A 43,000-nucleotide genomic window follows, 5' to 3' on the forward strand; every position below is an offset into this window, starting at 1 on the left:
CTCGCGAAAGTATGCCTAATACATGGCTACGCTGCCCTTTCGGCAAATTAATATCTGTTTTATTTACCGCCCTGTAAAGTGCTGAAATAACAGCTAAAGCTTAGTTGCAACAATTATAAGCATAAAAAAACCCGCAAATTTGGATTAATAAATTTGCGGGTTTCTTATGGTTTTCGAATAACGAGTTCAAAAACCTTTATTGGTGGAGCTGGGGGGATTTGAACCCCCGTCCGAAAAGCCTCGATTATCACTAACCACTAAATAAAACAATGACTTAATTAAAAATCAAATACTTAGTTCCTTATACTATCTTCTTAGGTCTTGTGTAATCGTTTAAGTTTGGGCATTATGTGGACAAAATAAAAATCATATAATTGCGCAGTTTTTACTTTACTAGCGTCTAAAAGGAATTTAATGAACATCAATTTAGATATATTAATTGATAGCCCTACGAATGAAATCGATATGAAGTTTGGGCTTGAGACGCTTATTGGCACTTCTGATGTAATAACTCTAACAAGTGAGGGTATATTAAGAAAGAAAGTTACAAAAAATATCACTCATGCCACACCTGTCAGAACGACTTTAAAACAATCTTTTAAAGGCTCATACGGACAACACTTTTCAGTTGGTATCGAAGATGACTTTTTGCAAAAAAGGTTTCGTCAAATTGGCAAACCTGTTTTTATTGAACTAATAAGATATTTTATTGCTGAATCACTTTATTTAGACCACCCTAATCTCACACCTCAAGCGGATAGTGTTTTAAATGATATGGGTGATAATGCAAATAAATTAATAGCAAGAATAAGAAGACCCTTAATTAGAATGCATCAAGTACCTTCAAAGTATAATTATGATGTAAAAATTGATTGTAAAAACAGGGGCGCTGATACTTTTCAAATCTGTAAGCTTACAAATACAACTGCATTAAATATTACAGAAGCTGAAAGAGCTGATTTCATAGCTGAAATTACTGCATATATAACTCGTTTTAATACCAGAACAGGAAATGGTCGATTACTCATAAAAGGTACTGACGACACAGTGTCATTTGGACTAAGTGGTGCTTTGATTACAAATCAAGTAAAGAAAATGCTTTCTTCTAACTTACATGTTAACAATACAATTGTTATTGACGACGTTGAGTTTTTAAAACTTAGAGTTCAACCTGTCAAACTCAAAGATGGCACTATAGTTAAATACTTTATTGTAGGCATATTAGAGTAATGAATCGTTATACAATTGCAGCTATATTATTCACCATAAGTGTATGGCTAGCTTATTTCATACAGTTTAAAGTTAACCTTGGCTTACCTTTTTCAGATAAAACTGAAGTCTGGGGACAGTTTGGAGACTTTATTGGGGGTGTTCTCAACCCAACGCTAGGTTTCGTCTCTATAGTGTTACTACTGAAATCTTTGACATACCAGAAAACTGCAAATGATAATTTGAGAACAGAGATAAACCTAATACGACAAACTGAAAAATTAAAGTCGTTTGAATCTCAGTTTTTCAATATGCTGGATTCTCAAAAGCAGGTTTTCGATAGTTTTACTATAGAACTAAATCAAGCTAACAATAGTGTTGTATTAAGATCAGCTGATGCTGTTATCACTTTAGAACGCACCATTACCCACCTTAAAGGTAACGGTAAAACAGATTTAGAAATAGGTGATTTTCTTAAAGATTCTGATGAAAAAGATCGTATGTTTGGCATGATAAGAACTTTTTATATATTAGTTAAGATCACCATTGAACATTTATCTGATAAAAATGGTTTTACTGAGGCTGATAGAGAATCGCATTTATCTACTCTTGTTAACTTTACAGATTTTCACCTTTTAAGGTTGATCTTAATTTCAAAGCAGTTTTTAGATTACGATAATGTGAAATACCTAAACAATTGCCAAGAGCTTAATAACGTTTTTTCTGAAATGAAGTTAACAGCTAAGTATTAATCAAATTAGGTCCAAATTTTATAGCATCTTCTAAATGACTTGGTGCAAAGTGCGCGTAAACCATAGTTTGCTCAATCTTTGCATGACCAAGTATCTGCTGCAATACTAAAATATTACCTCCGTTCATCATAAAGTGACTAGCGAAAGTATGCCTTAAAACATGGCTACATTGCCCTTTAGGTAAATTAATATCCGTTTTATTGACAGCCCTTTCAAACGCCTTTCGACAGTCAGCAAATAATGGCCCTGATTTTTTAGGGATCTCATTAAACAGCTTTTCACTAATTGGTACAGTTCGGTTCTTTTTACCCTTGGTATTAATAAAGGTGATGCGATAGCTATCGCCTGATTTTATAACCTGAGAACCTTTTAAATTACACGCTTCACTTATCCTACAACCTGTTGCCAAACAAATTTTAGACACGATTAAAATATGCGGATTAGTAGAGCGCTTTAACTCATTTAGTAGTGTAATTATTTCGTCTTCCATCAAAAATGAAAGCTCAGTTTGTTGCAGTTTGAAAGGCTTAATTTCAGCTAAGGGATTCGGATATTTTAACTCCCCTACTTCAATTAATTTATTGAACATACTCTTAATTAATACAAGGTCGTTGTTCGCTGTTTTTGGGCTTATTGGTGTTTCACCCGACATACGTTCACCACGCCATTTAACAAAATCTTTAGCCTGCAAGTTCATAGCAATTGGATTGTTCAGCGCTTCACAAATCATTTCTAATTTAGCTAAAGCACGTTGAGGGGAAGCATAAGTTTGACCATGTACTTTGTACCAAAGCTGGACTAAATCAGATAAGTGACGGCTATCAATTTTTTCTTGTTTCCAAGGCTTATCCTCAGCCTCAGCAATAGTATGATTTACAAATCGTTGTGCCTCGCCACGGGTAGAAAATACCTTCCTAATCCTGCGGCCATCAGCACCCCAAGGCCGAATATCAACTTTGTAACCACCATCAACTTTTTTGATTGTCATTTAATTTCTCAGGTATATGTAATGCTCAATAAAATTTGGCCATTATTTTAAACTTTTTTCTCTTTATGTGATTCAATCTCTTTGACCAGTTTTTCATGCATGAATTTTTTTTGTAAACCGTCTGTCATATAAAGGTCTTTAATTTGACTATGAATAATGTCTGCTATCTGAGTTATTTCAACACCTTTTTGAGGTGTTATTAGTTCATATACAGTTGCGTTGAAGACACCATTAATAAGCCCTTTTTGAAATTCATTACTCTTCTCATCAACTGTTTTTTCTATTTCCTCAATACCAAAAATTAAATAATCAAGCCTAATCTTTTTTTCAACCGCCACCTTTAGACACACATCCCAAGGAACAACCCCTTTTAATCTACAGTTCGATGCCCAATTAGTTTTGTATCCAAATTCTAATGATAATTCTTTTAAAGTCTTTAAATTACAAGCATCTAAAAGCCTCTCAAATATATCCGCTACATTCACTTCCATAAAAAACTCCAAAAAAGGTAAAATTAGCTTGAATACCTCTCAAAAAGGTAATAACCTCTTTTTGAGGTATTTAAGTGGGTGCTAAAGGTTTTTAACATGATATGCATTAATAATACATGATATTTCCGCTTAGTTAACTCTGAATGCTGACCTAACAACAAACTGTATATCTCAAATGGGATATATAAAAAATCAATCTCCAGAATAGAGATAGCAATCATGAATAAACAACTTATTTTATCTATTCCAGCCCCTATTTTGACATATCAAGAGTATGCACGTTTGCAGGGCCTGTCAGTAAAAGACGTTGTTAATGCCGTATTTGCTGGAAGGTTGCCAACTTATACACCTCCGTGTTCGCCAAGTGAAAACCCAGCAAGAGTAAAAAAATATATCAACATGATTGCTCTTTATGCCGAAGCAGCCAAAGCCGCAAATATCGATCTTGCTATAACGTCGAAAGCCTAAATATGAAATTCTATCTTCAATATATCTCAACCACAGATGAGTACGCTTTAGGTTTCAATAAAATTGAGCATCCTCTTATGTATCCATCACGTTCAGAAGCTATGGCCTTCTGTATTGACTTCAGTAATGGCGGTTCATTTGAAATTATTGATGTAGATTGCAATAACTGGCAAGAGCTTTTTGATTCAGGAGCATTCGACTATGAACCTGAATGCTAATGAACTAAATCAAAACATCACAAAGATCGATTATTTATCTATTGTTTTTTGTCCTAATGAAGTTGCCCGTTGCCGTTTTAATGCAAAATTAGCATTCACCAATGGGGATTTTTCCTCATACAAAGAAGCTTATAACGCTATGTTATGTGCTGAAATTTTCGAGAATAATTCAACTGACGACTTTAGCTCAGATGTAAAACAATCCAATTCAGATCTGGTTAACGCTGTTGCTACTGATGATTTAGAAGTAAGCGTAAATGAGACAGATACATGGGTTTCAGACTTAGTATATGGAGAATTATGGGATTCAAACCTCTCTCGCTCTGCTAAGTACCGTCATTATAAATCGATAAAAGATATTCCCGAAGAAGATCGCAAACATTTTTTAAAAACTATAGTAAGAAAAACAAAGCGTTACAAAACACTTTCCTCTTTAATTGAGGGTGATATTTCAAAGTTTATGCACCTTCTAAACACCGAGGTTTCAACAGAATCAGATCGCTTAACTAAAGATACATTAAGTTGGTCTTATCGAGAAAATACAAGCGGCATGTTTACTTATGAAAAGTCCGCAACTCTCTATCGTCATGATGTTAATTCTGGAGCTATCGCTTGGGGTGCTAATAATGGTGGTGTAATGATTTCGTTTACTGGCACTGGTTGTGCTGGTTTAGATATACCTAAACTGCACAATATGCTTAAAAAGATGCCTAACGTAAAAATTACTCGTTTGGATATTGCCTACGATGATTACGAAGGGAACAGAACCGTACTTGATTACTTTCAAAACCTAGAAGAAGGGGCTTTCTGTAAGACAAACCAAGCCCCCTCTTTTTCTTTTATTCAAACGGGAAAACTGCAAAAGCTTACTGCTGAACAACAAATCGAATGGAAGAAAAAACACGGCTGGCAGAAACGTTATGACTGCGTAGCTAATGGTGGGAACACTCTTTATGTAGGGAGTCGGAAAAATGGAAAAATGGCGCGTATGTATGAAAAAGGTAAGCAAATGGAAAGTGAATCTCAACCTAATTGGGTTCGGGCTGAGCTTGAGCTTAGGAGTATTGACCGTGTTATCTCCTTGGATGCACTTCTCAATACCGATGCCATTTTTGCTGCTGCCTATCCCGCTTTTGATTTTATTACTTCTGAACGCCTTGAAATTAGAACTACCAGTAGAGAAAGAATAAATAACGGACTTTTAGTTGCTGACCGTTTACAACGTTACTGTAAGCAGTCTTATGGGAAGCTGTTAAATTTTTTACGTCATATAAAAGAATTATCAGATAAGGACATTATCGATCAACTAACCAAAGGGTTAGATTCTTCGGATGTTCCTGATTCCATTAACCAAGATGGTATTACTCCTGAATATCTAATTTTTTTGCGGCATGCAAAAGAGCTATCAGATAAAGACATAATCGACAAATTAACTAAAGGCTTAAACCCTTGGGATATACCCAAGTCAATAATTGAAGCCACAATTACACCACCTAATCAAATGGAGTTTTTAACATGAAAGTAATTTTATTATCTGCGGCAATGGGTCGTGGTGTGTCTAGTAAATCAGGTGCAGCTAAACCCTACTCTTTTTCGTCTATCTCTTACTTAGTTCCTGAGCAAGACTACATTCAAGGCGACCACAATATACAAAAATGTGGCTTTGAACCTAAAAGTGTAGAAATGACAGAAGACCAAACGCTTTATAACAAATTCAAGCAAATCACTGAAACAAACGGTATTTGTGAAGTTGATTTAGTTTTACAGCCAGACCCTAGAAATATGTCACGCAATATTGTTGCTGATGTTTCATTGGTGAAATAGAAAATGCCTCAATGCGTAGCTATCCAACCCGACCAAACTTTAAAAGCCGTTACTGGTGTTTGTGACTTTGTGATGGTTACACAAGCTGAGTTCCTAGAACTACAGCAACACGGATTAGTAAACGTTCTTAATGAATTGTTTGCTTTTGACTTGGCCACTTTCGGTCTTATTAACTCTGCGGCATTAGTCGCTTTTATAACTGCTCATTGTATCGGTCGTGTCGTCCGAGTAATGGGCAAAACATAACTCCTAAAGGGAAACTAAAAATGAAAAATTTATTAAAAAGTAAAGCTGTAAAAGTAGCTGCATTTGGTTCGGCTGTTATGGGTTCAGCGTCTGTTTTTGCAGCTGACCATTCAGAAGCCATTAATGCTGCTGTTGCTGACGGTACTACAAACTATACTGCAATTATCACTGGTGTAATTACTGTTGCTGCAATCGGTTTTGCTATTGGCATGATTGTTTCAAAGTTACGTAACTAAAATGGTTACTTCAATTGGTCTTGCTTGCTTTCTTGTATGGTGCTTCGTCGAAGGCTTTTCAAGTGGTGTAAGAACCAGTTAACAATGGCGGGTAAAACCGCCATTTCTTAACGTCATTTCACACTGTTTGTTTAACTTCTTTTGGTCATTACTGACTTACGTTATTTTTTAGTAACACCTTTATTAACGTCATTTCACACTGTTGGGTAAAAAATGAAATATCCATTAATAATATTTCTTTCAACACTTCCTTTTGTTTTTTTTAAAGCAAACGCCATAGATAGAGAACTCGCAACAAATACAGGTGGTACAACTTATAAATGTACTTACAGGGGCGCAGAGGCGAGAATAAAATTTTCTGAAATATCACAATGTCAAGCAGTCGCAGAGACTGGCTTAATAGAGCAAGAATATAAACCATCCCCTAGGAATGGGTTTTCTCCTTACGCACCTATTGAGGATTCAATTTGCGATTTAAAAACCGTTGTTCAAGATTCAATATACTCTATAGAGTGTCGCCAAAAATTTGGTTCAACTAGACATAATGAAGATGGTACATCAGATACAGATAACTATACCGCAAGAGCTAATGCCACAATGAATAGCCCTGAACAATCCCCTGATACTTGGCAATGCTTAAATCCTGATTTTCCAAATGGCCCTATAGAGGCATATGGAACTTATTATTGTGAGCAATCTGATCAACCTCCACTAACAGACCCTGATTGCCCAGACCCAACCGATAATGACCCGTTTGTTTTTGGTAGTGGTGGCGGTCAAACAAGTGTTTGCTTTCCTGCTGGTAATGGCCGTCAATGTGAGATAAAAACTGATGCTAATGGCGGTTACTATATTCCTGTTTCTTATGGTTCGGCTGAGCCTGTTGCATGTGTCCCCGACCCTGACCCAGAGCCAGAACCTGAGCCAGAAACGCCCGACCCTGATAAAACACCTGACCCAGATGAAAGGCCAGCGCCAGAAGATACCGACCCAAGCACAAGCCCAGATTCAATTGGTGCATTGAATAAAGTTAACAAAAACTTAGACTCTATTAATAACAATATGGTTAGTGGTTTTGAGTCAAACGATGAGCGTTTAGACCGTTTAGCCAAAGAGACGCAAAACTCTAACGAGTTACTTTCATCAATTAAAAGCAACAGCTTTAAAAGCAATAACACATTAAGCGATATTAAAAAGGGTCAATCTGATGGCAATAAATTACTAGAAAAAATAGAAGAAAACACCGAGCCTGATAAGTTTGATTTTTCTGCTGGTCGTAAACAAGGTGGTTTAAATGGTGTATTTACTGATGCCGATATACAGCAAGTAAAAACAGAAATAGAAGAAAAACGCACTGAATTAACCGACTACTTAGAAACAATAAAAACAGAATCAGCAACGTTATTTGATATTGATCCAAACTTATCTAGTGAATATGAAGAAAGATTAAAAACAATAAAAGGCGTAGAAGTTGACCTTGGTGTATCTAGGTTCTCTAACTTTTTTAAGTTAATAGCTCCAGCAATACTACTGGCCGCAACGCTAACTGGTTTATATATTTTATTAGGGAGTAATCGAGAATGATTAAACCGTTATTTATTTTAATTTTGTTTTTATTTCCTGCGCTCGCTTTTGCAGATAGCTATGAAGGTGTAGCTGGTGCTGCAAAGTCATTTGGTGATTACGTTACCGACTTTTGGAGTTTCTTTGATGATGATGTACCAAGCTTTTTTCAACGTGCTACTAGTTACGTATTAGAAAAGCTTATTTTAATGAAAATTAACTTTGAACTAGGCTCTATGAAACTTGCTTGGACTGTTGCTAAATCAGTAATGGAAAATTTCCAAGTTGCTTCTAAAGTCGCGTCGGCTGCAAACGCATTACCCCACGATGTAAAAGCAGCACTTGTTGATATGCGTCTATTTGATGGTGTTAACGTTATTGTTCAAGCATACATAGCTCGTTATGTATTAAGGTTTTTATAATGGCTAGTTCAATATTTCACGGTGCGCCAGGTTCGTTTAAGTCAGCTAGTGCAACTTGGTTTGAAGTGTTACCAGCCCTTAGAAGAGGTCGATTAGTTGTTACCAATATCGAAGGTATTTTACCGCTCGAAGAGATAGAAACTGAGTTACAAGAAACATTCCCAGAAACCGCTCAACTATGGCGTTTATCATCACAAAATAGCGAAGGGCAAAGTCTTTGGCGAAATTGGTATCACTGGATGCCAACGGGCGCACTCGTTTTAATTGATGAAGTGCAAGACGTTTACCCAACCGAAGCAACGTTCAAGCCAGAATCTTGTAATTATAAACACATAGATATTTACAAGGGTTTGATACCCGAACATTGGTATAAATATCACTACGAACAACTAGAGAAGTTTAAACCTGAGAACTTAACCAGCGGCGATACTGACGATTTAGGGCGGGAGTTATTTAACGAACATGGCCACATTATTTACCCCAAAACACTCAAAGAGTGTTACATGCGACACAGAAAATACAACTGGGATATTATCGTCTGTACCCCCGATATTACCAGCGTCCATAAATACATTAGAAACGTTAGCCAATACGCCTATGCCCACAAGTATTTTGACGGACTCGCAGCAATCCCCTATTACAACAGAAGGCCGCGAATCTTCGAGCACAACCCAAAACTTGATGGAAAAACCCCAAATAAATCAAGCACCATCACGTGGAAAAAAATCCCCATCGAAGTCCACAAGTGCTACAAATCGACAGCTACCGGAGGTATTACAAAAGGACAAGGTAAGAATTTCTTATTCAGTCCTATTTTTGCCTTTCCGGTTACTGCTATCTTTTTGTGCATATTGTATTGGTTATGGTATTTCACCAGTGATAAAGGCGACGTTCAAGATGTTGAAAAAACCACTAAAATCAGTGTGGAAAATCCTAAAAAAAATATTAGTCCTGATAATAATAATGCTAATTTTCAGGTTTCTAATGGTGAGCCTATTCTTGTAGGTTTACCATATGGGGCAAGTGAAGTTTTCATTACTGGCATTCAGGAAGTGAAGCGGCCAGACAGAACACACCGAGAATACATATTTGAATTTATAACTGAAAAGTATGGTGTCTTTAGTGTTAATTCCTACGACTTAGCCAGTATGGGTTTTAGTATTCAGTATTTCAGTCCGTGTAATGTAATTATTAAACAAGGCACTTTTGTTTATCGCGCATTGTGCAACCCTAACCGATACGAGCAACCCAAACCCGACAAACCAGATACCGATATTTCTTTATTATCATCTTTATAAACCGTTTAAAATAATCCGCCAAGCGAAGCCTGAGCGTAGCGGATTATTTAACGGGTACGTAACTTATTACGTAATTTTCATTTATTACGTAATAACCCAACTTTAGCTAACGAGCCTATCACTTATGGCGCAGCCATGTAGACCGCACACCTATATTAATTTAGCATTGCTGCCTGTCGGTCGTTACCAAGCGAAGCGCAAATCATGTTATTAGTTACACAAATCCCGCGCTTGCGCCCTTGGTAAACCAATACGGAATTTAGAGTAATGCAGAAGCTAAGGAAAACCCCCTCCCCCCGTATACTAATAGGGGGGGAGCGGAATTTAAACACAAAGCCTAATAGAGCCTTATTTTTAAAATAATCCTATCTTAGATCTTTATGTTTAATACTTTGATAAAACCAATGTGGGCACTAAGTGGACAAGTGAAGTAGAAATAAAAAAGCCAGTTAAAGCATAATGCTCTAACTGGCTGTTTTGTATCACTTTAAAGTGGTGGAGCTGGGGGGATTTGAACCCCCGTCCGAAAAGCCTCGACCGTCGGTACTACATGTTTAGTATTGTCATTTAATTAACCTTTAAGTCCCGGACAAACACGGTAAATAAAGGCGAGGCCGCTTAGTTTTAACGCTTCAACCCCGGCCAGGGTTTCCGTCGCGATCAGGTGTTAGGGTGACACTCCAAAATCCAGTCCACAAGAATACATGGAAGGAGCGCTAGCCAGCCTAAGCTGCTAGAGAGTAGTTATCGTCGTTTGCGATTACTTTAGGTTGCGGCTGTTTAACGAGGCAAACCGCACCTCGACATGCACCTTGGGCTTCTTGAATTCCGTCGAATCCTAATCAGCCCCTGAATTAGTAACTCAATTCAGAGCGTGCAAACAGTATAACTGAGTAAAGTACTGATACTCAAGGCCTAGTAACGCTTTATTTTAATTGCGTGCACTAACCGAGCATTAAGTAACCAAAATTTAGTTTATGCAAGCCCATATAAACATTTGCTTAACAATGTGTTTAACCTGTGTTCAAATAAGGAGTTAAGGTTTTTGTCATTTCTAAACCTTTAGTTGTAAAAAACAAAAATAATAACAGGCATAGAGTAGGGAATTAATAAATGTCGGTTTTTTCATTTGATCAAAATACAGGGGTTGTCTCTTTAGTTAGTCACCCTATTGATAGTGGCTTTCCTGTTACGAGTACTCAGCTTACGCAAATGCTCGAACAATCTGAGTTTAGTGAGTACGAAGCTGTCATTGCCAATATTGGAAAGCTTTTTGCGCCAACTAAAAACTATCAGGAAGTATCACTTGTCGTTGCTAAAGCGGTAGATGCGTCGCTTGTCATTAATATTGATGAAAAAAACATGGTCGCAGAAGCAACATTAACTACCGCTAAAGGTGGTGCGCTTTTGTCTATGGAAGGTGCGCAAAAAGCGCTTGCTGATGCAGGTGTTAAAAAAGGAATAAGCCCACGCGCGCTTGATACCTTTTTAGGCCAGCAGTTTGAAAAACCAGCAGGAAGCTCTTATAGCGCCATAATTGCACATGGGCGTAATCCTAAAAAAGGCAGCGATGCTAAATTTGTGCGCTTATGCTCAACAGCCCAAGACCGTGTGCTTAGCCCACAAGCTAAGGAAGGTGGTAAGGTTGATATGAAAAATCTTGGCGCTATTATCACCGTAAAACCTGGTACTCCCTTAATGCAGCGTATTGCCGCTACTCCTGGAGAAGATGGCTATACGGTATTTGGCGATTCAATTAGTGCAAAACCAGGTACAGATCACCAACTCCAGCCTTTCGAAGGTACAAAAGTAGATCCTAATAATCCTAATATGCTTATTGCCGACTGCAAAGGTGTGCCCGTTGCCCTACCCCGAGGTATGCGTGTAGATGACGTTTTATGCTTTGATAACGTAGATGTAAGTACAGGCCACGTTGATTTTGATGGTAGCGTAATTATTACTGGCGATATTAAAGACGGCATGCGTGTAAAAGCCAATGGTGATATTACGGTACTGGGTTTTGTAGAATCAGGTGCTGTTGAAAGTAAAAGTGCGGTAACCATTATGCTTGGCGCAATTGGTAGAAAACGTGAAGGCGAGGAAGCATTTACATGCTCTATAACCGCTCAACGAACTATTTCTATTGGTTATGCTCAGTACTGCAATATTAAATCCGAACAAGATTTATTTATTGAACGCCAAGCTCTACATTGTGATTTAAGTGCTAGGCGGTTAATACGTGTAGGCAAAGCAAACGATCCGCGAGGTAAAATTATTGGCGGTAATATTTTAGATGCTATGCGCATTGAAACAGGTGAGCTAGGCGCGCCAGCCGGTACTAAAACGCGCGTATTTTTAGCGCAACTCTGGTTTGAGCTTCGCCAAAAGCAAACACAAATAACCGATTTTGAAAAAGTACTTGCGACTAAAGTAACCGCTTTACAACAGGCTCGTGAAAAAGCGAGTAAAATTGCGGGGGCTGCTCAGCGCCAGCAATTCATGAATAAGATAACTGAAAATGAAAAGCATATAAAAATACGCTCTGCACATATTCATCATCAAAAACTACTTATTAAGCAAAAAATAGTGCAATTACTTGCCAGTAGTCGTTTAAAAGTAAATGAATTAATGCACCCTGGTGTGGAGCTTAAAATAGCGAAAGATTCTAAACAATTTTCGCGTATTTACCCGCCCCACCTAGTTAAGCTAACTGAGGGTAAAATTACTCAGACGTTTTAGTTTCTTCGTTATTTTGTGTATCAGTTTCAACTTTGTTATTAGCGTCGCAATCATCAGTTGGCGCTAATGGCCAACCACCTAATTGCTGCCAGCGATTTACTATTAAGCAATAAAGCTCAGCTGTACGTTCTGTGTCGTAAAGCGCTGAGTGTGCTTGGCTGTTATCAAACTCGATACCTGCCGCTCTACATGCTTTTGCTAATACAGTCTGCCCTAACGCTAAACCCGCTAAAGATGTTGTATCAAAGCTTACGAACGGATGAAATGGCGTACGCTTAATGTTATTACGCTCTATTGCTGCATTTAAAAAGCCATGATCGAATGCGGCATTATGCGCCACAATAACTGAGCGTTGGCACCCAGCGGCCTTTTGCGCTTTGCGTACTACTTTACATATTTCTTTAATTACTTCATCTTCAGGTACTGCGCCACGTAATGGTGAAAACGGGTCTATACCGTTAAAGTCAATGGCTGCTTGTTCTATATTAGCGCCTTCGAATGGCTGAACATGAAAATGAACAGTATGATCTATGCTGAGCAGTCCTTCGTCATCCATTTTTAAAACAGAAGCTGCTATTTCTAACAAGGCATCTGTTTCTTTGTTAAAACCAGCAGTTTCAACATCAATAACAACAGGAAAAAATCCACGAAAGCGTTTTGCGAAAGGTGTTTGCTCAGTATTTGCCATAGTCTTCTTTGTTTATACGTGTAAGCTGACTATTATGTCAAAATTGATGCCCCCTAGGCTAGGGGATTTAAGTATTTATTGCTTTAAAATTGTAGGCACATAACTTGCTTTAACTTGTAAGTTAGTTACGTAGAGAACAAACTAATCATTGCAGTCGTTAATTTGCCAAATTATTGGCATTCCCGGATAGCTGGAGAGCATCATGAAGTATAAGTTGTTATTTATTAGCCTTAGTATAAGTGCAGTGCTTTGCAGTACTCACTCGCAAGCTGCTATGCGCCAATACACAGCAACCCAAGACAACTCCAACTGGGAAGTCGTTAAAACAACGCGCTTACAATGCCAATTAAATCATGAAGTTCCTTATTATGGGGAAGCTATTTTTAAAGCTTCAGCAAGTAAAAATAAAAACTTAACGTTTAATTTAGATATGGTTGTACGCCCAGATAATTACGCAATTGCTGGTTTAAAAGCCGTGCCACCGTCTTGGCGAGCAGGCTTACCGGCCCGTGATATTGCAAATATGAAATTACTTAAAAAGTTTGATGGTGAGCTGGGCAATAAAACCGCATGGGAGATGCTTAGCGAGCTTGAAAAAGGCTACTACCCTACTTTTTATTATCAAGACTGGCAAAACAGTGCCGATAAAATTGCCGTTGGCATATCGAGTGTAAACTTTAAACAAGCTTACTGGGCTTTTTTACAATGCCGCGATGAGCTACTCCCTTACAGCTTTGAAGATATTTCGTTTACTGTAATGAACTATCAATCTAACAGCAGTAAATTAACTAAATCGTCGCAACAACGTCTTGATAAGATTGCTGAGTATCTAAAAAATGACGCAAGCATAGAGTCCATTAGCATTGACTCATACACCGATAGTTATGGCGGACGCTGGAATAACTTAGATTTATCGCGCAAGCGCGCCAAAACTATAAAAGATTATATGGTGAGCTTGGGTGTTGATGAAGCAAAAGTGCAAACCACCGGTTTAGGCGAAAAACGCTTTGTTGATAATAACGATAACATTTTAAGCCGAGACAAAAACCGTCGTTTAATTATTCAAATAGAGAAAATGTAGTAAAACTAATTTGCGCTTACTCTCTTTCGCTTTAAAAATTTATCACCAAATTGAAAAAAACCTAGACTAATTAAAATAATAACTGCACCAATTATTAGTTCTTGGCTTAATGACTCATTATTTAGCCAAGCTCCCAAGGCTAACGCAAAGCTAGGAGTTATAAGTGTAGTAAGTGATACCGTGCTTGCATTTAGGTTTTGCAGCACATGAAAATACGCCAAAGCCCCTACTAAAGATCCAAATATTCCTAGATAACCAATAGCCCACAATGATTTTGCACTCCAGTTTTGTATATGCAATTCACCATCTAATAACCACCAAGCAATAAAAAAGAGTGGGGTTACAAAAACCAATGCGCCAAATGTTGTTGCCATAGGATGAATCGCAATTTTCACGCGCTTGATCATCACACCACTTAAACTAAAAAAGCAGACAGCCATAAACACATAAAGTAACCCGAGCCCTTGAGTTTGCGAGTTTTGTACTTGGTTATAACTAACGAAATATAAGCCAATTAAGGCGCACGCTAACGCAACTAATTTAATCGGGCTAAATTTAGGTTCATTTAATAATTGCTGAGCAAGCAACCCTGACAAAATAGGAGCAAGGCCAAACATAAGCGAAATAATACCCGAAGGGACTGTTTTAGCTGCCATATAGCTCAACAACATACCGCCAAAAATACCTATACTCGAATAAAAATAAAGTAAGCATGCATTTTTGCTCCAAGGCACTCTAATATTTGTAATAGCAACAATTAACCCGCCTAAAAATAGCCCCACCAGCATCCGCATTAACACTGCAAGTGTTGGCGATACGGTGTCACTACTCCACACTATACCCAGTGGTGTAGTAGACCATATAAGAACCATTAAAAAATACGATACTTTAACTGGCACGTGCCATCCCTACGCTTTATATGAATGAATAAAACAAAAAACAAATTATACGCTCACTGCCGTGCTTTAGTACTTTTTAAACACTAAAGTCCTTAATAAATACAGTTGTAAATTGTAAGTTACATTTTAATAACGCTCTTTTATTACAAAACTATTTGAGATTTGAGCAACTAGTTATATCGTGCATGTATATTAATAATAATTAAGGTAATTAAGTGCTTAAAAATAAAACAACTGGAAGCATGTTAATTGTTGCAGGCACCACTATTGGTGCAGGTATGTTGGCATTGCCAATTGCATCTGCCGGGCTTGGGTTTAGTACTGCACTTGCATTAATAATTGCTAGCTGGTTACTAATGACCTACACCGCACTACTCATGTTAGAGCTACACCAATATGCACCACGCGATGCTACATTAAATACATTGGCTAAATTATGGCTTGGAAAACGCGGACAATATATTGCGAATTTTTCGATGGTTTTTTTATTTTATGCTTTATGCGCTGCTTATATTGCAGGTGGTGGTGCACAACTTCAAGCGCGTATAAATATAGGCTTTGATGTAAATATAGCCCCACAGTTTGGCTCTGTGATCCTCGCTGTTATTATTGCTAGTGTGGTAACGCTAGGCACTAGCAAGGTAGATAAATTAAATAGAGCGTTATTTACAATAAAAATTGTTGTATTAGCTAGCTTGTTTTACATGCTTACCCCTTATGTGCAAGGTAAGCACTTATTAGAGATGCCCGTAGAGCAAGGATTAATCCTTTCGGCTATACCGGTTATATTTACTTCGTTTGGCTTTCATGGTTCTATCCCCTCTATTGTTAAATATGTTGGTGTTGAAATAAAAGTACTGCGCAAAGTAATGATTGCTGGAGCCGCCCTACCTTTAGTTATTTATATTTTTTGGCAACTACTTAGCCAAGGTATTATGAGTCAAGCTGATTTACTCAACAGCCAAGGGCTTAATGGGTTTGTATCTAGCGTGGCAAGTATTGCGCATAACCCAAGTGTGGCAACGGCCGTTAAGTTATTTGCTGATTTAGCACTGGCGACATCATTTTTAGGGGTGAGTTTAGGGTTATTTGATTTTTTTGCTGATGCATTTAAAAAAGGTGACAATAAAACGGATCGAATAAAAACGGCCTTGATTACGTTTATTCCGCCACTTGGCTTTGCGCTATTTTACCCTCAAGGCTTTATTATGGCTTTAGGTTACGCTGCAATAGCACTTGTCGTGCTGGCTATATTTTTGCCTGTAGCAATGGTTTATAAACAGCGTACAACATCAAATAAAACAGGCTATAAAGTAAAAAGTGGAAATGTTGGGCTTGGTATAGCAGCTATATGTGGCATAACTATTATTGCTGCGCAGTTTATGCAAATGGCGGGGCTAATTCCTGCTATCGGTTAAAGCTTTTTGTTTTAATTTAGATATAAAAAAACCGCACATCATTAGATGTGCGGTTTTTTTATATTAACTGCGTTTATTTACAAACGTCAGCTACAGCATTTGAAAAGTATTCAATATTTGACTGGCTAACACCTGCAACATTTACGCGGCTAGAACCTACAATGTAAATACCATATTCTTTTTGTAGGCGAGCAATTTGCTCTTTATTAATACCTAAGAAAGAAAACATACCGTTTTGACGTTCAATAAATGAGAAGTCTTGCGCAATATCTTTAGTTGCTAAGCTTTCTTTAATTAAGCTACGTAAGCCATTTATGCGGCTACGCATTTCATCAAGCTCAGAGTGCCATAATTGTGTAAGCTCTGTACTGCTTAAAATAGTATTAACAATATCAGCACCATGCGCTGGCGGCATTGAGTAAATACTACGTACAACGCTTAGCATTACAGAGTTTGAAATATCTGCTGTTGCGCTATCTTTTGCAATTAGTGAACATGCACCAATACGCTCGCGGTATAAGCCAAAGTTTTTAGAACATGAAGAACAAATAATTAGCTCTTCTACTGCATCAGCTAAAATACGTAAGCCACGTGCATCTTCTTCAAGTGAAGCACCAAAGCCTTGGTATGCAATATCAACAAGTGGTGTAAAGCCAACTTCTTTTGCAAGTTCGGCAACTGTGTTCCACTGTGTTTCGTTTAAGTCCATACCGCTTGGGTTATGACAACATGCATGCACTAAAACCACATCACCTTTAGGCACTTGTTTAAGTGTGTTGATCATTTCATCAAACAGTAAGTCTTTATTTTCGTAATCGTAATACGGGTATTCTTTTACTGTTAAGCCTGCAGCTTCAAACAAGCTAATATGGTTTGCCCATGTTGGATTAGTTACCCATACTGTTGCATCTGCATTGCAACGCTTAATAAATTCAGCTGCAACGCGAAGTGCACCCGTACCACCTGGCGCTTGCGCAGTACGTACGCGATTTGCTAGCAATGCTTGATGTTCGCCTAGTAGTAACTGCTCCATTTTTTGGCAGTAATCTAAGTTACCCGCTAAACCAATGTAAGATTTGCTCATTTCGTTTTCAAGACGAAACGCTTCAGCTTTTTTAACCGCTTTAAGAACCGGTGTATTGCCTTGCTCATCTTTGTAGACACCTACACCTAAATCAATTTTATTAGGGTTTGTATCTTGTTTATAGGCCGCCATAAGGCCAAGAATAGGATCTGTTGGTAATGGTTTTAATACTGAGAACATTGGCTATCTCTTATCGTTATTTAGGGGTTAGCTGTTAAGCTAAGCTTAACATAAAAGCACATCATGTTGACTAGCGTTATTTACACTAGAAAGTGAGGAATTTTAATACAACATGCAATTAAAACGGCAAGCGTCTTTTCATCAAAAAAATCATTTTTAAAGGCTTCAGCATCTACAATACCAACACATTCATTTTGTGTATTAAATAAAGGTAAGCAGGTTTCTGATTTAACTTTAGGATCGCATGTGTAGTATTCACCACCTTGTGATAAGTACTCTTCAACGTTATTAATAATACGGCCCTTGTGAGATAGCGCAACCTGCACGTTATTACTACCTGCCGCAAATGCTTGCGTTAAAGGGAACAACGGACGACTAGGCGCACCATGATAAGCCAATTTTAATAGTTGCTTACCTTCACTAGTATTAGTTGATTGATAAATACCATACCAATCAACACTTGTTTGCTGCTCAATGTAGCTCACAATACTTTGTAAATTAGCTAGCTTGAACTGTGTTTGCTCATCACTTTTAAGATAGTCAGTTAATTTGAATGGCTCATCTTGTAGGTAACCAAATAAACTACACGCACCGCCCTCGCCAAGCTCAGGTATTTGATACTCCCAACATACATCAGGCAAAGCTGTGTTTGCTAAATGTAGCTCAAGCTTTTCAAGCTCTGTTGAAATCAAAGCTGGATTAGCACTTAGTTGTGCTTGTTTTAGGTAAGAAGAAATCATTTGGCCATCCATACATCTAAAGTTTCGAGAATAATAGCATGGATATTTTTGCAGAGCTAGCTCAACTTGTAGCACATTTCAACTTGGTTACCGCTGGCGTTATAAGTTACCTTTTCGGCTATTTCTTCTAGTAAAGACACCCCTCTACCAAATTCATTATTAACCTTTGCCAACTCATCGTGCTTACTACTAAACCCTCGGCCTGAATCACAAATAATGAAATACAAACTGAGCGTATCGGGGCAATAGCGCATATCAATAATAATCATCGCATCTGTAAGTTTAGCAAGAGCTGCCTCTCTTAATTCATAATATCGAAAAAAGCCGTCTTCTTGTTTTTTAATCTCTGAGTTAAGCCCTAGTACACCATGATCAAGCGCATTGTTATAAGCCTCAGACAACAGTAAAAATATATTAGAACGATGGGCATTTAGCCCCCCAACACTGCTTAAAATATTAACAACGTCGTAAACGGGGTCTGTTTTTTTTATTTGTTCTGAGTTTAAACTTAAAGATAAATTAAACGCTAAAGTAGAGAATGCTTCTCGCTCTTGCTCCTCAGGAACTAAAGGCAGGCAGTTTAGTAAAACAATGCTTAAATCATCTTGCTGTTTAGTGCCATCTGCAAACTTAGTAACGTCACCCACTATATCTTCGCTACTAATCATCGATTTACTTTTTAAGGTTTGTAAAAAACGCTCTTCCCCAAAAAATGTATCTTCTTTGTTTGCTGTTTCTATAATACCGTCGGTTGCTAATACTAGGCGTGTATTACTATTTGTTTCAAAGTGAATAACTTCATATTCAAATTCTTGATCGTCTAAAATCCCCAGCGCCATATGTTGCGACTCTAATGTTTGTTTTACATTACCGTCTTTATCTATTAGGTACGCATCTGGCAGGCCGCCCATCCATGCAGAAATACTTTTACCGGATGCACTAAGCTCTATAATGGTTGCAGCACAAAACATGTGTCCAGGTAGGAGATTGTAAAGCAGTGTATTTAGCTCACAGGCAATGTCATTAATCGCCATGCCTTTTTGTACCATAGTATAAAAAACACGAGAGATAGGTAATGCACCAATAGCTGCCGCTAAGCCGTGCCCTGTAAAGTCTCCCAACATGCAATACAGATTGCCTATTGGACTTTGCGCCACTAAAAACATATCGCCGTTAAACATAGACGCCGGCGATAAATTAAAATCGAGGTACTCTTTAAACTTGCCTTGATTCTCTAATGAGTTATTAAAAATATGCTCAATTATTTCGTGTTCACGTTCAATTTGATTGTGATGATATTCAAGCAGTTTTTTTTGTTGATTTGATTTTTTACTTAGCTCTCTGGTGCGGCTATGTGCTTTAATTTTTGCATGCAAAATAACTTTTTCAAATGGTTTATGAATAAAGTCATCGCCACCTACCGCGAGGCACCGCTCAAAACTTGCTTGATCTTCTAAGGAGGTTATAAAAATAATCGGTAAGTAAACTTCACTATACTGCTGCTTTATTTTTTCAGCTGCTTCAAAACCATCCATTACGGGCATTAATACATCGAGTAAAACAATGTCTATTTGCTCTCTTTTAAGTACATTAAGTGCATCTAGCCCATTGTAAGCCACTGAAATTTTGTAACCTTCCTGCTCAAGCATTTTACTTAGTAAAATGCGATTGAGCGCCTGATCGTCAACAATCAACACATGTATCATTAGCTAATATCAAACTTTTTATCAAAACGTGAAATTTGTAGAATTTTTCTAAGCTGTGGTTGGCAATTGCTTATTTCGATAGTTTTTACTTGGCTATCAATGGTTTTTTTCATGTTAAGTAACATGCCAAGTGCTGAACTATCCATATAATCAGTCTCTCTTAAATCGATAATAACCTTTACTGTTTTTTCGCTCATTTGAGCATAAGCTTGGCGAAAAGATTGCACTAAATTAAAATCAAACTTACCTTTAATTTGTATTGTTAATGTAGTGCCATCGACTGATTCATTCTTAGTTAAACTCATAGTAAACTCCAATAATATTTCCTTTGAACTAAATATAACCTGTTAAAAGTATTTAGCAAAAAGAAAAACACACAACTTCAAATTTGCTATCATTTACACCAGTATTTAATTCATTTTTATCCATAAAGGTAAGGTATGAGTGATAGTCACTTAGTATATTCAACTAGTACGGGTCGCATTGACCAGCCGAAACCAGAAAAAGAGTTGCACGCTAAACTTTTTAAAGATGGTTTTATTCGCATTGAGCGTCAAACAAAAGGGCGTAAAGGCAAAGGCGTAATGCTAGTTGTTGGCATTGATCCAAAAGATCATGATTTAAAAAAGTTAGCTAAAACTATAAAAAGCAAAATGGGCCAAGGCGGCGCAGTAAAAGAAGGCATTATTGAAGTACAAGGTGATGACCGAGATAAACTAAAAGGCATTTTAGAAGCGTTAAAATTTAAAGTTAAAATTGCGGGTGGTTAACCCGCAATTTTATTAACTAGTTACTTCGCTATTTGCGAGTTCATTTAACCTTTCATACAAATTCGGTAGTTCGTGCTCAGCAATTGGCTTACTAAAATAATAGCCTTGCACAATGAAGCAATTATTATTTTGTAAAAACTGCATCTGCTCTATTGTCTCAACCCCTTCTGCGACCACGTCTAGCTTTAACTTTTGCGCCATGGCAATAATAGCTGCAGTGATTTCCATATCATTTGTATCCTCTGGGATATCTTTTACAAATGAACGGTCAATTTTCAATATATCAACCGGGAATCGTTTTAAGTAACTGAGCGATGAATAACCTGTACCAAAGTCATCAATAGAAATTGATATACCTAATGCTTTAAGCTCGTGCAATTGTGTAATGGCTGCCTCTACATTACCCATTAGCATGCTTTCGGTCAGCTCTAAATGAAGGCGCTTTGCTGAAACACCCGACTTAATTATCATTTTGCTCAGTGTTGTAACTAAGCTTGAGTCTTTAAACTGGCGGGCCGATAAGTTTATCGATATATTATTTTCTAGACCTTGTTCTGCCAATCTTACGGCAAAATCACAAGACTCTTGAAGCACCCATTCACCTAATTCAACTATAAGGCCTGTCGCTTCTGCAATAGGAATAAATTTATCTGGAGGGATTGCGCCTTCAGTTGGGTGGAACCATCTTAATAACGCTTCATAACCAACGACCTGATGAGTACGGCTATCAACTTGAGGTTGGTAGTAAACTACAAATTGCTTTTCTTTGAGCCCTATACGTAACTCATTTTCAATAAATAAACGCTCATTTGCGGCCGCATTTAATTCTTGGCTATAAAAGTGGAAGGTATTACGTCCTTTTGCTTTTGCCTCATACATTGCCAAATCAGCATGTTTGAGTAACTGATCTTCCTCTAAGCTATCGTAAGGAGCCATAGTTATACCAATACTTGCACTGACAATAACTTCATTGCTACCTAGTTTTATAGGCACATTCAGTGTTTTTTGAATTGTATTGGCAACATCAGCCGCGTGAGTTTGGCTTTCTATACCACTGAGCAACACTGCAAATTCATCACCACCTAAGCGCGCTATGGTGTCCTCGGCTCGTAAACGTTTTTTAAGTCTGTTTGCCACTTCAATTAATAATTGATCGCCAGCATCGTGGCCTAATGTGTCGTTAATACGCTTAAATTCGTCTAAATCAAAGTAAAACAAAGCAAATGCATAATGCCCGCGCTCTGCTAATGCCATTGATTTACGCAATTGCATTCTAAAAAATGTTCTGTTGGCAAGTCCCGTAAGGGTGTCAAAGTAAGCCAATTGTTCCATTTTACGCTGGCTTTCTTTTACAAACGAAATATCTTGTGCTGATGCTACATAACTGGTTATTTCACCGCCCTCTTCACGAATTGGCGAAACACTTAAAGACACCCAAATTGGCTCTTTGTTTAAACCAGCTATTAATGTGTCCCCGCGCCAGTAATTACGGCTGCGTAAATCTATGTCTATATCTTCAATTAAAATAGACATTTCTGAGGCAATAATATTAAGTAATGGTGCTCTATTAAAATGACTTTCTGGATAGCCTGTCATTTCGAGCATTTTGGGGTTTACGTACTCAATGACAAAATTTTCATCGGTGATCACAACCCCGGTGCCCGAGAACGCTACCGCTTTAGATAAACGATTAGCTGCTTTTTCAGCAATTTCTTTTTCTGTAATTCTTTGGTTTAAACCATCAATAAGCTTGCGGATTTCTACCGTCATGTCTCTAAATGAGCCATTAAGGGTACCAATCTCATCTTTGTTTTCTGGCGGAAACTCTGTTGTTAGCTGGCCTTTACCAAAGCTTGTTACTGCATAAACTAAAGTATGTAAACGCCGAAGCACTAGTTGATAAAGCGCCTGATGCAGCAATAAGGCAACTAATATTGCGTATAAAATAAAGAGTCCAAAAAACTTCAGTTTTAAATCTTGTAACGCAGATAACGTTGATGAACGTTTTTTATAAACCCCTATGTACCAATCTAAATCATCAATTTTACGGATATTAATAATGTGAGCTTCATCATTTTGTTCAAATGAATTGGCATATTCTGGTAACTTCACCGCAATTGCATCGTCAATAATTGACTGCAGTTCTGGGTTTACAAATTCGTTAGTAGCGAGTGCTTTATTGTCACTACCATAGTCAGCTAATAATGCGGGGTTTAGATTGGGATGGGCTAACAATTGCCCTTTACTATCAAATACAAGTAAGTGTTTTTCTTTATCGCCAACAGGTAAAAATGAAATAAGTTTGTTAAGGGAAATATCGCTTCCCGTTACACCTAAAAACTCGTTATCAACATACACCGGCACTAGTAAGCTAATAACCCACTTTCGCCATACTGTATCGTAATAAACTTTTGACCATGCAGGCTCTCGCTCTGACCCCAACATACTTTTAATATATTTATACGTTGTACCTTGCGTAACTCTAAACTCGGCTGGTGCATTTAATGCCCAGTTTGGAGGAGAAACACGAATGAAATCGTCATCGGTAATTAAATAAAAGTTAAAAAAGTCATGTACCAAAGTCGGAGAAATTATACGCCATAACATTTCAGAATCATTAAATAGGCGTTTATAAAAAGGAGAGTAATTTTGCTGTGGTAAAAATGCTGCTGATAATCCGTCAGCCGAGGCACTTCGAATCGTACCATCGCTATTAAACTGTAACTGTGATTTATTACCTAAATTAATTGGTGAATTAGATTGAAAAAGCTGCTCTGTCACTACGTTATTAGCTTGCTGAGCAATATTTATTTTTGTTTTAATACGCTCATTAAACTGCTTCACTAATAAATCTGTAGAGCTTTTTAACACCTCATGTTCTTCAAAAACAAGTTGTTTCTCTTCAGATTTAAGCATTAAGGCAGCCGCACATACCCCTGCTATTAAACAAATAGCAGATATAAGCAGTGAAAGTTTTACACTTAAAGAATTCAATCCAAAACGAGATGGAGGCCGTCTGTAAACCACGGGTCAACCTTAATTATTAATAATTGTTATTATTTGAACCAGTTAACGAAATATACCAGATCCGCATTCATATTTATAAATTATTTGTAAAGTTTCTATAATAACCAGCTAAGGTAAATAAATAGTACCCTAAGCTTATTTAGATCTTTATTGACATTGTTGGCAACTCTCCATACATTAACCGTATGAACATATTTATCTCTCGCACTTTTTTTTCGTTTTTTAGCTTCTTTATATAGAAGAGGCTTCCCTGTTTGTGAGATAAAATCAATCGAATAGTAAAGCCTCCCAACCGGGAGGCTTTTTTGTTTTTGCTGTGTAATAACAGCCTACTTTTGGAATGAGGATACCAAAATGACAAATGATGTATTAAATGCACTAAGACACGATATAAATGAAATAGACTCCGACCTACTCGTGTTATTAGCTAAACGCCGTCGCATTAGCCACGGTGTGGTTGAATATAAAATCGCCAACAACAAGCCAATTCGCGATGAAGCACGTGAACTCGCGCTTCTAGAAAAATTAATTGGTTATGGTAAGTCACTGGGTTTAGATGCTTACTACGTAAATAATGTGTTTCAAACTATTTTGGAAGATTCAGTTTTACACCAACAAGCAATGTTACAAAAAAACCTTAATCCAGACGCACTGAGTGAAACACACCGTGTAACTTACTTAGGTGGTCAAGGTTCTTATAGCCAGCTTGCATGTCATAAATACTTTAGTCGCCGCCCTGGTAAATTAATTGAAATTGGCTGTACATCGTTTGACGAAATAACAGGTAAAGTAGAAAACGGCCAAGCTGATTTTGGTTTATTACCGATTGAAAACACAAGCTCTGGTAGCATTAACGAAGTATTTGACTTATTACAGCACGCACAAGTCTCTATTGTTGGAGAAGTCACTCACAGTGTAGAGCATTGCTTACTCGCAAACCCTGATACTGAACTTAGCCAACTAACAAAAGTATTTGCACACCCACAACCATTTGCACAGTGCAGCCGTTTTTTACAGGGCTTAGGTGATTTACAACACGAAACATGTGACTCTACATCAAGCGCATTACAATCAGCTCTAAACACACCAAATAGTGCTGCAATTGGCTCTGCACAAGCAGGAAAAAATGTCGGCCTTGAAGTCATCAAATCAAATCTTGCTAATCAAAGCGAAAACCATAGCCGCTTTATTGTTGTTGCGCGTAAACCTCTGCAAGTGTCTAACCAAATTCCAACTAAAACTAGTTTAATCATGTCGACAAAACAGCAAGCGGGCTCACTAGCCGATGCGTTGATGATTTTTAAACAGCATAAGATTAATTTAGTAAAACTTGAGTCGCGCCCAACTCCGGGCAATCCGTGGGAAGAAGTATTTTATGTAGATCTTGAAGCAAACTTAGCTGATAGCCAAGTAAAAGAAGCGCTAGAAGAGCTTAAAGAACACACCCAATATGTGCGTATTTTAGGCTGCTATCAAAGCGAGTCATTACAGGCAGTAAGCGTTAATACTTAATACACACTTTCATAATTAAAAAGGGCCGATATCGGCCCTTTTTAGTAAAAAGTGACAAGTATTAGTCTAAAACTTTTGAATCATTCGCTTTATTTAATAAGCTTCGGCTTTGTGTTAAAAAGTGCTCTGTTGAGTCAGAAAAGTAAACTTTCGCTTGCGCAAAAGAATCAATAAGCGCTGCTTTATCTCCTGCTTTTAATTTTTCCAATGTACTTGCAAAAGTGTCTTGGTACTGTGCGAGCAGGCTCTCTACATCATCGAATTGCGCTAACATAATATCTGAGTACAACTCCGGCGACTGCGCAAATAAACGCCCTACCATCATCAGCTCTAATTGATAAATGGGTGACGAGCAACTACGTAACTCTTCTAGTGTATGACTTTGTTTTGCTAAAAACTGTCCGTACACAAATGTTGTTAAATGGCGCATTACCTGAATAATTTGCATTGCTTCGTCGTGCTTTTTAGCATCAAGCTCAACAAGCTGACAACCCCATACTTGTAACTGCTGTAACAAGCCTTTTGCCGCTTGGTGCTCTCGCCCTTCACATACAACGACCGTTTGTTTTACCCAATGTGATATGTCAGGGCCAAACATAGGATGCAAACCAACCACAGGGCCACTGTGCGCAGCTTTTAGTGCTTTAATAGGCGATTGCTTTACCGATGTAATATCAACTAGTAAACAGTCATCATCTAGTTTAGGTAACTTAGCAACTACTGCGTCCAATGCATTAATTGGTACGCTAATCATTACCAGCTTGGCACCTTTTAAAATATTTTGCGCATCGTTTTGCTGATCTTTATCTAAAACTTTAACTTCGTAACCTGAGCGAATAAACTGCTGAGCAAATAGCTGCCCCATAGCACCTTGACCACCTACAATAACAATTGGCGAAAGCTCTGGCGCTGCACATGCAAGTTTTGCTTGTTGGTTTTGATAGGCTTCTCGCATCATGCGTCTTAGTATATCTTCAACTAGATCGGGGCTTACATTTTGATTTATTGCTTCTTGTCTTCTTGCCGCTAATAGCTCTGCTTCACGATTAGGTGCATGCAAAGGCGCGCCTGTTTGTTGTTTTATCTCACCAATTTTTTGCGTAATACCATTACGTTTAGCAAGTAAGGCAACAAGTTGTGCGTCGCATTCATCTATACCTTCTCTCAGCTGTGCTAAATCACTTATGTCAGCCACGTTCATACCACCTTAAAAAACAAATAACGTAAATATAAATTTACATAAAAGTAAACTAATCAATACGATAAATACTAACAGGATCAGCTAATTGATAAAAGGCTAAAGCTTAAATTTTACTAATAAGGAAATAAGAATTGATAATTGATAATTGAGAATTGAGAATTGAGATAATAATATTCTAAAACCAAAACGGGTTGCAACCCGAAGGATGCAACCCGTTTTTTTGCGTTGATAAACAGCGCGTATTAGTTAAGTTTTTCTCTAATACGTGCAGATTTACCAGAACGCTCACGTAGGTAGTAAAGCTTAGCACGGCGAACTGCACCGCGACGCTTAACTGCTACGCTATCAATAAGAGGGCTGTGCGTTTGGAATACACGCTCAACACCTTCACCGTTCGAAATTTTACGAACTGTGAATGCTGAGTGAAGACCACGATTACGCTTAGCGATTACAACACCTTCAAAGGCCTGTAGACGCTCTTTAGCACCTTCTTTTACTTTTACCTGTACAACCACTGTATCACCAGGGCCAAATGCAGGTACGTCTGTTTTAAGCTGCTCATCTTCAAGCGCTTTAATAATATTTTGGTTTACTTTTGCCATTATGTTTCTCACTTTCCTAGGTGTAACTGTCTTCTAGCCACAAGCTTTTTGGTACTCTTGCTGAAATTCTGCGAGTAATACCGCTTGCTCCTCAGTCAGAGCTAGGTTATGCAACAAGTCAGGACGTCGTAACCAAGTTCTACCTAATGACTGCTTAAGCCGCCACTTTGCTATCTCTTGGTGGTTTCCACTGAGTAATACAGCAGGAACCTGTTTGTCGTCCAATGTTTCTGGTCGTGTATAGTGTGGACAATCTAACAAGCCATCCGAAAACGAATCTTGTTCTGCTGACTGGTTATGACCTAACACACCTGGCACTAATCGCGCTACTGCGTCAATTAATGTCATGGCAGGTAGTTCACCACCACTCAAAATAAAATCACCAATTGACCATTCTTCGTCAACATATGATTCTATTATTCTCTCATCTATACCTTCATAGCGACCGGCAATCAAAATCAGTTTATTAGAGTTAGCGAGTTCGCTAGCGCCCTGCTGATCAAGTTTGCGCCCTTGCGGGGACATATAAATTACTTTAGCGCCATCACCAGCTGCTTTTTTAGCTTCGGCAATCGCTTTTTTTAATGGCTCAACCATCATTAACATACCTGGTCCGCCCCCGTAAGGACGGTCATCTACGGTTCTATGCTTATCTAAAGCGTAGTCTCGCGGATTCCAACAGTTAAAATCAATTAAACCATTTTTTACTGCGCGACCGGTAACACCTTGGTCTGTAATAGCGTCAAACATGTCTGGAAAAAGGCTTATCACCCCTACCCATAATGAACTAGTTTGCGTCATTAAAACCCTGGATCCCAATCTACGGTAATTTCTCTTGCGTCGTATTTAACTTCTTTAATAACTGAATCAGTTAAAAAAGGAATCAAACGTTCAGCTTGACCAAATGCGTCTTTACTGTTTGCTTTCACAACTAGTACGTCATTTGACCCTGTCTCCATAAGGTCATCAACAATGCCTAAGCTATAACCTTTATCGGTTACAACAGACATGCCAATGAGATCTCGCCAATAGAACTCACCTTGCGGAAGTTCTGGTAAATGCGCTGCATCCATTGAGATTTCAGCATGGGTATAAGCCATTGCTTCGTCTCGGTCGTTTATCTGCGCAAATTTAGCGATAAAGCCTTTGTTGTGGCGACGCCAGTCGACCACTTCTAAGGACTGCCATTTACCTTGCTGCCCTATCAACCACGGGCTGAAATCGAAGATCCCTACGGGATCATCAGTAAATGAATGTACCTTAAGCCAGCCCTTTATACCATATGGGGCACCGAGCTTTCCTACGACAATTATTGATGAGGTGTTCTCTTGACTCATGGTTACACTTACGCCTATTAAGCCGCTTTACGAGCGTCTTTTACTAACTTAGCTACGCGATCTGAAAGAGATGCGCCCTGACCTACCCAGTGTTCAACACGTGGTAAATCTAAACGAATTTTTTCTTCTTGACCTGAAGCAATTGGGTTAAAAAAGCCTACTTTCTCGATGAAGCGACCGTCACGCGAGAAACGGCTATCCGCAACCACAATTTGATAGAAAGGGCGTTTTTTAGCGCCACCACGTTGCAAACGAATAGTTACCATACCGTCCTCTATAAAGATTGACTGTTTTCATTAATAAGATTTACTCCCCAGAATGGGGAGCTGGGGAATTGTACGAGTTTTTGGCAATAACGCAAGTAAGAAGTGAAGCAAAAAGACAGTTTAGTAGGTTAAACCGTGATCTCAACGACAAATTAGGGTTAAAGGTGTATTACATGCATAATTTATTCAACAAAAAAGGAGCTATTTGCTCCTTTAAATATGATTCGCTATTATTTTAAAAAATAACTCAAAAGTATTTTTTAAAACTTAGGACCACCGCCACCCATCATCCCAGGTGGTAACATGCCTTTCATACCGCGCATCATTTTGGTCATGCCGCCTTTACCTTTCATCTTTTTCATCATTTTTTGCATTTGCGTAAACTGCTTAAGCAACTTATTAATCTCTTGTACTTGTGTACCAGAGCCAGCAGCTATGCGCTTTTTACGTGAACCTTTAATGATTTCTGGACGTGCGCGCTCTTTTTTAGTCATTGAGCTAATAATAGCTTCCATTTGGATAAATGTTTTGTCACCCATTTGGCCTTTAACAGCATCTGGTAAGTTAGACATACCAGGGAGCTTATCAAGCATCGACATCATGCCACCCATGTTTTTCATTTGCTTTAATTGATCAGCAAAGTCGTCAAGGGTAAAACCGGCACCTTTAAATACTTTTTCAGCAACTTTGGCAGCTTGCTCTTTATCTACTTTCATTTCGACTTCTTCGATTAATGAAAGTACATCACCCATACCTAAAATACGCGACGCTATACGGTCTGGATGAAAAGGCTCAAGTGCGTCAGTACGCTCACCCACACCCATAAATTTAATTGGTTTGCCTGTAATATGACGAATAGATAAAGCAGCACCACCACGTGCATCACCATCGGTTTTTGTTAATATTACACCGGTTAGTGGCAGGGCTTCGTCAAATGCTTTAGCTGTATTTGCCGCATCTTGACCCGTCATTGCATCAACAACGAATAAAGTTTCAATTGGGTTGATTGCTTTGTGAAGATCTTTAATCTCGTCCATCATGTTGCTGTCAACATGTAAACGACCTGCGGTATCAACAAGTACTACATCTATAAATTTCTTTTTAGCATGAGAAATTGCAGCGTTTGCAATATCCACTGGCTTTTGCGAAATATCACTTGGAAAGAAATCAACGTCAACTTCTGTAGCAAGCGTTTCTAGCTGCTTAATCGCAGCAGGGCGATAAACATCGGCACTTACTACAAGCACTGATTTCTTTTTGCGTTCTTTTAAAAACTTAGCAAGCTTAGCTACACTGGTGGTTTTACCCGCACCTTGCAGACCCGCTACCATAACAACGGCTGGCGGTTGTGCATTTAGGCTTAGCTCTTCATTGGCCTCACCCATTGCTTTTTCTAGTTCTTCACGCACTATTTTTATAAATACTTGGCCTGGGCTTAAGCTTTTTGTAACTTCAACCCCAACTGCACGTTCTTTAACTTGTTTTACAAACTCGCGAACAACAGGCAGTGCCACATCGGCTTCTAAAAATGCCATACGCACTTCGCGAAGTGTGTCTTTTATGTTGTCTTCAGTCAGACGGCCACGGCCACTGATATTTTTTAAGGTTTTACCTAATCGTTCTTGGAGGTTCTCAAACATGTAACGGTTCCGATAAGACGTTTATATCAATCCATTAAAATTTTACGGTTAGTTTGATTTTCAATTAACCAGGATTGACTTATTAAGTTTCAATTAAAAGTAGTATACCGTATATGGCGTCTTACAATACAGTGTTCAAGTGCACCTTGTTGAGTTTCTTTTTTTAAGGTCTATGCATTTGCTTTGCTATAAAATACAATGGCTATATAACAACAAGGATTATTTTGTCTCAAATTAAGTGGCCCAAGCACAATGCTGATTATTAGTTTAACTATTATTGCCAGTTTATTTTATGTGTTAGCAACGTCTCACGTGCTCTCACGCCTGTTTCATCAACAAGGCCCTAGCCAAAAGGTAACCGTCATATTGAGCACGGTTGCTATAGTGGCGCATATGCTGCTGTTAGTTAACTCTGTTTTTAGATCCGACGGTCAAGACCTAAGTATTGTAAACGTCTCCCTTTTAACATGCTGGGTTATTGTAGTTTCAGTAACAGCTGTGTCGCTAAAGTTCCCCGCCACTTTACTATTGCCCGTTGTTTATGGTTTTGGTGCTTTACTTACAATTGCCAGTTTATTTATTCCTCATCATATTTTACTGCAAAGCATTAATATTGAGGTTGGCTTAGTAACACACATTTCCTTATCCCTATTGGCCTACTGTATTTTAATTATTGCTACTTTATATGGTGTACAGTTCTACTTTATTGATAAACGTTTAAAACGTAAAGATTTAGCAATTGTGCATAGTCACCTTCCGCCTTTGATGGTTGTTGAGCGCCAGCTTTACCAACTCCTTAATTTAGGCACCATATTACTCACGTTCGCATTACTCTCGGGGTTTGTATTTCTTGATGGGATGTTTGCTAAAGAGTTCATTCATAAAACGATATTGTCGTTAGTTGCGTGGGCTATTTTTGCCATTGTAGCCATCGGGCATATGAAAAAGGGTTGGCGCGGTAAACCTGTGGTTATTACGATCATGGTCGCTGCATTTGTCCTCACACTCGCATATTTTGGCAGCCGTTTCATACAAGAAGTGATACTAAATAAGTTTTAACTTGACTCTGCTTGCTCACTCTAGCTTAATACGCATTGATTTATAAGAAAAGGATCCATCGTTGGACGACATATCGACAAGTACCCTATTTATCATTTTAGGTTTTTTGGTGCTTTTTTCTGCTTATTTTTCTGGTTCAGAAACCGGAATTATGTCAATCAATCGTATACGCCTGCGACACCTCGCTAAAGAGGATCATCGTGCAGCTAAACGAGTCAGTAAATTACTTAGCCGTCCAGATAGGCTCATCGGTTTAATCTTAATTGGCAATAATCTTGTCAATATAGCTGCAGCTCAAGTTGCTACCATTATAGGTATTCGCCTTTACGGTGACCTTGGTATTGCTATCGCTACGGGTGTGTTAACTTTAGTCGTGCTTATATTTGCCGAAGTAACACCTAAAACTCTTGCTGCCCTCTATCCTGAAAAAGTTGCTTTTCCAAGCTCAATAATACTTAAAGGGTTACTAAAAATTCTTTTTCCTTTTGTTGTTATCGTTAACTGGATGACCAACGGGATATTGCGATTATTTGGTATTAGTGCCGCTCAAATCGACGAGCACAGCATGAGCAAAGAAGAATTAAAAACAGTGCTCAATGAGTCAGGCGCACTTATCCCTGCTCGCCATCAAAGTATGCTGACCTCAATTTTAGATTTAGAGCAAGTAACCGTTGAAGATATCATGATCCCACGTAACGAAATTGTGGCTATTGATATTAATGATGATTGGAAACTAATTAGTCGCCAGCTTACCCATGCACAACATACTCGCGTGTTGTTGTATCGCGACAATATAGATGACGCAGTAGGTTTTATTCACTCTCGAGATGCACTTCGTCTACTTACAAAAGAGCAATTTGATAAACCATCGTTGCTGCGTGCTGTACGCGAAATTTACTTTATCCCAGAGGGAACATCACTTAACACTCAGCTGTTAAAGTTTCAGCAGTCTAAAGAGCGTATTGGCTTAGTAGTAGACGAGTATGGCGATATTCAAGGTTTAGTAACGCTTGAAGATATTTTAGAAGAAGTTGTTGGCGATTTTACAACTACACAAACTCGTACGCCAAGCGAAGAAGTAGAAACTCAAACTGATGGCTCTTGTATTGTAGATGGCGGCGCTAACGTACGCGATTTAAATAAAGAGATGGGTTGGGATTTCCCACTAGACGGCCCAAAAACTTTGAGTGGTTTAATTGTTGAATACTTAGAAGATATTCCCGATGCAAATATTAGTCTACGTATTGCGGGCTACCCTATTGAAGTACTTGAAGTAAAAGAGAATATGATAAAACAGGTGAAGATTCAGCCTAATAAGCGTTCTCGCTAAGTATAAAAGGAGCCGATTGGCTCCTTTTTTATATCCATTAATAACTCTCTAGCCAAATATAAGACGTTCAAACCAACCTTTATCAAGCTCGTCTTCACAGCGCTTTAATTGCGCGCCATAACGGCTCGCTCTGTGTTTAACTTTATTTGCTACACCCATTAACCACTTTTTCTTTTTATATGTGCCACGCTTATAGCCACCCCAACCTTCATGATAATTAAGGTATTGTGCGTAAGCATCCCATTTAGAGATTTTATTTACTTTATGCGTTTTATAAACAAACCACGCCATAAAGTCGATTGCATCGTCAAAGTCGTCTCTATCAGCACCATTGTTGCCTGTTTCACGAATATAATCTGACCATGTTGGTGTTTTAGCCTGTGAGTAACCATAAGCATCACTTGCGCGACCGGTTGGAATTATCCATAAGAAGTACTCCATAGGCGGAGCGGCATCATGCTTAAATGAGCTTTCCTGGTACATCATACTCATGAGTACATGCTTAGGAGAACCCCATTTTTCTTGCGCATCTTTTGCGTCAAAATACCAATCAGGTTTTTCTTCAAAGATTTTACATAGATCGTTAGGTTGTTTTGGAGGGGCTGTAGCACAACCAGCTAAAGTAATGGCAAGAGATAAAATAATTGCATTTTTTTTCATTTTTCTAAGATCTCACAGAACTTTTCTAAAAAGTGTGGGTCTGACTCAATGAATGCAGCAGTACAGCATTAGTTCATCCCTGAATATATATTTACGCAGCCTACTTAGGCTGCGTTTTTTTTGCTTAAATTTTACTAAGTATTAAGATTATTTACCGCCAAAATACGCATCTAAAAAGGCGGTAAATGACTGAGTATCTGCTTGCTCAATTGCAGTTTGTGCTTCGTTAGACTCTACAACTTGTTGTTCCAGCCAAGGCTTTAAAAACTCACTGTAATCAGTGTCTGCGTGGCTTTGTTTGTATTTATTAGCCAGTGCTAGTGCAAAGTGACCGTTGTCTAAACCAGACTCTTTTAATTGCGACACGTAACGTCCAGAATAAGTAAGCTCTGGATTATGCACCCACGTTGCCATGCGCTTTATAGTATCGGAGTAATAATTAACACCATAAGCATTATCCATCCATTTAGCGACATCAGTGAGCTGTGCAAATATTTCATCGCCCCACGACTGAAGACTACGCTGTGTGTTATTAAAGTTAAGCATTAGCCCTTCTTCTCGACCTTGATTGACTACTGTGTCGAGGTTTTCAGTACTGCGTGCTTGTTCTTTCCAATCCATTGGAGCTGAATCTTTTAATAAACAATACGTTAAAAACACATCTAAAAAGTGAATTTGCTCAATATCAATACCAACTTCGCTAAACGGATTAACGTCTAATGCGCGAATTTCTACGTATTCAATGCCAGCTCGAAGCAGTGCATCCGTTGGCGTTTCGCCACTTTTAGCATTACGCTTAGGACGAATTGGCGAGTAAAATTCGTTTTCAATCTGCAGAATATTTTTATTTAACTGCTTAGGGTTTTCACTCTTATAGTCATCAAGATCACCATAAATTTCTGATGGTGTGTTGATTGCTTTTTTAAGGCCTGCTACATATTCATCTAACGAGTTATACATTACGCGTAGTGACGACTGAGCGCTATTCGTATAACCTAAATTGCCTAAACGCAGTGCCGTACCAACTTCTAAGTAAAGTGTACCTTTACCTAGTTTTTTAAATGGTAAATCGGTTTTTCGACCTTGTAAAAATGAGTTACACAATGCTGGCGATGCACCAAACATGTAACTTATTAGCCATAGTTCGCGTTTAAAGTTACGAATAAGCGCTAAATAACCTTCTGAAATAAAATCTTGAAGGCTTGCATTGCTTTTTTGTAACGAATGAAGCGATTGCCAAAGCGTATCTGGGAATGAAATATTAAAGTGAACACCTGCAATTGCTTGCATCATACTTCCGTAACGATTTTTTAATCCTTCACGGTATAGTGTTTTCATTTGACCAGTATTTGAACTACCAAATTGAGCTAAAACAATATCATCTTGGTGTTCAATAAAGCATGGCATACTAATAGGCCAAAGCAGTTCATCGTCCATCTTTTCTAGAGTGAACTTTTGAAGATCTTTTAATTGCTTAAGAGTTTGCGTTGACGACTCACTAACTGGAGTAATAAATTCAAGTAAAGATTCAGAAAAATCAGTTGTGATATGGCCATTAGTTAATGCACTGCCCACCCCTTTTGGATGGCCTTTAGGTGATATAGCACCATTCTCTTGTATTCTTAGCGACTCTCGCTCTATGCCACGTTTAATGCCTTTAACTGCATGTTGGTGCTCATTTACTGATAACGCTTCAAGTGCGTTAGCTAAATCATGTGTTGTCAAAAAATCTTTCCTCGGGCCACGTGGCTTAATCATAAGGTTATGGGGACTAATTACTTAGACTCAAGATTAATACCAATTTTTATTGAAAATATGATCATTGTATCGCATTAAATAGCGCATTCACTGCGTTGAAAATTACTCATATAGAACAACTACATGTCATAATTTTCGCCTTGCTATTGTGCTATTTTCTTAGCGCTATAATAGATCACTTATTTAATACAACTGGTATAAATTGCTAAGAACTATATAACTTTTCAAATTTAATAATTATTTCCCCACTTTATACATGCACTTAATATGACCAACATCATTATATTAAGTCGTAATATTGCCATTGCTATGTGCATTATACAAATGCTTTAAATACGTATTTAATTATAAATCAAATAAGTAAAATATCAGCTTAAAGTAATAGACCGGAACTTATGCAAAATCAGTTCAATTTAGCTGTCCGGTATTTAAACTTGATCTAGATCAATAAATACAATTATTTGTCTTATGAGCATAGAAGGAAGGACGCTATTTTTTGCTTTGTAGAGTGTAAGCAATATAATGACTGCAACAATAAAGGATGATAATAAATACAATGCACAATGATAAAAGCTTAAAAAATGAAGAAGTATACTTTGATGAATCACAAGAGCTGGTTTCCACTACTGATCTTAAAGGTGTAATAACATACGTCAATCAAGCGTTTTGTGCTGTAGCAGGATATAGCGCACAAGAGCTTATCGGTCAGCATCATAATATTGTTCGCCACCCTGATATGCCAAAAGCAGCCTTTAAAGAAATGTGGGCAACATTAAAACAAGAACACTCGTGGCGCGGTATGGTTAAAAACCGCTGTAAAGATGGCCGCTATTACTGGGTAGATGCCTTTGTAACCCCCATTTTTGAACATGGCCGACTTGTTGGTTATCAATCTGTAAGAACCAAAGCAAGCTCTCAACTTAAGCACCGTGCACAAACACTTTACAACAAAATAAATACCAACAAGTCATTATTTAAACTACGAGAACACACCACAATACGACAAAGCCTTACTTTTATAAGTCTATTATTTTGGCTGATTTTTATTGCTGTCGCGGCATCAATCACCATTGCTGCAATTAGCCTATTTATTTGTGCTTTAGTTATTGTGCTAAATTATGACGAACTCATTGTTACCCCTAAAATATTACGCGAACAAAAAGCAAAAGCCGATTCAATCTCTCGTTATATTTACAGCGGCCATACACCGCACAGTGTAAGTGATTATAGAGAGCAAATGCTAAGTGCAAAATTGCGCACAGTTCTTGGCCGTATGAAAGACTCAACATTAAGCTTTAATGGCATCGCGACTGATTTAGACAAACAATCAACACTCACCGAAAAAGGGATTTCTTCTCAAGGTGAGCGTTTAGAACAAATTGCATCAGCGATGACTCAAATGAGTTCTACCATTGGTGAAATATCAGTAAATACCGCTCAAACAGCGGATAAAGTGAATAACACCCATCAAAGTTGCTCAGAGATAAAAGACCACATTGCTGATAATAGTAAAATGGTATCTGACTTAGCTTCTCAAGTAGAACAAGCTGCAAATACAGCCACCAGCTTAGCCTCTGAAGCAGATAAAATTGGTAAGGTAATGAGTGAAATAGAAGGAATTGCCGATCAAACTAACTTACTTGCTCTTAATGCAGCGATTGAAGCAGCTAGAGCGGGAGAACATGGTCGAGGCTTTGCTGTAGTCGCCGATGAGGTAAGGACTCTTTCGTCACGCACTCAAAATGCTACGACACAAATCCATAGTTCTATTAAAGAAATACAAGACACTTTATTTAGCTGGTCCAAAGTAATGCAAAGCACTAAAGCACAAGCCGATAACTGTGTTTTGACAACCGATAAAACCCAAGTTGAATTAGAGGATATTTTTATCCAAATCAGTGAAATATCTCACTTGGCAATACAAATATCATCCGCTGCAGAAGAGCAACAAATGGTTAGTAACGACATTAGTAATAATGTTTCGCAAATTAAAGATTTTGGCGATAACAACTTAAGTTTAAGCTTTAATGTGGCAAAAGGTGCAGCTGAGCTTGTTGAAGGCTCACGTAGAGTGAATGATTTATTACTAACCTTTAAAGTTTAACAAACATAAAAAAGCCGCTATTTTAGCGGCTTTAGAGTTTAATTATTTACAATCAGCGTTTGGTAAATACCAAAGAGTCGTCATTTGCATCAATAACAATCACGCTACCTGGTATGTAGTCCCCATTAAGTAGCTTTTGTGCTAGCGGATTTTCAATCGTTTGCTGAATAGCACGCTTAAGCGGGCGTGCACCGTACACAGGATCAAACCCACTTGCTGCAATTCGCTCAAGTGCAGCATCGCTTATTTCAAGCAGATACCCCATCTCTGTTAAACGCTCACGTAATTTCATTAACTGAATATCAGCTATTTCTTTTATATGCTCGTTTGCTAACGGGTGGAATACAACAGTCTCGTCAATACGGTTAATAAACTCAGGTCTAAACTCATTAATCAATACTTCCATTACTTTAGCTTTAAGGGTCGTATAGTCATTATTCCCCGCTTGTTCTTGGATAATATCTGAGCCTAAATTTGATGTCATGATAATAACAGTATTTTTAAAATCAACGGTTCTACCTTGTCCGTCAGTTAATCGGCCATCATCTAACACTTGCAGTAAAATGTTAAACACATCTGGGTGTGCTTTTTCTATTTCATCAAGCAATATAACTGAGTAAGGTTTACGACGAACAGCTTCTGTTAAATAACCGCCCTCTTCATAACCCACATAACCTGGAGGTGCGCCCACTAGGCGTGCAACTGAGTGCTTTTCCATAAACTCAGACATGTCGATACGTACCATGGCATCTTCGGTATCAAACATAAAACCTGCCAGTGCTTTTGTTAGCTCGGTTTTACCCACACCTGTTGGACCTAAAAACAAGAAAGAACCAATTGGGCGATTAGGATCTGCAAGTCCTGCACGTGAGCGTCGTATTGCGTTAGCAACAGCAACGACCGCTTCATCTTGCCCTATTACTTTACTGTGTAACTTATCTTCCATTTGCAGCAGCTTTTCACGCTCACCTTGTAGCATTCTTGCAACAGGAATACCTGTCCAGCGAGATAAAATTTCAGCAATTTCATCCTCACCTACTTGGTTCTTAAGCAGAGTCATTTCTTGCATTTCAGCTTGTGAGGCTAAATCAAGTTTTCGTTCAAGCTCTGGAATTCGCCCATATTGCAGCTCTGACATACGCTGTAAATCACTTGCTCTTCGCGCTACATCTAAATCTAATCTTGCTTGTTCAAGTTCGGCTTTAATTACTTGTGTACCTTGAAGCGATGCTTTTTCAGCATTCCAAATTTCGTCTAGTTCACGATATTGTCCATCAAGGTCGGTGATCAACTCTTGCATTTCAGTGCGACGTTTTTGACTCGCCTCATCTTTTTCTTTAGCAAGTGCATTATCTTCTAATTTTAATTGGATAATACGACGCTCAAGCTTATCTAACGACTCTGGTTTTGAATCAATTTGTAATCGAATTGAAGAACCCGCTTCGTCAATTAAATCAATTGCTTTATCTGGTAACTGACGATCGCTAATGTAGCGGTGAGATAACTGCGCCGCAGCAACTATCGCGGGATCAGTAATTTCTACTGAATGATGTAGCTCATATCGCTCTTTTAAGCCACGCAATATTGCAATGGTATCTTCAACCGACGGCTCTTCAATGAGTACCTTTTGGAATCGACGCTCAAGTGCTGCGTCTTTCTCTATATATTTACGGTATTCATCAAGCGTGGTTGCGCCAACACAGTGTAATTCACCGCGTGCTAAAGCAGGTTTTAGCATATTGCCCGCATCCATTGCGCCATCACTTTTGCCTGCACCCACAATAGTATGTATTTCATCAATAAATAAAATAACTTGGCCTTCTTCTTTAGCCAATTCGTTTAGCACTGATTTTAAACGCTCTTCAAATTCACCGCGATATTTAGCGCCCGCAACTAGTGCTCCTAAATCAAGCGATAAAACACGTTTGTTTTTTAATCCTTCGGGTACTTCACCATTAATAATACGCTGTGCTAAACCTTCTGCTATTGCTGTTTTACCAACACCTGGTTCACCGATTAATACAGGGTTATTTTTAGTGCGCCGTTGTAGTACTTGAATCGTGCGGCGAATTTCGTCATCTCGACCTATTACAGGGTCAAGCTTACCTTGCTCTGCTCGCTCAGTTAGATCAATCGTGTACTTTTCAAGCGCTTGACGTGTTTCTTCGGCATTTGGGTCATCAACTTTTTGACCGCCGCGAATCGCTTTAATTGCAGTTTCAATTTTAGTCGAGGTAATATTTAACGATCTGAATATATCGCCAAGTGGACCTTTATCGTCGCATGCTGCCAGTACAAATAATTCACTTGAAATGTATTTGTCTTTGCGTTTTTGTGCATACTTGTCACATAGGTTAATAAGTGAAGCCATATTATTTGATAGCTGCACATCGCCACCTACACCTTCTACTTTAAATAGTTTTTCTATTTCTTGTGAAAGCTTGGTGTTAAGTTCATCTGCGCTGACCCCCGTTTGGGCAAATAACGCGCGCACACTGGAGCCGCTTTGCTGCAGTAATGAATACATTAAATGTACGGGTTCAATAAATTGATGGTCGCGGCCAAGGGCTAGCGATTGCGCATCAGAAAGCGCAGATTGAAATTTACTTGTAAATCTATCTAAACGCATGGTGTTACCTATTAAATAATCTAATTGCTTAATTAATGGGTATGTTTAGGTGTTTGTTCAAGGTGTAGAGAGAAATATAATAGCTAAAGGTGCTAATTACTTGCGCCAGATCAAACTTGCCATACGTCCGGTTTGTCCATCCCGTCGATAAGAAAAAAATAAGTCACTTTGAGAGACTGTACAATAGTCGCCGCCTGTAATCTTTTTAACGCCTTGCTGGGTAAGTAAAGTACGCGCAATGCCATAAATATCAGCAAGATATTTGCTATTAGCTTGTGGTGTAAATGCTTGAATAAATGAAGAAGACCTTTTTTGAAATAACTCAAACACTTCACCCCCAACCTCAAATTGAGTTGGCCCAATTGCAGGCCCTAGCCAAGCATTTATATTTTCATACTTTGAGCTAAAACATTCTAAAGTATTTTTAATAATTCCCTGCTCAAGCCCTCGCCAGCCGCCATGTATAGCTGCAACTTCCTTTTCATCATCACTCACTAATAAAATAGGCAAGCAATCGGCAGTCATGATAGCCAAAGGCTGATTTAATAACTGAGTATAAAGCGCATCAGCATTGTGTAACTTATTAGAGTCAAAATGTTCATCAACAATAACAACCTCAGAGCTATGAACTTGATTTAGCCACACGGCAGATTTAGGTAAGTGTTTGGTTAATAGTGAGCGGTTTTTTGATACATGATCTTGATTATCTCCAACATGGTATCCCAAATTGAAACTTTCAAATGGGGTTTTTGAAACACCACCTCCACAAGTAGTACTTAACGTTCCTACTTTATGAAGGTTTTGCCATGTCGCTGACAATAAGTGCATTATCTATCGATATCAGGATTAGCTTTAGTATCTTCACGTAGTGCATGTGTCATAGCAACCATATCGTCAGGGATAGGAGCTTGCCATGTCATCATTTCACCCGTGATTGGATGCGCAATACTTAATTTTACGGCATGTAGTGCTTGGCGTCTAAAGCTACGAAGTAACTCAAATAACTCAGGTGTTGCACCTTTAGGTGGACGCGGACGGCCGCCATAAGATTGATCGCCAATTAGCGGATGATTTAAATGTGCCATATGCACACGAATTTGGTGAGTACGGCCTGTTTCTAGGCGCAGACGTAAACGAGTATGAGCACGGAACTTTTCAGCAACACGGTAATGCGTAATTGCCGGTTTACCCAGTTCATGTACGGCCATATGCGTACGCTGCGTAGGATGGCGGCCAATTGCTTTTTCAACCATACCACCAGCAGTCATGGTGCCATTACACAGTGCTTCATATTCACGAGTGAAATTTTCGCGCTTTTGTAGTGCTTTCACTAAATGCGTTTGAGCCTGAATCGTTTTAGCTACAACCATTAAACCGGTCGTGTCTTTATCTAAACGATGTACAATACCTGCGCGTGGCACGTTAATTATTTCAGGGTAGTAATGTAGCAATGCGTTTAGCACTGTTCCATTAGGGTTACCCGCACCAGGGTGAACCACTAGGCCCATTGGTTTATTAATTACCAAAATATCATCGTCTTCATAAACAATGTTTAATTTGATATCTTGTGCTTCGTATTCGCGTGGTGCTTCAATTGTTGTTTCAACACTTACAACTTCACCACCTAGTAGCTTTTCGCGTGGAGTGTTGAAAATTTCACCGTCTACGGTGATTTTATCATCCAATATCCACGTTTTTATACGAGAACGTGAATAATCAGGGAACAATTGTGCTAATACTTGGTCTAGACGTTTACCACCTAATTCGGTTGGAACGTCGGCTTGAAGAGAAATTTGCTCTGACATTAGTAACTTTACCCAATTTACCAGTGCAAGCTTTGCTCGACTGGGTTAGAATCGCTTTTAATAAAAGCATAATATAATACGCATAGTTTACTCGGTTTTACCGACTTGGCCTAGCCGAAGACATCGAAGGTAACAAATAAAATGATAAATAAAATAGGGAAACGTGCATTTGCCATTGTTTTTTCAGTTTCTGTACTTAGTTTAGGCGCTTGTTCGTCTGCTCCAGACCAAGAAGACATTCAACGTGTACCGAATAAGTCTGCACACGCTTTATATGAAGATGCAAAAGAAACGCTAGATTCTGGTTTATATGCTCGTGCAATTGAACTTTTGAGTGCTATAGACTCTCGCTACCCATTTGGCCCATTCTCTAAGCAAGTACAAATGGACTTAGTCTATGCACATTATCAATCAGGTAATACTGAACAAGCACTTGCAACCATTGACCGCTTTATTCGCTTAAACCCAAATCATAAAGATTTAGACTACATGTATTACATGCGTGGTTTAGTAAATATTAAAGCAGATAAAAATGCGTTCCAAGAGTACTTTGGTGTAGATAGAGCCGACCGTGATGCTAACCGTACTCGTGTTGCATTTACAGATTTATCGACATTAGTAAAACGTTTTCCAAAAAGTGATTACGCGCCTGAAGCTAAGCGTCGTTTAGTGTGGCTTTTAAACCGCATGGCACGTTATGAATTAAAAGTAGCAACTTACTATTACGAACGTGAAGCTTATTTAGCTGCTGCTAATAGAGGTAAGTTTGTTGTTGAGCATTATTCACAAAGCAGTTACTTAGATCCCGCGCTTGAAATGATGGAGAAAAGTTACGACCAATTAGGTTTAACTGAGCTTAGTGAGCACGCAAAGCAAACACGAAAACTAAATAAAAGAACTAAATAAATAAAAAAGGCGCTTACTAAAGCTGTCTCTTATACACAAATCCCTGCTAAGAAATTAGCGGGGATTTTTTTGAACTAAATCTCAATGTCATGATCAGATCTTCAAATCTTGTTTGAGGGCACATTATGATTAACGAACATACTC

At 38.4% G+C, this 43,000-nt stretch carries 40 protein-coding genes, 1 other RNA gene, 1 pseudogene and 1 other annotated feature (1 of these 43 running past the window's edge); of the genes and pseudogenes, 20 read left to right on the forward strand and 22 right to left on the reverse strand.

Going from position 1 to position 43,000, the window contains the following annotated elements; all coding sequences use genetic code 11:
- Positions 1 to 49, reverse strand: a pseudogene (locus tag H5090_RS12135) (tyrosine-type recombinase/integrase); its annotated part reaches 145 nt to the left of the window's first position; the annotation flags it as partial.
- 365 nt (positions 50 to 414) lie between these two features.
- On the opposite strand from H5090_RS12135, the gene H5090_RS12140 reads away from it, so the two are divergent.
- Complete coding sequence (locus H5090_RS12140; RefSeq protein WP_182695820.1) at positions 415 to 1,230, forward strand: hypothetical protein; 816 nt, start codon at positions 415 to 417, stop codon at positions 1,228 to 1,230.
- On the forward strand, positions 1,230 to 1,961 hold the full coding sequence (locus tag H5090_RS12145; protein ID WP_182695821.1) for a hypothetical protein: 732 nt from the start codon (positions 1,230 to 1,232) through the stop codon (positions 1,959 to 1,961). The genes H5090_RS12140 and H5090_RS12145 overlap by 1 nt, the downstream gene beginning before the upstream one ends.
- On the opposite strand, the gene H5090_RS12150 is transcribed toward H5090_RS12145, so the two are convergent.
- On the reverse strand, positions 1,951 to 2,949 hold the full coding sequence (locus tag H5090_RS12150) for a tyrosine-type recombinase/integrase (protein WP_182695822.1): 999 nt from the start codon (positions 2,947 to 2,949) through the stop codon (positions 1,951 to 1,953). The genes H5090_RS12145 and H5090_RS12150 overlap by 11 nt on opposite strands.
- Before the next feature lie 47 nt (positions 2,950 to 2,996).
- Entirely contained in the window at positions 2,997 to 3,440 is a 444-nt protein-coding gene (locus tag H5090_RS12155) for a helix-turn-helix domain-containing protein (RefSeq protein WP_182695823.1), read from the reverse strand.
- Positions 3,441 to 3,659: 219 nt separating this feature from the next.
- Between H5090_RS12155 and H5090_RS12160 the strand changes: the two genes are divergently transcribed.
- From H5090_RS12160 to H5090_RS12200, 9 genes are all read left to right on the forward strand, one after another.
- Positions 3,660 to 3,908: a DNA-binding protein gene (locus H5090_RS12160; protein WP_182695824.1), complete on the forward strand. Its 249-nt coding sequence runs from the start codon at positions 3,660 to 3,662 to the stop codon at positions 3,906 to 3,908.
- 2 nt (positions 3,909 to 3,910) lie between these two features.
- Complete coding sequence (locus tag H5090_RS12165; protein WP_182695825.1) at positions 3,911 to 4,126, forward strand: hypothetical protein; 216 nt, start codon at positions 3,911 to 3,913, stop codon at positions 4,124 to 4,126.
- Positions 4,110 to 5,645 (forward strand): replication initiation factor domain-containing protein, encoded by a 1,536-nt coding sequence (locus tag H5090_RS12170; RefSeq protein WP_182695826.1) that lies wholly within the window; start codon positions 4,110 to 4,112, stop codon positions 5,643 to 5,645. The genes H5090_RS12165 and H5090_RS12170 overlap by 17 nt, the downstream gene beginning before the upstream one ends.
- Positions 5,642 to 5,950 (forward strand): hypothetical protein, encoded by a 309-nt coding sequence (locus H5090_RS12175; RefSeq protein ID WP_182695827.1) that lies wholly within the window; start codon positions 5,642 to 5,644, stop codon positions 5,948 to 5,950. Before H5090_RS12170 ends, H5090_RS12175 begins: the two co-directional genes overlap by 4 nt.
- Positions 5,951 to 5,953: 3 nt before the next feature.
- A complete protein-coding gene (locus H5090_RS12180) occupies positions 5,954 to 6,196 on the forward strand; it encodes a hypothetical protein (RefSeq protein ID WP_182695828.1) in 243 nt (80 codons plus the stop codon).
- A 20-nt stretch (positions 6,197 to 6,216) separates the two neighbouring features.
- Positions 6,217 to 6,432 carry a hypothetical protein gene (locus H5090_RS12185; protein WP_182695829.1) on the forward strand — a complete coding sequence of 72 codons (216 nt, stop codon included), beginning with the start codon at positions 6,217 to 6,219 and terminating at the stop codon, positions 6,430 to 6,432.
- Between the two features lie 213 nt (positions 6,433 to 6,645).
- Positions 6,646 to 8,016 carry a hypothetical protein gene (locus tag H5090_RS12190; protein ID WP_182695830.1) on the forward strand — a complete coding sequence of 457 codons (1,371 nt, stop codon included), beginning with the start codon at positions 6,646 to 6,648 and terminating at the stop codon, positions 8,014 to 8,016.
- Positions 8,013 to 8,417, forward strand: coding sequence for a DUF2523 family protein (locus H5090_RS12195; RefSeq protein WP_182695831.1), 405 nt, complete (start codon positions 8,013 to 8,015; stop codon positions 8,415 to 8,417). The genes H5090_RS12190 and H5090_RS12195 overlap by 4 nt, the downstream gene beginning before the upstream one ends.
- The gene (locus H5090_RS12200) at positions 8,417 to 9,715 is read left to right on the forward strand and encodes a zonular occludens toxin domain-containing protein (RefSeq protein WP_182695832.1); all 1,299 of its coding nucleotides are present in this window, start codon (positions 8,417 to 8,419) and stop codon (positions 9,713 to 9,715) included. The genes H5090_RS12195 and H5090_RS12200 overlap by 1 nt, the downstream gene beginning before the upstream one ends.
- A 493-nt stretch (positions 9,716 to 10,208) precedes the next feature.
- Here the strand turns inward: H5090_RS12200 and ssrA are convergent.
- Positions 10,209 to 10,565, reverse strand: a transfer-messenger RNA (tmRNA) gene (gene ssrA, locus H5090_RS12205).
- A 263-nt stretch (positions 10,566 to 10,828) separates the two neighbouring features.
- Here ssrA and H5090_RS12210 point away from each other — a divergent pair.
- Positions 10,829 to 12,454 (forward strand): DUF342 domain-containing protein, encoded by a 1,626-nt coding sequence (locus H5090_RS12210; protein WP_182695833.1) that lies wholly within the window; start codon positions 10,829 to 10,831, stop codon positions 12,452 to 12,454.
- Here H5090_RS12210 and rnt read toward each other — a convergent pair.
- Positions 12,438 to 13,142, reverse strand: a complete 705-nt coding sequence (gene rnt, locus H5090_RS12215; RefSeq protein WP_024595664.1) for a ribonuclease T — start codon at positions 13,140 to 13,142, stop codon at positions 12,438 to 12,440. The genes H5090_RS12210 and rnt overlap by 17 nt on opposite strands.
- A gap of 202 nt (positions 13,143 to 13,344) precedes the next feature.
- On the opposite strand from rnt, the gene H5090_RS12220 reads away from it, so the two are divergent.
- Complete coding sequence (locus H5090_RS12220) at positions 13,345 to 14,223, forward strand: OmpA family protein (protein ID WP_182695834.1); 879 nt, start codon at positions 13,345 to 13,347, stop codon at positions 14,221 to 14,223.
- A 5-nt stretch (positions 14,224 to 14,228) separates the two neighbouring features.
- Here the strand turns inward: H5090_RS12220 and H5090_RS12225 are convergent, their stop codons facing one another.
- Positions 14,229 to 15,122 (reverse strand): DMT family transporter, encoded by an 894-nt coding sequence (locus H5090_RS12225; protein ID WP_182695835.1) that lies wholly within the window; start codon positions 15,120 to 15,122, stop codon positions 14,229 to 14,231.
- Positions 15,123 to 15,337: 215 nt separating this feature from the next.
- On the opposite strand from H5090_RS12225, the gene H5090_RS12230 reads away from it, so the two are divergent.
- Positions 15,338 to 16,540, forward strand: coding sequence for an aromatic amino acid transport family protein (locus H5090_RS12230; protein ID WP_182695836.1), 1,203 nt, complete (start codon positions 15,338 to 15,340; stop codon positions 16,538 to 16,540).
- 73 nt (positions 16,541 to 16,613) lie between these two features.
- Here the strand turns inward: H5090_RS12230 and H5090_RS12235 are convergent, their stop codons facing one another.
- From H5090_RS12235 to H5090_RS12250, 4 genes are all read right to left on the reverse strand, one after another.
- Positions 16,614 to 17,804, reverse strand: a complete 1,191-nt coding sequence (locus H5090_RS12235) for an amino acid aminotransferase (RefSeq protein WP_002962951.1) — start codon at positions 17,802 to 17,804, stop codon at positions 16,614 to 16,616.
- 80 nt (positions 17,805 to 17,884) lie between these two features.
- Entirely contained in the window at positions 17,885 to 18,544 is a 660-nt protein-coding gene (locus H5090_RS12240) for a GAF domain-containing protein (RefSeq protein WP_002962950.1), read from the reverse strand.
- A 56-nt stretch (positions 18,545 to 18,600) separates the two neighbouring features.
- Complete coding sequence (locus H5090_RS12245) at positions 18,601 to 20,250, reverse strand: SpoIIE family protein phosphatase (RefSeq protein ID WP_182695837.1); 1,650 nt, start codon at positions 20,248 to 20,250, stop codon at positions 18,601 to 18,603.
- The gene (locus tag H5090_RS12250) at positions 20,250 to 20,555 is read right to left on the reverse strand and encodes an STAS domain-containing protein (RefSeq protein ID WP_002962948.1); all 306 of its coding nucleotides are present in this window, start codon (positions 20,553 to 20,555) and stop codon (positions 20,250 to 20,252) included. Before H5090_RS12250 ends, H5090_RS12245 begins: the two co-directional genes overlap by 1 nt.
- A 135-nt stretch (positions 20,556 to 20,690) precedes the next feature.
- Here H5090_RS12250 and H5090_RS12255 point away from each other — a divergent pair, with 135 nt between their 5' ends.
- Complete coding sequence (locus H5090_RS12255; protein ID WP_002962947.1) at positions 20,691 to 21,020, forward strand: translation initiation factor; 330 nt, start codon at positions 20,691 to 20,693, stop codon at positions 21,018 to 21,020.
- A 12-nt stretch (positions 21,021 to 21,032) separates the two neighbouring features.
- Here H5090_RS12255 and H5090_RS12260 read toward each other — a convergent pair whose 3' ends face one another.
- Positions 21,033 to 24,047 carry an EAL domain-containing protein gene (locus H5090_RS12260; RefSeq protein ID WP_182695838.1) on the reverse strand — a complete coding sequence of 1,005 codons (3,015 nt, stop codon included), beginning with the start codon at positions 24,045 to 24,047 and terminating at the stop codon, positions 21,033 to 21,035.
- 192 nt (positions 24,048 to 24,239) lie between these two features.
- Positions 24,240 to 24,357: a sequence feature (Phe leader region), on the forward strand.
- Positions 24,358 to 24,401: 44 nt separating this feature from the next.
- Between H5090_RS12260 and H5090_RS12265 the strand changes: the two genes are divergently transcribed.
- On the forward strand, positions 24,402 to 25,559 hold the full coding sequence (locus tag H5090_RS12265) for a chorismate mutase (protein ID WP_002962945.1): 1,158 nt from the start codon (positions 24,402 to 24,404) through the stop codon (positions 25,557 to 25,559).
- A 61-nt stretch (positions 25,560 to 25,620) separates the two neighbouring features.
- Here the strand turns inward: H5090_RS12265 and tyrA are convergent, their stop codons facing one another.
- The 6 genes from tyrA to ffh all read right to left on the reverse strand — a co-directional run bounded on the left by tyrA (position 25,621) and on the right by ffh (position 30,605).
- Positions 25,621 to 26,754: a bifunctional chorismate mutase/prephenate dehydrogenase gene (gene tyrA / locus H5090_RS12270; protein ID WP_002962944.1), complete on the reverse strand. Its 1,134-nt coding sequence runs from the start codon at positions 26,752 to 26,754 to the stop codon at positions 25,621 to 25,623.
- 248 nt (positions 26,755 to 27,002) lie between these two features.
- Positions 27,003 to 27,362, reverse strand: a complete 360-nt coding sequence (gene rplS / locus H5090_RS12275; protein ID WP_002962189.1) for a 50S ribosomal protein L19 — start codon at positions 27,360 to 27,362, stop codon at positions 27,003 to 27,005.
- 33 nt (positions 27,363 to 27,395) lie between these two features.
- On the reverse strand, positions 27,396 to 28,163 hold the full coding sequence (trmD, locus tag H5090_RS12280) for a tRNA (guanosine(37)-N1)-methyltransferase TrmD (RefSeq protein ID WP_002962190.1): 768 nt from the start codon (positions 28,161 to 28,163) through the stop codon (positions 27,396 to 27,398).
- Positions 28,163 to 28,699, reverse strand: a complete 537-nt coding sequence (gene rimM, locus H5090_RS12285) for a ribosome maturation factor RimM (protein ID WP_024596584.1) — start codon at positions 28,697 to 28,699, stop codon at positions 28,163 to 28,165. The genes trmD and rimM overlap by 1 nt, the downstream gene beginning before the upstream one ends.
- 17 nt (positions 28,700 to 28,716) lie before the next feature.
- Positions 28,717 to 28,965 carry a 30S ribosomal protein S16 gene (gene rpsP, locus H5090_RS12290; RefSeq protein WP_002962192.1) on the reverse strand — a complete coding sequence of 83 codons (249 nt, stop codon included), beginning with the start codon at positions 28,963 to 28,965 and terminating at the stop codon, positions 28,717 to 28,719.
- Between the two features lie 260 nt (positions 28,966 to 29,225).
- On the reverse strand, positions 29,226 to 30,605 hold the full coding sequence (gene ffh, locus H5090_RS12295; protein ID WP_002962194.1) for a signal recognition particle protein: 1,380 nt from the start codon (positions 30,603 to 30,605) through the stop codon (positions 29,226 to 29,228).
- A 252-nt stretch (positions 30,606 to 30,857) separates the two neighbouring features.
- Here ffh and H5090_RS12300 point away from each other — a divergent pair, with 252 nt between their 5' ends.
- Positions 30,858 to 31,664, forward strand: coding sequence for an inner membrane protein YpjD (locus tag H5090_RS12300; protein ID WP_002962197.1), 807 nt, complete (start codon positions 30,858 to 30,860; stop codon positions 31,662 to 31,664).
- Positions 31,665 to 31,725: 61 nt separating this feature from the next.
- Positions 31,726 to 32,994, forward strand: coding sequence for an HlyC/CorC family transporter (locus tag H5090_RS12305; RefSeq protein ID WP_002962198.1), 1,269 nt, complete (start codon positions 31,726 to 31,728; stop codon positions 32,992 to 32,994).
- Between the two features lie 48 nt (positions 32,995 to 33,042).
- On the opposite strand, the gene H5090_RS12310 is transcribed toward H5090_RS12305, so the two are convergent.
- The gene (locus H5090_RS12310; protein WP_002962200.1) at positions 33,043 to 33,654 is read right to left on the reverse strand and encodes a transglycosylase SLT domain-containing protein; all 612 of its coding nucleotides are present in this window, start codon (positions 33,652 to 33,654) and stop codon (positions 33,043 to 33,045) included.
- A 147-nt stretch (positions 33,655 to 33,801) separates the two neighbouring features.
- Entirely contained in the window at positions 33,802 to 35,379 is a 1,578-nt protein-coding gene (gene gshA / locus H5090_RS12315; protein ID WP_182695839.1) for a glutamate--cysteine ligase, read from the reverse strand.
- 589 nt (positions 35,380 to 35,968) lie between these two features.
- Here gshA and H5090_RS12320 point away from each other — a divergent pair.
- Positions 35,969 to 37,516: a methyl-accepting chemotaxis protein gene (locus H5090_RS12320; protein ID WP_182695840.1), complete on the forward strand. Its 1,548-nt coding sequence runs from the start codon at positions 35,969 to 35,971 to the stop codon at positions 37,514 to 37,516.
- Positions 37,517 to 37,568: 52 nt separating this feature from the next.
- On the opposite strand, the gene clpB is transcribed toward H5090_RS12320, so the two are convergent.
- The 3 genes from clpB to rluD all read right to left on the reverse strand — a co-directional run bounded on the left by clpB (position 37,569) and on the right by rluD (position 41,950).
- A complete protein-coding gene (gene clpB, locus H5090_RS12325; protein ID WP_002962207.1) occupies positions 37,569 to 40,145 on the reverse strand; it encodes an ATP-dependent chaperone ClpB in 2,577 nt (858 codons plus the stop codon).
- A 96-nt stretch (positions 40,146 to 40,241) separates the two neighbouring features.
- Positions 40,242 to 40,973, reverse strand: coding sequence for a peptidoglycan editing factor PgeF (gene pgeF, locus H5090_RS12330; RefSeq protein WP_182695841.1), 732 nt, complete (start codon positions 40,971 to 40,973; stop codon positions 40,242 to 40,244).
- Positions 40,973 to 41,950 (reverse strand): 23S rRNA pseudouridine(1911/1915/1917) synthase RluD, encoded by a 978-nt coding sequence (gene rluD, locus H5090_RS12335; protein WP_024596579.1) that lies wholly within the window; start codon positions 41,948 to 41,950, stop codon positions 40,973 to 40,975. Before rluD ends, pgeF begins: the two co-directional genes overlap by 1 nt.
- A gap of 141 nt (positions 41,951 to 42,091) precedes the next feature.
- Between rluD and H5090_RS12340 the strand changes: the two genes are divergently transcribed.
- The gene (locus H5090_RS12340) at positions 42,092 to 42,856 is read left to right on the forward strand and encodes an outer membrane protein assembly factor BamD (RefSeq protein WP_002962210.1); all 765 of its coding nucleotides are present in this window, start codon (positions 42,092 to 42,094) and stop codon (positions 42,854 to 42,856) included.
- The last annotated feature ends 144 nt before the right edge of the window (positions 42,857 to 43,000 follow it).

The organism is Pseudoalteromonas sp. SR43-5 (assembly GCF_014163835.1).
GTDB lineage: Bacteria > Pseudomonadota > Gammaproteobacteria > Enterobacterales > Alteromonadaceae > Pseudoalteromonas > Pseudoalteromonas distincta.

Bases quoted from the DNA above. Each gene is read 5' to 3' on its own strand.
- H5090_RS12140 (WP_182695820.1), top strand. From the start codon at position 415: ATGAACATCAATTTAGATATATTAATTGATAGCCCTACGAATGAAATC.
- H5090_RS12145 (WP_182695821.1), top strand. From the start codon at position 1,230: ATGAATCGTTATACAATTGCAGCTATATTATTCACCATAAGTGTATGG.
- H5090_RS12150 (WP_182695822.1), bottom strand. From the start codon at position 2,949: ATGACAATCAAAAAAGTTGATGGTGGTTACAAAGTTGATATTCGGCCT.
- H5090_RS12155 (WP_182695823.1), bottom strand. From the start codon at position 3,440: ATGGAAGTGAATGTAGCGGATATATTTGAGAGGCTTTTAGATGCTTGT.
- H5090_RS12160 (WP_182695824.1), top strand. From the start codon at position 3,660: ATGAATAAACAACTTATTTTATCTATTCCAGCCCCTATTTTGACATAT.
- H5090_RS12165 (WP_182695825.1), top strand. From the start codon at position 3,911: ATGAAATTCTATCTTCAATATATCTCAACCACAGATGAGTACGCTTTA.
- H5090_RS12170 (WP_182695826.1), top strand. From the start codon at position 4,110: ATGAACCTGAATGCTAATGAACTAAATCAAAACATCACAAAGATCGAT.
- H5090_RS12175 (WP_182695827.1), top strand. From the start codon at position 5,642: ATGAAAGTAATTTTATTATCTGCGGCAATGGGTCGTGGTGTGTCTAGT.
- H5090_RS12180 (WP_182695828.1), top strand. From the start codon at position 5,954: ATGCCTCAATGCGTAGCTATCCAACCCGACCAAACTTTAAAAGCCGTT.
- H5090_RS12185 (WP_182695829.1), top strand. From the start codon at position 6,217: ATGAAAAATTTATTAAAAAGTAAAGCTGTAAAAGTAGCTGCATTTGGT.
- H5090_RS12190 (WP_182695830.1), top strand. From the start codon at position 6,646: ATGAAATATCCATTAATAATATTTCTTTCAACACTTCCTTTTGTTTTT.
- H5090_RS12195 (WP_182695831.1), top strand. From the start codon at position 8,013: ATGATTAAACCGTTATTTATTTTAATTTTGTTTTTATTTCCTGCGCTC.
- H5090_RS12200 (WP_182695832.1), top strand. From the start codon at position 8,417: ATGGCTAGTTCAATATTTCACGGTGCGCCAGGTTCGTTTAAGTCAGCT.
- H5090_RS12210 (WP_182695833.1), top strand. From the start codon at position 10,829: ATGTCGGTTTTTTCATTTGATCAAAATACAGGGGTTGTCTCTTTAGTT.
- rnt (WP_024595664.1), bottom strand. From the start codon at position 13,142: ATGGCAAATACTGAGCAAACACCTTTCGCAAAACGCTTTCGTGGATTT.
- H5090_RS12220 (WP_182695834.1), top strand. From the start codon at position 13,345: ATGAAGTATAAGTTGTTATTTATTAGCCTTAGTATAAGTGCAGTGCTT.
- H5090_RS12235 (WP_002962951.1), bottom strand. From the start codon at position 17,804: ATGTTCTCAGTATTAAAACCATTACCAACAGATCCTATTCTTGGCCTT.
- H5090_RS12240 (WP_002962950.1), bottom strand. From the start codon at position 18,544: ATGATTTCTTCTTACCTAAAACAAGCACAACTAAGTGCTAATCCAGCT.
- H5090_RS12245 (WP_182695837.1), bottom strand. From the start codon at position 20,250: ATGATACATGTGTTGATTGTTGACGATCAGGCGCTCAATCGCATTTTA.
- H5090_RS12250 (WP_002962948.1), bottom strand. From the start codon at position 20,555: ATGAGTTTAACTAAGAATGAATCAGTCGATGGCACTACATTAACAATA.
- H5090_RS12255 (WP_002962947.1), top strand. From the start codon at position 20,691: ATGAGTGATAGTCACTTAGTATATTCAACTAGTACGGGTCGCATTGAC.
- H5090_RS12265 (WP_002962945.1), top strand. From the start codon at position 24,402: ATGACAAATGATGTATTAAATGCACTAAGACACGATATAAATGAAATA.
- rplS (WP_002962189.1), bottom strand. From the start codon at position 27,362: ATGGCAAAAGTAAACCAAAATATTATTAAAGCGCTTGAAGATGAGCAG.
- trmD (WP_002962190.1), bottom strand. From the start codon at position 28,163: ATGACGCAAACTAGTTCATTATGGGTAGGGGTGATAAGCCTTTTTCCA.
- rimM (WP_024596584.1), bottom strand. From the start codon at position 28,699: ATGAGTCAAGAGAACACCTCATCAATAATTGTCGTAGGAAAGCTCGGT.
- rpsP (WP_002962192.1), bottom strand. From the start codon at position 28,965: ATGGTAACTATTCGTTTGCAACGTGGTGGCGCTAAAAAACGCCCTTTC.
- ffh (WP_002962194.1), bottom strand. From the start codon at position 30,605: ATGTTTGAGAACCTCCAAGAACGATTAGGTAAAACCTTAAAAAATATC.
- H5090_RS12300 (WP_002962197.1), top strand. From the start codon at position 30,858: ATGCTGATTATTAGTTTAACTATTATTGCCAGTTTATTTTATGTGTTA.
- H5090_RS12310 (WP_002962200.1), bottom strand. From the start codon at position 33,654: ATGAAAAAAAATGCAATTATTTTATCTCTTGCCATTACTTTAGCTGGT.
- H5090_RS12320 (WP_182695840.1), top strand. From the start codon at position 35,969: ATGCACAATGATAAAAGCTTAAAAAATGAAGAAGTATACTTTGATGAA.
- clpB (WP_002962207.1), bottom strand. From the start codon at position 40,145: ATGCGTTTAGATAGATTTACAAGTAAATTTCAATCTGCGCTTTCTGAT.
- pgeF (WP_182695841.1), bottom strand. From the start codon at position 40,973: ATGCACTTATTGTCAGCGACATGGCAAAACCTTCATAAAGTAGGAACG.
- rluD (WP_024596579.1), bottom strand. From the start codon at position 41,950: ATGTCAGAGCAAATTTCTCTTCAAGCCGACGTTCCAACCGAATTAGGT.
- H5090_RS12340 (WP_002962210.1), top strand. From the start codon at position 42,092: ATGATAAATAAAATAGGGAAACGTGCATTTGCCATTGTTTTTTCAGTT.